The 56,105-nt window shown below is 68.9% G+C and carries 56 protein-coding genes (3 of these 56 running past the window's edge); 19 read left to right on the plus strand and 37 right to left on the minus strand.

Annotation, left to right across the window (positions count from 1 at the left end; all coding sequences use genetic code 11):
* Positions 1-24: the final stretch of a pyrimidine 5'-nucleotidase gene (locus AB0F43_RS27640; RefSeq protein WP_360482849.1), read on the plus strand. The gene continues 654 nt to the left of window position 1, outside the view; 24 of the gene's 678 nt are visible here — the last part of the coding sequence; its start codon lies beyond the left edge, outside the window; it ends in the stop codon at positions 22-24.
* Here AB0F43_RS27640 and AB0F43_RS27645 read toward each other — a convergent pair.
* From AB0F43_RS27645 to AB0F43_RS27655, 3 genes are all read right to left on the minus strand, one after another.
* A protein-coding gene (locus tag AB0F43_RS27645) for a carbohydrate ABC transporter permease (protein ID WP_360482852.1) crosses the window boundary here: on the minus strand, positions 1-818 show its 5' portion. 19 nt of this gene lie to the left of the window's left edge; the window shows 818 of its 837 coding nt (coding positions 1-818); its start codon is at positions 816-818; its stop codon lies off the left edge, out of view. The genes AB0F43_RS27640 and AB0F43_RS27645 overlap by 43 nt on opposite strands.
* Positions 815-1,765, minus strand: coding sequence for a sugar ABC transporter permease (locus AB0F43_RS27650; RefSeq protein WP_360482855.1), 951 nt, complete (start codon positions 1,763-1,765; stop codon positions 815-817). The genes AB0F43_RS27645 and AB0F43_RS27650 overlap by 4 nt, the downstream gene beginning before the upstream one ends.
* Positions 1,766-1,826: 61 nt before the next feature.
* Positions 1,827-3,140: a sugar ABC transporter substrate-binding protein gene (locus tag AB0F43_RS27655; protein WP_360482858.1), complete on the minus strand. Its 1,314-nt coding sequence runs from the start codon at positions 3,138-3,140 to the stop codon at positions 1,827-1,829.
* A gap of 179 nt (positions 3,141-3,319) precedes the next feature.
* Here AB0F43_RS27655 and AB0F43_RS27660 point away from each other — a divergent pair, with 179 nt between their 5' ends.
* Positions 3,320-4,024, plus strand: coding sequence for an FCD domain-containing protein (locus AB0F43_RS27660; protein WP_360482861.1), 705 nt, complete (start codon positions 3,320-3,322; stop codon positions 4,022-4,024).
* A gap of 178 nt (positions 4,025-4,202) precedes the next feature.
* Positions 4,203-5,354 carry a pyridoxal phosphate-dependent aminotransferase gene (locus tag AB0F43_RS27665; protein WP_360482864.1) on the plus strand — a complete coding sequence of 384 codons (1,152 nt, stop codon included), beginning with the start codon at positions 4,203-4,205 and terminating at the stop codon, positions 5,352-5,354.
* A gap of 400 nt (positions 5,355-5,754) precedes the next feature.
* Here the strand turns inward: AB0F43_RS27665 and AB0F43_RS27670 are convergent, their stop codons facing one another.
* The 9 genes from AB0F43_RS27670 to dnaK form a co-directional block, all read right to left on the minus strand.
* A complete protein-coding gene (locus AB0F43_RS27670) occupies positions 5,755-6,108 on the minus strand; it encodes an ArsC/Spx/MgsR family protein (protein WP_360482867.1) in 354 nt (117 codons plus the stop codon).
* Positions 6,109-6,124: 16 nt separating this feature from the next.
* Complete coding sequence (locus tag AB0F43_RS27675) at positions 6,125-6,700, minus strand: hypothetical protein (RefSeq protein ID WP_360482870.1); 576 nt, start codon at positions 6,698-6,700, stop codon at positions 6,125-6,127.
* A gap of 79 nt (positions 6,701-6,779) precedes the next feature.
* Positions 6,780-7,409, minus strand: coding sequence for a hypothetical protein (locus AB0F43_RS27680; protein WP_360482872.1), 630 nt, complete (start codon positions 7,407-7,409; stop codon positions 6,780-6,782).
* A gap of 194 nt (positions 7,410-7,603) precedes the next feature.
* A complete protein-coding gene (gene clpB, locus AB0F43_RS27685) occupies positions 7,604-10,186 on the minus strand; it encodes an ATP-dependent chaperone ClpB (RefSeq protein ID WP_360482875.1) in 2,583 nt (860 codons plus the stop codon).
* A gap of 306 nt (positions 10,187-10,492) precedes the next feature.
* Complete coding sequence (locus AB0F43_RS27690; RefSeq protein ID WP_360482878.1) at positions 10,493-11,032, minus strand: DUF664 domain-containing protein; 540 nt, start codon at positions 11,030-11,032, stop codon at positions 10,493-10,495.
* Positions 11,033-11,316: 284 nt separating this feature from the next.
* On the minus strand, positions 11,317-11,772 hold the full coding sequence (locus AB0F43_RS27695) for a helix-turn-helix transcriptional regulator (RefSeq protein ID WP_360482881.1): 456 nt from the start codon (positions 11,770-11,772) through the stop codon (positions 11,317-11,319).
* Complete coding sequence (gene dnaJ / locus AB0F43_RS27700; protein ID WP_360482883.1) at positions 11,772-12,938, minus strand: molecular chaperone DnaJ; 1,167 nt, start codon at positions 12,936-12,938, stop codon at positions 11,772-11,774. Before dnaJ ends, AB0F43_RS27695 begins: the two co-directional genes overlap by 1 nt.
* A gap of 39 nt (positions 12,939-12,977) precedes the next feature.
* The gene (grpE, locus tag AB0F43_RS27705) at positions 12,978-13,691 is read right to left on the minus strand and encodes a nucleotide exchange factor GrpE (RefSeq protein WP_360482886.1); all 714 of its coding nucleotides are present in this window, start codon (positions 13,689-13,691) and stop codon (positions 12,978-12,980) included.
* Positions 13,688-15,547 carry a molecular chaperone DnaK gene (dnaK, locus tag AB0F43_RS27710; RefSeq protein ID WP_360482889.1) on the minus strand — a complete coding sequence of 620 codons (1,860 nt, stop codon included), beginning with the start codon at positions 15,545-15,547 and terminating at the stop codon, positions 13,688-13,690. The genes grpE and dnaK overlap by 4 nt, the downstream gene beginning before the upstream one ends.
* A 288-nt stretch (positions 15,548-15,835) precedes the next feature.
* Here dnaK and AB0F43_RS27715 point away from each other — a divergent pair, with 288 nt between their 5' ends.
* From AB0F43_RS27715 to AB0F43_RS27725, 3 genes are all read left to right on the plus strand, one after another.
* Complete coding sequence (locus AB0F43_RS27715) at positions 15,836-16,306, plus strand: GNAT family N-acetyltransferase (protein ID WP_360482892.1); 471 nt, start codon at positions 15,836-15,838, stop codon at positions 16,304-16,306.
* Between the two features lie 190 nt (positions 16,307-16,496).
* Positions 16,497-16,889: a phosphoribosyltransferase family protein gene (locus tag AB0F43_RS27720; protein ID WP_360482895.1), complete on the plus strand. Its 393-nt coding sequence runs from the start codon at positions 16,497-16,499 to the stop codon at positions 16,887-16,889.
* Between the two features lie 145 nt (positions 16,890-17,034).
* Positions 17,035-17,949 carry a type IV toxin-antitoxin system AbiEi family antitoxin domain-containing protein gene (locus tag AB0F43_RS27725; protein WP_360482898.1) on the plus strand — a complete coding sequence of 305 codons (915 nt, stop codon included), beginning with the start codon at positions 17,035-17,037 and terminating at the stop codon, positions 17,947-17,949.
* Positions 17,950-17,970: 21 nt separating this feature from the next.
* Here AB0F43_RS27725 and hutI read toward each other — a convergent pair whose 3' ends face one another.
* The 9 genes from hutI to hutH all read right to left on the minus strand — a co-directional run bounded on the left by hutI (position 17,971) and on the right by hutH (position 28,685).
* Positions 17,971-19,134 carry an imidazolonepropionase gene (hutI, locus tag AB0F43_RS27730; protein WP_360482901.1) on the minus strand — a complete coding sequence of 388 codons (1,164 nt, stop codon included), beginning with the start codon at positions 19,132-19,134 and terminating at the stop codon, positions 17,971-17,973.
* Between the two features lie 238 nt (positions 19,135-19,372).
* Positions 19,373-20,683 (minus strand): formimidoylglutamate deiminase, encoded by a 1,311-nt coding sequence (locus AB0F43_RS27735; protein WP_360482904.1) that lies wholly within the window; start codon positions 20,681-20,683, stop codon positions 19,373-19,375.
* Complete coding sequence (locus tag AB0F43_RS27740; protein ID WP_360482907.1) at positions 20,680-21,969, minus strand: allantoate amidohydrolase; 1,290 nt, start codon at positions 21,967-21,969, stop codon at positions 20,680-20,682. The genes AB0F43_RS27735 and AB0F43_RS27740 overlap by 4 nt, the downstream gene beginning before the upstream one ends.
* Positions 21,966-22,895: an ABC transporter substrate-binding protein gene (locus AB0F43_RS27745; RefSeq protein ID WP_360482909.1), complete on the minus strand. Its 930-nt coding sequence runs from the start codon at positions 22,893-22,895 to the stop codon at positions 21,966-21,968. Before AB0F43_RS27745 ends, AB0F43_RS27740 begins: the two co-directional genes overlap by 4 nt.
* 96 nt (positions 22,896-22,991) lie before the next feature.
* Positions 22,992-23,642, minus strand: coding sequence for an ABC transporter permease (locus AB0F43_RS27750; protein WP_360482912.1), 651 nt, complete (start codon positions 23,640-23,642; stop codon positions 22,992-22,994).
* 1 nt (position 23,643) lies between these two features.
* The gene (locus tag AB0F43_RS27755; protein ID WP_360482915.1) at positions 23,644-24,303 is read right to left on the minus strand and encodes an ABC transporter permease; all 660 of its coding nucleotides are present in this window, start codon (positions 24,301-24,303) and stop codon (positions 23,644-23,646) included.
* The gene (locus AB0F43_RS27760) at positions 24,300-25,298 is read right to left on the minus strand and encodes an ABC transporter ATP-binding protein (RefSeq protein WP_360482918.1); all 999 of its coding nucleotides are present in this window, start codon (positions 25,296-25,298) and stop codon (positions 24,300-24,302) included. Before AB0F43_RS27760 ends, AB0F43_RS27755 begins: the two co-directional genes overlap by 4 nt.
* A 137-nt stretch (positions 25,299-25,435) precedes the next feature.
* A complete protein-coding gene (hutU, locus tag AB0F43_RS27765; protein ID WP_360482921.1) occupies positions 25,436-27,121 on the minus strand; it encodes a urocanate hydratase in 1,686 nt (561 codons plus the stop codon).
* A gap of 16 nt (positions 27,122-27,137) precedes the next feature.
* Complete coding sequence (hutH, locus tag AB0F43_RS27770; protein ID WP_360482924.1) at positions 27,138-28,685, minus strand: histidine ammonia-lyase; 1,548 nt, start codon at positions 28,683-28,685, stop codon at positions 27,138-27,140.
* Between the two features lie 105 nt (positions 28,686-28,790).
* Between hutH and AB0F43_RS27775 the strand changes: the two genes are divergently transcribed.
* The 4 genes from AB0F43_RS27775 (at position 28,791) to AB0F43_RS27790 (ending at position 32,253) form a co-directional block, all read left to right on the plus strand.
* On the plus strand, positions 28,791-29,687 hold the full coding sequence (locus tag AB0F43_RS27775) for a GNAT family N-acetyltransferase (RefSeq protein WP_360482927.1): 897 nt from the start codon (positions 28,791-28,793) through the stop codon (positions 29,685-29,687).
* Positions 29,684-29,878 carry a hypothetical protein gene (locus AB0F43_RS27780; RefSeq protein WP_360482930.1) on the plus strand — a complete coding sequence of 65 codons (195 nt, stop codon included), beginning with the start codon at positions 29,684-29,686 and terminating at the stop codon, positions 29,876-29,878. Before AB0F43_RS27775 ends, AB0F43_RS27780 begins: the two co-directional genes overlap by 4 nt.
* Positions 29,879-29,901: 23 nt before the next feature.
* A complete protein-coding gene (locus AB0F43_RS27785) occupies positions 29,902-30,660 on the plus strand; it encodes an IclR family transcriptional regulator (RefSeq protein ID WP_360482933.1) in 759 nt (252 codons plus the stop codon).
* A gap of 150 nt (positions 30,661-30,810) precedes the next feature.
* Positions 30,811-32,253 (plus strand): carboxylesterase family protein, encoded by a 1,443-nt coding sequence (locus AB0F43_RS27790; RefSeq protein ID WP_360482936.1) that lies wholly within the window; start codon positions 30,811-30,813, stop codon positions 32,251-32,253.
* Between the two features lie 331 nt (positions 32,254-32,584).
* Here the strand turns inward: AB0F43_RS27790 and AB0F43_RS27795 are convergent, their stop codons facing one another.
* The 3 genes from AB0F43_RS27795 to AB0F43_RS27805 form a co-directional block, all read right to left on the minus strand.
* Positions 32,585-34,006, minus strand: a complete 1,422-nt coding sequence (locus tag AB0F43_RS27795) for an aromatic amino acid ammonia-lyase (protein WP_360482939.1) — start codon at positions 34,004-34,006, stop codon at positions 32,585-32,587.
* A gap of 136 nt (positions 34,007-34,142) precedes the next feature.
* Positions 34,143-34,388 carry a type B 50S ribosomal protein L31 gene (locus AB0F43_RS27800; RefSeq protein WP_360482942.1) on the minus strand — a complete coding sequence of 82 codons (246 nt, stop codon included), beginning with the start codon at positions 34,386-34,388 and terminating at the stop codon, positions 34,143-34,145.
* Positions 34,385-35,491, minus strand: a complete 1,107-nt coding sequence (locus AB0F43_RS27805; protein ID WP_360482945.1) for a GTP-binding protein — start codon at positions 35,489-35,491, stop codon at positions 34,385-34,387. Before AB0F43_RS27805 ends, AB0F43_RS27800 begins: the two co-directional genes overlap by 4 nt.
* Before the next feature lie 126 nt (positions 35,492-35,617).
* Between AB0F43_RS27805 and rpmG the strand changes: the two genes are divergently transcribed.
* Together rpmG and rpsN are read left to right on the plus strand one after the other, a co-directional pair.
* Positions 35,618-35,785: a 50S ribosomal protein L33 gene (gene rpmG / locus AB0F43_RS27810; protein WP_360482948.1), complete on the plus strand. Its 168-nt coding sequence runs from the start codon at positions 35,618-35,620 to the stop codon at positions 35,783-35,785.
* Between the two features lie 3 nt (positions 35,786-35,788).
* A complete protein-coding gene (gene rpsN / locus AB0F43_RS27815) occupies positions 35,789-36,094 on the plus strand; it encodes a 30S ribosomal protein S14 (protein ID WP_360482951.1) in 306 nt (101 codons plus the stop codon).
* A 90-nt stretch (positions 36,095-36,184) separates the two neighbouring features.
* Here rpsN and AB0F43_RS27820 read toward each other — a convergent pair whose 3' ends face one another.
* A complete protein-coding gene (locus AB0F43_RS27820; protein WP_360482954.1) occupies positions 36,185-37,027 on the minus strand; it encodes a hypothetical protein in 843 nt (280 codons plus the stop codon).
* A gap of 181 nt (positions 37,028-37,208) precedes the next feature.
* On the opposite strand from AB0F43_RS27820, the gene AB0F43_RS27825 reads away from it, so the two are divergent.
* Positions 37,209-37,832, plus strand: a complete 624-nt coding sequence (locus AB0F43_RS27825; protein ID WP_360482957.1) for a hypothetical protein — start codon at positions 37,209-37,211, stop codon at positions 37,830-37,832.
* On the opposite strand, the gene AB0F43_RS27830 is transcribed toward AB0F43_RS27825, so the two are convergent.
* Positions 37,821-38,627, minus strand: a complete 807-nt coding sequence (locus AB0F43_RS27830; protein WP_360482960.1) for a PhzF family phenazine biosynthesis protein — start codon at positions 38,625-38,627, stop codon at positions 37,821-37,823. The two genes, AB0F43_RS27825 and AB0F43_RS27830, sit on opposite strands and share 12 nt — an antisense overlap.
* A 61-nt stretch (positions 38,628-38,688) precedes the next feature.
* Positions 38,689-39,084, minus strand: coding sequence for a RidA family protein (locus AB0F43_RS27835; RefSeq protein ID WP_360482962.1), 396 nt, complete (start codon positions 39,082-39,084; stop codon positions 38,689-38,691).
* Between the two features lie 145 nt (positions 39,085-39,229).
* Here AB0F43_RS27835 and AB0F43_RS27840 point away from each other — a divergent pair, with 145 nt between their 5' ends.
* A complete protein-coding gene (locus AB0F43_RS27840; RefSeq protein ID WP_360482965.1) occupies positions 39,230-40,303 on the plus strand; it encodes a phosphotransferase in 1,074 nt (357 codons plus the stop codon).
* Here AB0F43_RS27840 and AB0F43_RS27845 read toward each other — a convergent pair.
* The 4 genes from AB0F43_RS27845 to AB0F43_RS27860 all read right to left on the minus strand — a co-directional run bounded on the left by AB0F43_RS27845 (position 40,281) and on the right by AB0F43_RS27860 (position 43,426).
* The gene (locus AB0F43_RS27845) at positions 40,281-40,847 is read right to left on the minus strand and encodes a hypothetical protein (protein WP_360482967.1); all 567 of its coding nucleotides are present in this window, start codon (positions 40,845-40,847) and stop codon (positions 40,281-40,283) included. The two genes, AB0F43_RS27840 and AB0F43_RS27845, sit on opposite strands and share 23 nt — an antisense overlap.
* A complete protein-coding gene (locus AB0F43_RS27850; protein WP_360482970.1) occupies positions 40,831-41,643 on the minus strand; it encodes a class I SAM-dependent methyltransferase in 813 nt (270 codons plus the stop codon). The genes AB0F43_RS27845 and AB0F43_RS27850 overlap by 17 nt, the downstream gene beginning before the upstream one ends.
* 317 nt (positions 41,644-41,960) lie before the next feature.
* Complete coding sequence (locus tag AB0F43_RS27855; protein ID WP_360482973.1) at positions 41,961-42,524, minus strand: cysteine dioxygenase family protein; 564 nt, start codon at positions 42,522-42,524, stop codon at positions 41,961-41,963.
* Positions 42,521-43,426 (minus strand): amidohydrolase family protein, encoded by a 906-nt coding sequence (locus AB0F43_RS27860; RefSeq protein WP_360482976.1) that lies wholly within the window; start codon positions 43,424-43,426, stop codon positions 42,521-42,523. Before AB0F43_RS27860 ends, AB0F43_RS27855 begins: the two co-directional genes overlap by 4 nt.
* Before the next feature lie 272 nt (positions 43,427-43,698).
* Here AB0F43_RS27860 and AB0F43_RS27865 point away from each other — a divergent pair, with 272 nt between their 5' ends.
* Positions 43,699-44,706 carry a LacI family DNA-binding transcriptional regulator gene (locus tag AB0F43_RS27865; protein WP_360482979.1) on the plus strand — a complete coding sequence of 336 codons (1,008 nt, stop codon included), beginning with the start codon at positions 43,699-43,701 and terminating at the stop codon, positions 44,704-44,706.
* A gap of 104 nt (positions 44,707-44,810) precedes the next feature.
* On the opposite strand, the gene AB0F43_RS27870 is transcribed toward AB0F43_RS27865, so the two are convergent.
* The gene (locus AB0F43_RS27870) at positions 44,811-45,674 is read right to left on the minus strand and encodes a DUF4097 family beta strand repeat-containing protein (RefSeq protein ID WP_360482982.1); all 864 of its coding nucleotides are present in this window, start codon (positions 45,672-45,674) and stop codon (positions 44,811-44,813) included.
* 284 nt (positions 45,675-45,958) lie between these two features.
* Here AB0F43_RS27870 and AB0F43_RS27875 point away from each other — a divergent pair, with 284 nt between their 5' ends.
* Positions 45,959-46,849 (plus strand): amidohydrolase family protein, encoded by an 891-nt coding sequence (locus AB0F43_RS27875; protein ID WP_360482985.1) that lies wholly within the window; start codon positions 45,959-45,961, stop codon positions 46,847-46,849.
* 89 nt (positions 46,850-46,938) lie between these two features.
* Entirely contained in the window at positions 46,939-47,502 is a 564-nt protein-coding gene (locus AB0F43_RS27880) for a cysteine dioxygenase family protein (RefSeq protein WP_360482988.1), read from the plus strand.
* A gap of 180 nt (positions 47,503-47,682) precedes the next feature.
* Here AB0F43_RS27880 and AB0F43_RS27885 read toward each other — a convergent pair whose 3' ends face one another.
* From AB0F43_RS27885 to AB0F43_RS27895, 3 genes are all read right to left on the minus strand, one after another.
* Entirely contained in the window at positions 47,683-50,577 is a 2,895-nt protein-coding gene (locus tag AB0F43_RS27885) for a M36 family metallopeptidase (RefSeq protein ID WP_360482991.1), read from the minus strand.
* A 102-nt stretch (positions 50,578-50,679) separates the two neighbouring features.
* Positions 50,680-51,669, minus strand: a complete 990-nt coding sequence (locus AB0F43_RS27890) for a hypothetical protein (RefSeq protein WP_360482994.1) — start codon at positions 51,667-51,669, stop codon at positions 50,680-50,682.
* Between the two features lie 148 nt (positions 51,670-51,817).
* The gene (locus tag AB0F43_RS27895) at positions 51,818-53,014 is read right to left on the minus strand and encodes a hypothetical protein (protein WP_360482997.1); all 1,197 of its coding nucleotides are present in this window, start codon (positions 53,012-53,014) and stop codon (positions 51,818-51,820) included.
* Positions 53,015-53,278: 264 nt separating this feature from the next.
* Here AB0F43_RS27895 and AB0F43_RS27900 point away from each other — a divergent pair, with 264 nt between their 5' ends.
* A complete protein-coding gene (locus AB0F43_RS27900) occupies positions 53,279-53,800 on the plus strand; it encodes a hypothetical protein (protein ID WP_360483000.1) in 522 nt (173 codons plus the stop codon).
* A gap of 91 nt (positions 53,801-53,891) precedes the next feature.
* Here the strand turns inward: AB0F43_RS27900 and AB0F43_RS27905 are convergent, their stop codons facing one another.
* Both AB0F43_RS27905 and adh read right to left on the minus strand, forming a co-directional pair.
* Positions 53,892-54,269, minus strand: a complete 378-nt coding sequence (locus tag AB0F43_RS27905) for a DUF779 domain-containing protein (protein ID WP_360483217.1) — start codon at positions 54,267-54,269, stop codon at positions 53,892-53,894.
* Positions 54,270-54,274: 5 nt separating this feature from the next.
* Positions 54,275-55,798 carry an aldehyde dehydrogenase gene (adh, locus tag AB0F43_RS27910; protein WP_360483003.1) on the minus strand — a complete coding sequence of 508 codons (1,524 nt, stop codon included), beginning with the start codon at positions 55,796-55,798 and terminating at the stop codon, positions 54,275-54,277.
* 83 nt (positions 55,799-55,881) lie between these two features.
* On the opposite strand from adh, the gene AB0F43_RS27915 reads away from it, so the two are divergent.
* Positions 55,882-56,105, plus strand: partial view of a GAF domain-containing protein gene (locus AB0F43_RS27915; RefSeq protein WP_360483007.1) — the 5' portion only. 1,228 nt of this gene lie beyond the right edge of the window; the window shows 224 of its 1,452 coding nt (coding positions 1-224); it begins with the start codon at positions 55,882-55,884; its stop codon lies beyond the right edge, outside the window.

Below are 56,105 nucleotides of genomic sequence, written 5' to 3' on the forward strand. Positions count from 1 at the left end.
GCGGTCAACCCCTCCACGATGTAGCGACTGGCGACGGCGAACAGGACCATCGTCGGCACGATGCTGAGTACGGCGGCGGCCGACATCGAGCCCCAGTCGATGTTGTAGCTGCTGATGAAGCCGTTCAGCGCGGCCGGGATCGTCTTGTTGCCGTCGCTGTTCAGCAGCGTCACGGACAGGAACAGCTCGTTCCAGCAGTTGACGAAGTTGAAGATGTACGAGGCCGCGATCCCCGGCGTCATCACCGGCACCAGCACCCGGAACAGCGCGGACAGCCGCGAGCAGCCGTCCACCATCGCCGCCTCCTCCAGCGACGCCGGCACGTTCTCGAAGAATCCGCGCAGCATCACTGTGCACAGCGGGATCGACACCGCGACGTACACCAGCACCAGGCCCCAGCGACTGTCGACCAGGTACATCCGCGTCATCAGGATGTAGAGCGAGCCGAGCGCGATGAACCCGGGGATCATCTGGGTCACCAGGAACGCACCCATCACCGCGCCCTTGGAGACGAACTCGAACCGGGCCAGCACGTACGCCGACAGCAGTGAGACCACCGTGGCCAGCGCGGCCGCGACCGTCGACACGATCAGGCTGTTGGCGACGAAGACACCGAAGTTCGACTGGTCGAACAGGCCGCGGTAGTTCTCCAGCGACCAGGAGCCCGGCCAGTACCTCAACGGGTACGCGAAGATCGTGCCCGGATCCTTGAACGACGTGATCAGGATCCAGTACAGCGGGAACACGGTGAAGATCAGGCAGAGGCCGAGCCCACCGAACTTCACGATCCGGCCGGCCAGGGTTTCGGAGCGGATCATGCGAGTCCCTTCCGTGGCCGGATCGCCATCAGGTAGAAGACCGCGAACAGCATCAGCACGAACACGACCATCACGCCCATCGCCGACGCGCGGCCGTAGTCACCCTCCTGGGTCACCTGGATCATGTACGACGTGACGATGTGCGTCTCGTTCGCCGGACCGCCGCCGGTCATGCCGAAGATCAGTTCGGGCGAGTTGAAGATCCAGATCACCCGCAGCAGCACGGTCAGCGCCAGGGTGGTCCGGATCGACGGGATGGTGATGCTGAACAACGTCCGGACCTTGCCGGCGCCGTCGATCGCGGCCGCCTCGTACAACTCCTCCGGCACCGACTGCAGTGCCGCGAGGATCATGATCGCGAAGAAGGTCACGCCGTACCACACGTTCGCGACGATCACGGCGAACATCGCATAGCGAGCATCGGCCAGCCACGGCACCGGGGTGTCGATCAGGTGCGTCTTCATCAGCAGGTCGTTGACCACGCCGAACTCACCGTTGAACATCCAGCGGAACAGGATGCCGATCAGGAACCCGGACACGGCCCAGGGGAAGAACACCAGCGCCTGGTAGGTGCCGCGGAACCGGAACCTCCGCCGCAGCCACATCGCCATCGTGAACCCGATCAGGAACTGCGGGATCAGCGAACCTGCCACCCACACGATCGAGTTCGTCACCGTCCCGCGGAACATCTCGTCGTTCAGCAGCGTCCGGAAGTTGTCCAGCCCGACCCACGAGGTGTCCGACAGATCGTTCAGGTTGTAGTTCCGGAACGCCATCTGAATCCCGCTCAACAGCGGGTAATACGTGAACACCCCGACGAACGCGATCGCCGGCATCATGAACGCCAGCAACACCAACGCGGTACGACCGGTGAACCGCCTTCGGCTGACCGGCCGCCTCGTCTCGGGTGGCCGCAGAGCCGGCCGGTCAGTTTCAGTCAGAGCCATCTGAAGTCTCGATCCGGGCGTCTTGGCAGCAGCGAGCAGGGCACGACCCACGGATCGAGGCTCAGTTCCCGGCCCACTTCTTGGTCCAGTACTCGTCCCAGCTCTTCAGGATCTCGGCGGGTTGCGCCTTGCCGGTGATCAGCTTCTGTACGTCGGCGTCGGACTTGTTGCCCCACTCGGTCGACCACGGCACGCCCCGCGGCTGGGTCACCACGATGTAGGTGTCCGGCGACTCGTTCATCGCGACGTACGACGCCCACGGGCCGTCCTTGAAGAACGGGTCCTCGGCCGCCGACTTCAGGATCGGCACCAGGCTGTTCTCCTTCGAGAACGTCATCGCCGCGTCGCCCGAGGTCAGGAACTTCACCAGCTTCACGGCCTCCGGCTTGTGCTCACTGCCCTGCGCGACACCCCAGCCCGCGTTCGCCAGCGGTTGCGCCGCCTTCCCGGTCGGCCCGACCGGCAGAGGCGCCGTACCCCACTGGTCTTCCTTGATCGTCTTGGACTGCTTGACCGTCGCGATCACCTCGGGGTCCTGCAGCAGGAAGCCCGTCGTACCGGAGGTGAAGCCCTGCACCATCTCCGGGTAGCCCCAGCTGACCGACGACGGCGGCGAGGCGTTCTTGAACAGGTCGACGTACTGGTTGAGCGCGTCGACCGCCTTCGGCGAGGAGAAGATCGTCTTGCCGTCGGTCAGCTTGAACGCGTTGTCCTTGTTGATCTCGTCGATCACGTACCCGGAGATGATCGCGACCGCGTTGCCGCCGGCGCCGAGGCCGCCGCGGAACGAGTAGCCGTAGACGTTCTTCGACGGGTTGTTGATCTTCTTCGCCTGCTCGACCAGCTCGGCCCAGCTCTTCGGCGGGCCGCTGAACCCGGCCTGCTGGACGAGGTCCTTGCGGTAGAACAGCGACAGGCCGTAGAAGCCGTACGGAACCATGTACGACTTGCCGCCCTGCTGGGCGACCTTGAGCGCGTTCGGAGTGAGCGCCTGCAGACCGTCCCAGTCCTTCAGGTCGGGCGCCATGTCGTAGATCCACTTGTTCGTCGAGAACGGCCCGACCGTGGTGTCGCGCACCTCCAGTACGTCGACGCCCTTGCCGGACTGCAGCATCTGCTGGATCTTCTGGTCCGCCTGGTTGGTCGGTGGCGAGATCAGCTGCACCTTGATCCCGGAGTTCGCCGCCTCGAAGTCGGCGATCAGCTTCTTCAGCAGCGTGGTGCGGGCCGGGTTGGTCAGGCTCTCGACCATCTGCAGCGTGACCTGGCCCTCGGCCTTCTCGGCCGGGCCGGGACCACAGGCGGTGAGTAGCAGTACGGCGGCCGTCGCCGCGGCGGCGAGAGATGCGAACATCGTGCGTGGCCGGTGGAGCATGGCGCGTCTCCTCAGGGGATGTAGGCCAGGGACAGCATCAGACGACTTTGGGCTGACATCTGATGACTTTGGTCGACCGTTCCCCGAACCCTAGCGACCGGCAGGCGGGAACGACAAGGTTTTGCGAGAATGTCACCAGTGAGTGGTCTGAGGACTTAACAAATCGAGGAGGTGGGCTCATGGCAGCCACGGACAAGGCCCTGGCCGGCCTGCGCCAGATGATCGCGTCCGGCGAGCTCGGCCCGGGGGCGAAGTTCCCGCCGGAGCCCGAGCTGTGCGACCACCTCGGCGTGTCCCGGAGCTCCCTGCGGGAGGCGGCCCGGTCACTGGCGGCGCTCGGCGTGATCGAGTCCCGGCACGGCTCCGGCACGTACGTCTCGGCACTGGACCCGGCCGAGATCATCAGCCGGTTCTCGCTCTCGGTCGAGCTGATCCCCCTCGAGGGCGTCCTCGAACTGATGGAAGTACGCCGAGTGCTCGAGGCGCACGCCACCGCGGCGGCCGCGGCCCGGCAGGACCCCGAGCTGCAGAAGCGGCTGAGCGGGATCCTCGACCAACTGGAGGCGACCACGGACGCCACCGAGATCCAGCGGCTGGACGCCGAGTTCCACGGCGCGATCTGTGCGGCCGGCGGGAACCCGACCGTCACCGCGCTCACCGGCGTGATCCGCGGTCGCGGCGGGCACTACCGCATCTTCGAGCCGGGCGCGGACTTCGACGCGATCAAGCAGACCAGCGACCGCGGCCACCGCGCGATCCTCGCCGCCCTCGCCCGCCGCGACCCGGCCGCCGCCGCCACCGCCGCCTCGGCCCACGTAGCCCAAACCGAACTCTGGCTCCGAGCCCTCCGCCCCGAACCCCAGGTAGACCCACCCCCAGGCTGACAGTATTTCCTGGTCGCCGAGCCGATCCGCGAGGGCAGCACGTTGCACGCGGGCGCGCGGTTCAGCTCCACGCCGTTCGAGCGAACGCTGACGTTTGCTCCATGCCTGGAACTCCGAGGAGCTGGTCCAGGCCCGGCATTTCCGGCGGGATCTCGGTGTGCGCGTTAGGGTCAGGAACATGCGCGAACACGCTCAGCGGCTGACCGGGCTCGGGACGACGATCTTCGCGGAGATGTCCGCCCGTGCGGTGGCGACCAACTCGGTGAACCTCGGCCAGGGGTTCCCGGACCGCGACGGGCCCGACTCGCTGCTCGAGGACGCGATCAGCGCGATCCGCGCCGGCGCGAATCAGTACCCACCGGGTCGCGGCGTACCGGCGCTGCGGCAGGCGATCGCCGACCACCAGAAGCGCTTCTACGACCTGTCGTACGACCCCGACACCGAGGTCCTCGTCACCACCGGCGCGACCGAGGCCGTCGCCGCCGCCCTGCTCGCGTACGTCGAGCCCGGCGACGAGGTGATCGCGCTGGAACCGTACTACGACTCGTACGCGGCCGGTATCGCGTTCGCCGGCGGCCGCCGCGTCCCGGTCACCCTGCGCGCCCCGGACTTCCGCCTCGACCTCGACGAACTCCGCGCCGCCGTCACCCCGCGCACCAAGGTCCTGCTGATCAACTCCCCGCACAACCCGACCGGTACCGTCCTCACCGACGACGAGCTCCGCGGCATCAGCGCCGTCGCCGTCGAGCACGACCTGGTCGTCATCACCGACGAGGTCTACGAACACCTCGTGTACGACGGCCTCGAGCACCGGCCGCTGGCGTCGTACGACGGAATGGCCGAACGCACCGTCTCGATCAGCAGCGCGGGCAAGACGTTCGCCGTCACCGGCTGGAAGATCGGCTGGGTCACCGGCACGCCTGAGGTGGTCACCGCGGTCACCACCGCCAAGCAGTTCCTCACCTTCACCTCCGGCGCCCCCTTCCAGCCTGCCGTCGCCGGAGCACTTGCCCTAGGCAACGAGTACTACGACGCCCTGCGCGCCGACCTGCAGTCCCGCCGCGACCTTCTCTGCGACGGCCTGGAGCAACTCGGCTTCGGCGTCCACCGCCCACAGGGCACCTACTTCGTCACCACCGACATCCGCCCCCTCGGTCACACCGACGGCATCGACTTCTGCCGCATGCTCCCCGAACGCACCGGCGTCGTAGCCATCCCCCACCAAGTCTTCTACGACAACACCGAAGCCGGCCGCCCCCTCGTCCGCTGGGCCTTCTGCAAACAACCCGAAGTCCTCAAAGAAGCCCTCACCCGCCTCGAAGAACTCTGACGCCTGGGCGTGTGGATGTCGGACGACAGCGCCCGGTTGTTTGTGGCATACTTCAGGTAGCTCGCCACGCGCTGCTTGGTGAGAAGTGAAGCTGGGATTCCCACCGGATGATGGGGCCCAGCTTTCGCGCTTCTAGCGCACTGTGACCTGATGCACGACGGCCATCTCGGACAACGCCAGTAACCACCTCGGCTCCCCGAGGTTCGCCGCAGTCACCGCCCCCGCCACCGCATCCGGCAACCAGAGCATCGGTTCCTGCAGCGGCCGCGCGAACTCGATCGACGTCCGGTACGACAACAACCCCTTGCGGATTCTGCAGGAATTGGCAATCCCATGCGCGGCGCCATCCACAGGTTCGGCGGGCAACCTGGGGCAGCGCGGGGCAGATTGTCGCTAGGGGTTAGTTCGGGAGGAAGCGGGCGAGGGTTTCTGGGTCGCGGGCTACTGCGGTGGTGTTGTCGTCGGCGGTGAGGATGGGGCGTTGGATGAGGATGGGGGACTCGGTCATGGCCTGGATCCAGGCGGCGCGGTGTTCTTCGTCTCGGGGGAGGGTGCGGAGGGGTTTGGCGGCTGGTTCGTTGTGGCGCACCAGGTCCCAGGGTTCCAGGTTGAGGCGCTGCAGTACGGCGGTGAGTTCTTCCGGCGTAGGTGGGTCGTCCAGGTAGCGGCGGACCGTGTAGGCGATGCCGGCCTCGTCCAGGGCCTTGGTGGCGGTGCGGCATTTGGAGCAGGCGGGGTTGATCCAGATCTCCACGGGTGCGGTCCTTCGGTCAGCGGTGGTGGAACCAGAGTTTGGTCGGCTGCTGGAGCATCAGGAACAGCAGGGTGCCGTGGATGGCGAGGCCGAGGATGCCGTTGGGCAGCTGCATCAGGCCGCCGACGATGCCGAGCGCGGCGATCGCGATCAGCGTGTAGCGGGACCAGGCGTGACGTTTGCGAAGGTAGACGGCCGGGATGATGTACGCGGCGGCGCAGCCGAGGATGACGGCGACGACCAGGCCTTGGGCGTCCTTGGAGCCGGTGACGATCTCGGCGATCCGCTCGCCCGCGGAGGTGAAAGCCATGCCGGCGAGCAGGAGACACAAGGCTCCGAGGCCGAGCGAGATCGCCGAGGCGATGGTGACCTGTTTCGGTGGGCGCGCGTACTGAGGCGGAGTCGTGCCGAACGCACCGCCGTACGCTCCCGGAAAGTCGCCGTACGAACTCCGTGGATCACCGTACGGCGGCGAGCCGGGCGGCTGTGAACCTGGCGATCCTGGTGATGGTGAGGCGCCGGCCGAGCCGAAGACGCCCTGGTACGGCCCGGGGCGGTCCTCACCGGAGTTGTTGCCCTGCTGCTCGGTCATGCCCTGAAGAGTTCCTTCCACCAGCCCCCTGCCCCGATCCTCCCAGACGAGCCAAACCGTGCTGTCGCCGCGCGCTGGCTCAGGGTGCGGCGACGGTGATGTCGAGGTGCGGGAACGTCAGGTCGAGGTCCGTAGGCGTGAGGCCGGGGTGGAGGAAGTACGCCAGGTTGGGGTGGAAGTGGACCGTTGTTCCGGTGGCCGGGGTGTTGTCGATCGAGTCCAGGTCGGTGACCGGGATGCCGTGTTCGTAGCGTTGGGTCCAGGAGCCGTTGAGGCGGCGGTTGGTGTGGACGAGCCAGTCGCTGAGCGCTGCGACGACGGACATGCCGCGGCGGGGGTGGCCGTCAGGGAGGAGTGGGCTGGCTGGGTTCGCGAAGAAGCGGAGGTCCTGGGTGGCCATGATCGGCTTCTTGATCAGCTGGCCGTGCTCGTCGACGCGGGTGTCGGTACCGCGGCCGTTGTCCTCGATCGCGATGGAACTGTCGGTGTGCAGGGTGACGGTGCAGGTGCCGCGCCGACCGGCTGACTCTGCTTCGTCGTTGGCGTAGGCGAGGACTTCCAGGAGCAGATGGATCAGGCCGCTGGGGGCGTACTCGGCGGGCTGGGAGCGGATGTGTTCCAGGTGGTCCTGGTCGATCGTGCCGGACCAGTCGTGTGTGGTGTTCACCCAGGTGGCGCGCGGATTCGTCACCTCCGCATTCTCCTTCATCGCTTGCTGCCGCGAGCGTTGTGCGTGGGTGCGGGTAGCTCGCAGGCGGTGCTTTGCAGGTCGGCGGTCGGCTGACCGTCGGGGGCCGAGCAAAGCACCACCTGCGAGCGGTTGGAAGCTGAGCGCCCGGTCCGGGTGTCGGGGCTGGCGCTGGGGTTGGAGCTGCCGGGCCCGCGGGGCGGGCCCGGCTTGGGTCAGGCCGGGGTTACCTCGAGGGCGTCCTTGGCCTCGTTGAGGGTGACCTTGACGGTGTCGCCGTCTCGGACGTTGCCGGCCAGCAGAGCGCGGGCGAGTTCGTCGCCGATGGCGGACTGGACCAGGCGGCGCAGGGGGCGGGCACCGTAGACCGGGTCGTAGCCGGTCATCGCGAGCCACTCCAGAGCGTCGTCGCCGACGTCCAGGGTGATCCGGCGGTCGGTCAGGCGGCGCTGCAGGGCGGTGATCTGCAGGGCGGTGATCTGGGTCAGTTCCTCGCTGCCCAGGGCGTCGAACAGCACGATCTCGTCCAGCCGGTTGATGAACTCCGGCTTGAACGACTGCCGCACCACCGCCATCACCTGATCACGCTTGACCTGGTCGTCCAGCGTGACGTCGGCCAGGTACGCCGAGCCGAGGTTGCTGGTCAGGATCAGGATGACGTTGCGGAAGTCGACCGTACGACCCTGGCCGTCGGTGAGCCGGCCGTCGTCCAGCACCTGCAGCAGGATGTCGAAGACCTCGGGGTGAGCCTTCTCCACCTCGTCGAGCAGGATCACCGAGTACGGGCGCCGGCGCACCGCCTCGGTGAGCTGGCCGCCTTCCTCGTACCCGACGTAGCCGGGCGGGGCGCCGACCAGCCGCGAGACGCTGTGTTTCTCGCCGTACTCCGACATGTCGATCCGGACCATGGCGCGCTCGTCGTCGAACAGGAAGTCCGCGAGCGCCTTGGCCAGCTCGGTCTTGCCGACGCCGGTCGGGCCGAGGAACAGGAAGCTTCCGGTCGGACGGTCCGGGTCGGAGATACCGGCCCGGGCGCGACGGACGGCGTCGCTGACGGCCGTGACCGCCTCGCGCTGGCCGATCAGCCGACGACCCAGCTCGTCCTCCATCCGGAGCAGCTTGCCGGTCTCGCCCTCCAGTAGCCGGCCGGTCGGGATGCCGGTCCACATCGCGATCACCTCGGCGATCTCGGTCGGGCCGACCTCCTCGTTGACCATCGCCTCCGGGCCGTCGGTGACCTCGGGCTCGGCGTCGGCGGCCTCCAGCTCCTTCGTGAGCTCGGGGATCTCGCCGTACAGGATCCGGGCAGCGGTCTCCAGGTCGCCGTCGCGCTGGGCCCGCTCGGCCTGCCCGCGCAGCTCGTCGATCCGCTCCTTGATCTCACCGACCCGGTTCAGGCCGGACTTCTCCCGCTCCCAGCGGGCCTCGAGGGCACGCAGCTCCTCCTCGCGGTCGGCCAGGTCGGCGCGCAGCCGCTCGAGCCGCTCCTGGCTGGACGGGTCCTCCTCGCGGGACAGCGCGAGCTCCTCCATCTTCAGCCGGTCGACGGTACGGCGGAGCGAGTCGATCTCGACCGGGGACGAGTCGATCTCCATCCGCAGCCGGGACGCTGCCTCGTCGACCAGGTCGATGGCCTTGTCCGGCAGCTGGCGGCCGCTGATGTAGCGGTGGGACAGCGTCGCGGCGGCGACCAGCGCGCTGTCGGAAATGGCCACCTTGTGGTGCGCCTCGTAGCGCTCCTTCAGGCCGCGCAGGATCGCGATCGTGTCCTCGGCACTCGGCTCACCGACGAACACCTGCTGGAAGCGGCGCTCCAGCGCCGGGTCCTTCTCGATCCGGGTCCGGTACTCGTCGAGGGTCGTGGCGCCGATCATCCGCAGCTCGCCGCGGGCCAGCATCGGCTTCAGCATGTTCCCGGCGTCCATCGCGCCTTCGCCGGTCGCACCGGCGCCGACGACGGTGTGCAGCTCGTCGATGAAGGTGATGATCTGGCCGTCGGACTCCTTGATCTCGGTCAGCACCGCCTTGAGCCGCTCCTCGAACTCACCGCGGTACTTCGCGCCGGCGACCATCGCTCCGAGGTCGAGGCTGATCAAGCGCCGGCCGCGCAGCGACTCGGGCACGTCACCGGCCACGATCCGCTGGGCCAGTCCTTCGACGACGGCGGTCTTGCCGACGCCGGGCTCACCGATCAGGACGGGGTTGTTCTTGGTACGGCGGGACAGCACCTGGACCACTCGTCGGATCTCGGAGTCACGCCCGATCACCGGGTCGAGCTTCCCGTCCTTGGCCCGCTCGGTCAGGTCGAGCCCGTACTTCTCCAGCGTCTTGGTGGTGCCCTCCGCCTCCGGTGAGGTGATCCGGCGGTTGCCGCGCGCCTTGTCGAACGCCTGCAGCAGCGCGTCCGCGGTCACGCCGAGCGCGGTCTTCGCATTGCCCTCGACGGTCGCGAGCGAGATCAGCAGATGCTCGGTGGAGACGTACTCGTCGCCGAGCCCGAGAGCGCGCTGCTCCGCCTGGTTCAGCACGTCAGTGGTCTTCGGCGACAGGCTCGGCGCCTGCACGCTGCCGCCGCTCGCCTTCGGCAGCCGGCTCAGAAACTCCGCGGTCCGGCGGCGCACGGCGTCGATGTCGGCGCCGGCGCCCTCGAGGAGCCCGGCGGTGGTCCCCTCGGGCTGCGTCAGCAGCGCGGACAGCAGGTGAATGGGTTCCACGGTCGGGTTGCCCGCCGCGGAGGTCTGACGGATCGCGACCGACAGGGTTTCCCGGGCCAGCGTCGTCAACCGCTGAACGTCCATCTGTTCCAGCCTTTCAAGCTCAACCAACAGCAGTCACTGGATACAACCTATCCAAACTTGAGTCCATTCCACTCAACTCTGAGAAAATCTGGGGACAAGTCAGGGTTTCCCTGGGCGGGAGATGGTCTCGTTACAAGTTGTATCCGTTTGGTGGCCGCTGGTTGAGCATGAGTTGACCGGCTGTGGACAAACCGGCTGAACCGGCTGGGGCTGCGCACGCGCCACCTCCGGCACGCTCGGGAGATGCCTTCAGCCGCATCCGGGCTTGCTGCGGACAGTCGGCCGCCGGGTCTTCGGCCTGTCCTGTCACTCCCCGATGAGGCCGTCCACCGACTCCCGGATGAGGTCGGCGTGCCCGTTGTGCCGGGCGTACTCTTCGATCATGTGAACCACGATCCACCGCGCGCTGGGCATGCGACCGTCCGGCAAGCTGCGCCGTGCCAGCTGGTCCAGGCCGCCGTCGGCCAGGGTCTCGGAGAGCAGATCGCGGGAGCGGGACACCGCGTCCTGCCAGAGGGCGTGCAGATCCTCGGGGGAGTCCTCGGCGGCCGAGTTCCACTCCCAGTCGGGGTCGGAGTCCCAGTCGTCGTCGTTCCACATCGCGTGGCGCTTGTTCCCCCGCATGCGGTAGGAGAACCAGTGGTCCTCGTAGTAGGCCAGGTGCTTGAGCATCCCGCCCAGCGTCATCGTCGAGGCGCCCACGGTCGCCGTCAGACCGGCCACGTCCAAGCCGGAGCACTTCCAGGCGAACGTCGCGCGCTGGTATTCCAGAAAGCCCACGAGGGTCTCGGTCTCGTCGGAGGCCAGAGGAGGCTCCGGGCGGCCCTGGTCGTCCAGGAGGGTCATGGGCAGGAGTTTATGGCCGCCGCCTCAGGTCGACCGTCTTGAGCAGTTGCTCAAGACATCGCCGGGGGTCCACGATCTGCGCAGTGGTGCTGATACGAACCGCAGGGCGGTCCTGGAATCGGACCACCCTGCGGGGGCCGAAGGGCGCCTGGGGGTGAGGCGCACCTTCAGCGGTGGAGACATCTGGGGGACGACGTCTCCACTGGCCGGAGGCTCCGAGGGGGGATCGGACGCCTCTGGGTCGGTGGGCTCAGCACGGCCGGCCTGAGCCCGGGCTCGTTCTGTCAGCGCGGACCCAGCTCCAACGGCTGGGTCCGGATCCAGCGGGTCGTGGTCTGCTGTCGGCCCATCGCGATCACGTCGCCGGCCGGGCCCGCCGAGAAGACCCGGCTGCCGGTGGTCTGCCGGGACGCACCGACACCGCGCTGGACTTCTGCCAGGAGCTGGTTGACTCGCCTGCGCAGGTCCTCCACTTCGGATTGCAGCGCGAGGATGTGCCGGATTCCCGCCAGGTTGATGCCTTCCTCCTGGGACAGGTGCTGCACGTACCTCAGCTTCGCCACGTCGTACGCCGAGTACCGCCGGCCGCGACCGGACGCCCGGCTCGGGGTGACCAACCCGAGCCGGTCGTACTGGCGCAGTGTCTGCGGATGCATGCCGGCCAGCTGGGCCGCCACCGAGATCACGTAGATCGGCGTGCGGTCGTCCCAGGTCGGCACCTGGCTGAACGGGATGCCCATCACGAACTCCCGAACAACCCGGCCCGCAGGTCAGGCTGGTCCGAAGCCGAGCTGAACTCCTGCAGCTTGGCCCGCTGCTCCTCGCTCAGCTCGTGCGGAACCTGCACCTCGATGGTGAGCAGCAGATCGCCCCTGGTGCCGTCCCGGCGGGCCGATCCCTTGCCACGGACGCGCAGCTTGCTCCCGTTCGCCGTACCGGCCGGGATCCGGACCGTGACGGGCAGGCCGTCCAGGGTCGGCACCTTGATCTCGGCGCCCAGCGCGGCCTCGGTGAAGCTCACCGGAACGTTGAGCGTCAGGTGCTCGCCCTGGCGGCCGAAGATCCGGTGCGGCTTGACGTGCACGGTGACGTAGAGGTCGCCCGCGGGGCCACCCCGTTCGCCGGCCGCGCCCTTGCCCTTCAGCCGGATCCGCTGACCGTCCTGCACGCCCGCCGGGATGCGGACCTGCATGGTCTTGCTCGACTGGCCACGGCCGGAGCCGTGACAGGTCTCGCACGGCTGGTCGACGACCAGGCCGCGTCCCCTGCACTCGGTGCACGGCTCGGTCATGGCGAACACGCCGCCCTGGACCGAGGTCTGCATCCCCGTGCCCTCGCACTTCAGGCAGACCTTGGGCACCGTCCCGTACTTCGCGCCGGTGCCACGGCAGGTCCGGCACGGCTCGTCGCTGGTCATCCGCAGCGCCACGGTGACACCGTTCACGGCCTCGGCGAACTCGATCGTCGCCTCGGTCTCGATGTCGGCACCGCGCCGCGGCCGGGCCGTCGACGTGGTGGTCGTGGTCCGGCCGCCACCGCCGAACATGCCGCCCAGGATGTCGCCGAGGCCGCCACCGCCGCCGGCCCCACCCCGGTTGAACAGGTCGCCGACGTCGAAGTTGAAGCCGCCCTGTCCGGTGCTACCGCCCGGCATCCGGAAGCCGCCGCTGCCGAACAGCCGGCGTGCCTCGTCGTACTCCTTGCGCTTCTTCGGGTCGCCGACCACGTCGTACGCCTCGGAGACCTCCTTGAACCTGGCCTCCGCGGTGGCGTCCCCGGAGTTGGAGTCCGGGTGGTACTTGCGCGCCAGCTTGCGGTAGGCCTTCTTGATCTCGTCGGCCTCGGCGGTCTTGGAGACGCCGAGAACCTTGTAGAAGTCCTTCTCGAGCCAGTCCTTCGTACTCATCTGACGCCTCCCCTCCCGCCGAGTGGGGCACGGCCCCCGTTACTCCGCAGGCTTGTCCGCGGCCTGGTCTTCATCTGTACTCTCCACCGGTACGTCGGCCTCCACGGCCTCGGCCGGCAGTTGCTCGGTCGGCTCCGAGACGGCCACCCGGGCCGGCCGCAGGACCCGCTCGCCGAGGCGGTACCCCGGCTGCATGACCATCGTCGCGGTCGGGCCGTCCACCTCGTCGGAGTAGTTGTGCAGCAGGGCCTCGTGGATGCGCGGGTCGAAGGGATCACCCTGTTCGCCGTACTTCACCAGGCCGAGCTTCTCGGTGACCCGCTCGAGCGACTCGGCGACCGCCTTGAAGGCGCCCTCGAGCTCACCCGCCTCGCGGGCCCGGCCGATGTCGTCCAGGATCCCGAGCAGCTCGGTCAGCACCGAGCCGATCACGAGCTCCCGGGAGGACTCCCGATCCCGGTCCACGCGCCGCTTGTAGTTGACGTACTCGGCCTGCAGTCGCTGCAGGTCCGCCGTACGTTCGGCGAGCGCCTCGGTCAACAGAGCCTCCTGGGCGGACGGGCCGATCAGGTCCGACGGGTCCTTCGGCGGCTGTGCGCCCGGGGTGCCCGGCATGCCCGGAGCGGCGCCGGCCGCGGGAGCCTCCGACATCGGGGGCTCCCGCAGCTCGCCGGTGTCCGGGTCGATCCGGCGCTTGTCCCGGACGACGGGGTCACCGTCGCCGAACTCGCTGCCAGTCGGTCGATCCGTCACTTGTCCTCCGTCTTGTCCTGCGGCCGGTCCTCGTCGACGATCTCGGCGTCGACCACGTCGTCGTCGGTGCTGCTCGAGCTGCTGTCGGTGGACGCGCCCTCCTCGGACCCGCCGGCGGCCTGGGCGTTCGCGTACATCGCGGCACCCATCTTCTGGCTGGACTGGGCGAGCTTCTCCGACGCGGCCTTGATCGCGTCGGCGTCGTCACCCTCGAGCGCCTTCTTCAGCTCGGCGACGCCGTCCTTGACCTCGGTCTTGACGTCGTCCGGGACCTTGTCCTCGTTCTCGGACAGGAACTTCTCGGTCTGGTACACGAGGCTCTCGGCCTGGTTGCGGTTCTCCACCGCCTCCCGGCGCTTGCGGTCCTCCTCGGCGTACTGCTCGGCGTCGCGGACCATCTTGTCGATGTCGTCCTTCGGCAGCGCGGAGCCACCGGTGACGGTCATCCGCTGCTCCTTGCCGGTGGCCAGGTCCTTGGCGTTGACGTGCACGATGCCGTTCGCGTCGATGTCGAAGGTGACCTCGATCTGCGGCACGTTCCGCGGCGCCGGCGGCAGGCCGGTCAGCTCGAAGTTGCCGAGCGACTTGTTGTCGCGCGCCATCTCCCGCTCGCCCTGGTAGACCTGGATCATCACCGACGGCTGGTTGTCCTCGGCCGTGGTGAAGATCTCCGAGCCCTTGGTCGGGATCGTGGTGTTGCGCTCGATGATCTTGGTGAACACGCCACCCTTGGTCTCGATGCCAAGGCTCAGCGGGGTCACGTCGAGCAGCAGGACGTCCTTGACCTCACCCTTCAGCACACCGGCCTGCAGGGAGGCGCCGACCGCGACGACCTCGTCCGGGTTCACGCCCTTGTTCGGCTCCTTGCCGCCGGTGAGCTCCTTGACCAGCTCGGCCACCGCGGGCATCCGGGTCGAACCGCCGACCAGGATCACGTGGTCGATCTTCGACACGTCGATACCCGCGTCCTTGATGACCGCCTTGAACGGGGCGCGGGCGCGCTCCAGCAGGTCGTTGGTCATCTTCTGGAACTCGGCCCGGGAGAGCTTCTCCTCCAGGTGCAGCGGGCCGGACTCGGTCAGGCTCAGGTACGGCAGGTGGATGGTGGTCTCGGCCGCGGCGGACAGCTCGATCTTGGCCTTCTCGGCGGCTTCCTGCAGCCGCTGCATGGCCATCTTGTCGCCGGACAGGTCGGTGCCGTTCTTGTTCTTGAACTGGGTCACCAGCCAGTTGACGATCCGCTGGTCCCAGTCGTCACCACCGAGGTGGTTGTCACCGCTGGTCGCCTTCACCTCGAAGACACCGTCGCCGATCTCCAGCAGGGACACGTCGAACGTGCCACCACCGAGGTCGAAGACCAGGATGGTCTGCTCGGTGCCCTTGTCCAGGCCGTACGCGAGCGCGGCCGCGGTCGGCTCGTTGACGATCCGGTGCACCTTCAGGCCGGCGATCTCACCGGCCTCCTTGGTCGCCTGGCGCTGCGCGTCGGAGAAGTAGGCCGGCACGGTGATGACCGCGTCGGTGACCTGCTCCCCGAGGTACGCCTCGGCGTCCCGCTTCAGCTTCTGCAGCACGAACGCGCTGATCTGCTGCGGGGTGAACTTCTTGCCATCGATCGTCGTGCTCCAGTCCTCGCCCATGTGGCGCTTGATGGACCGGATCGTGCGGTCGACGTTCGTGGTGGCCTGGCGCTTCGCCACCTCGCCGACCAGGACCTCGCCGTTCTTGGCGAAGGCCACCACCGAGGGCGTCGTACGCGCTCCCTCGGCGTTGGGGATGACGGTGGGCTCGCCACCTTCCAGTACGGCGATGACGGAGTTCGTCGTACCGAGATCGATACCGACCGCGCGGGCCATGTGCTTACCTCCACGAAGTTGAGTGATGCAGACTCAATGTTGCCGCTCCAAGGCCCGGGTTTCAAATCCGGGACTGAACAGACTTGAGTACACCTGACTCAACATGGCACACCGCTGGGTCATTCCCAACCCTGCCCCCGGATTCCCAGGGATCAGCCAGGGACCTCCCGCGCCTCGACCCCGGCGCCGGTCCCCCAGATTCCGGGACGCCGGCCCGCGATCCGGACGCTCGCCCCCTGCCGCGGCAAAGGCTTTCCGTGGGATGGTGTCACGGTGAAGCTCCGCCCAATGACTTCTGCCGACGACGCCGCGGTGCTTGCCCTGAACGCCGCCGCGGAAGGCTTGGTCGAGCCACTCGGACCGGACCGGCTGGACTGGCTCCGGCTGATCGCCGCGCACGCCGCCGTGGTCGAGCTCGACGACGAGGTGGCTGCCTTCGTCCTCACCTTCGCGCCCGGTTCGGCGCACGACAACCTCGACTTCCAGTGGTTCACCGAGACGTACGCCGACCGCTTCCTCCACCTGGACCGGATCGTGGTCGCCGAGCAACACCGGCGCAAGGGCCTCGCGACCGCGGTCTACCGCGCGGTCGAGCGGTCCGCCAAACCCTTCGACCGCCTGGTCTGCGGAATCCGTTCCGATCCGCCCGACATCGCCGGCCTGGCCTTCCACGCCCGCCGCGGCTTCGTCGAGGTCGGCAAGCTCGGCCGCCCCGACGGCACCACCACCGCGCTGTGCTCCAAGGAGCTGTCCGACTAAATCGGGTGCGGAGGCGCCGACGACCGGCCACGCTTGAGCCATGTCCAGACAGATGCAGGAGCGGCTGCGCGACGCCTTCACCTGGCGAACGGATCGCGGCGCCTGAAGCAGCTACGCCGACGTCACCGGGTGGTGGCGCGACGCCGAGTTACTGCGTGACCTAGGCCCCGCGCTGGGTCGCCTGTACGACGTGACGCCGACGGTTGTGGTCGGTCCGGTGTCTCGTGGATCAATGCTGGGCGCGTTGACAGCGGCGGCGCTGGGCGTCGGGTTCGTCGAGATCCGGAAGAGCGACGGTCAGGCGACGGACAGCGATCGCTGGGTACGCTGTACGACCGGCCCGGACTACCGGGATCGGCACGTCGTCTTCGGCTTCCGCCGCGACCTGGTGAAGTCCGGCGATCGAGTACTCATGGTCGACGACTGGGCGGACACCGGCGCAACCGCACTGGCCGCCCGCGCCCTGGTCCACGACTGCGACGCCCATTGGATCGGCGCCGCCTGCATCGTCGACGCCCTCACCAACGCCCACCTCCGCCACGACCTCCCCCTCCGCACCCTGATCGACGTACGACGGCTGTGATGGCGGTCCCCCAGACCATCACAATTGCCCCTCGCTCCCAGCTCACCACGGGAGCTGCATGCCGGACGACGAATTGTGATGGGCTGGCGGTTCGCCTGTGGACAACTCGATCCGGCCGCGCCGCCGGTGAGCCACCATCTATGGGGTGTCCGAGGTCATCGAGGTCGTCCGGCGGCGTGGAGGAACGGCGACGTTCGCGGAGCTGCGGGCGTTCGTCTCCGGCCGCGCCATTCGCCGGGCGCTGGCAGACGGGACGATCCGCCGGATCGCCAAGGGTGTCTACGCGACGCCTCCGGCGGCCGATCCACTCGCCGCGGCCAGAGCACAGGCAGGGATCGTCTCGCACCTGAGCGCCGCTGTCTTGCACGGGTTCTCGGTGCTCGACCTACCGACCAAGCCGCAGATAACGGTCCCGCATGGGCAGCACCGCCGGTTGAGTCCGGTGGACTGCGAGTTGCACTGGGCTGACGACGTTCCCTCGGAGGGGCGCGTGACCGGCAAGCTCCGGACTGTGCTGGACTGCGCCCGGACCTTGCCCTTCGCCGCAGGCCTCGCCGTCGCCGACTCGGCGCTCCAGCTCCGCGCGGTCGATCGCTCGCAGCTGATGGTCGGGGCCGCCGAACTCAGCGGTCCCGGGTGCCGTCGAGCGCGGCGGGTCGCCGCGGCCGCGGACGGGCGGGCGGAGTCACCGCTGGAGTCCGTCCTTCGTGCTCTCTTGATCCAAGCGGGTATCAAAGGCTTCGAACCGCAAGTCGTGGTTCGGGATGACGGCTTTTCCGCCCGGATCGATCTGGGTCACCCAGAGCTGCTGATCGCGTTGGAGGCCGACAGTTTCGCCCACCACGGCACGCGGCGCGCGCTGACGCGCGACTGCCGCCGGCACGTCAGTCTCACCATCCGCGGCTGGCGACTGCTCCGTTTCTCCTGGGAGGACGTGATGTTCGACCCGGACTGGGTGGTGGACGCGATCCGGCAGGTGATGGCCGGATCTCCAGGCCATCACAATTCACCCGATACCGTCGGCGCACGCGGGGACCAGCAGGTGATGCGGCGATTGTGATGGCCTGGGAGTCCGCTTCTCCTAGACAGGTCGGCCGGCGATGAAGGTTTGGGTGGTGAGGGGGACGCCGGGGCGGTAGGCGAGGTGGAGGTAGGACGGGGCGTCCAAGACGGCCAGGTCGGCCCGGGCGCCGGGGGTCAGGTGGCCGATGTCGGTGCGGCGGAGGGAGGCGGCGCCGCCCGCGGTTGCGGACCAGAGCGCCTCGGCTGGGGTCATGTGCATCTCGCGGACGGCCAGGGCGATGCAGAGCGGCATGGAGGAGGAGTAGCCGGAGCCCGGGTTGCAGTCGGTGGCCAGGGCTACGGTCACTCCCGCGTCGATGAGCCGCCGGGCATCCGGGTACGGCGACCGCGTGGAGAACTCGACAGCGGGCAGCAACCCCGCGACGACCCCGGTCGAGGCGAGGGCATCGACATCGGCGTCGGTGAGGTAGGTGCAGTGATCGGCCGCGGCCGCGCCAACCTCGCAGGCCAGCTGGACACCAGGGCCCTCGCCGAGCTGGTTGGCATGGACCCTGGCCTGCAAGCCTTTCGCTTGACCGGCGGTCAGGATCGCCCGGGCCTGATCCTCGTCGAAGGCGCCGCGCTCGACGAAGACATCGACCCACTTGGCGTACTGCGCGGATACCTCGAGCATCGGACCGGTCACCAGTGACACGTAGCCGGCCGGATCCTCGGCGTACTCCGCCGGTACGACGTGGGCCCCGAGGTACGTCGTCTCGTCGGTGAACTGGCCCGCGATCTGCAGTGCACGCGCCTCGTCCGCGATCGTCAGCCCGTAGCCGGACTTGATCTCGACAGTGGTGGTCCCCTGCCGGCGCATCTCGGTCACCAGGCGGGACACGTTCGCGGTCAGCACCTCGTCCGTGGCCTGCCGGGTCGCGGCCACCGTCGTCCGGATCCCGCCCGCGGAGTACGGCGTACCGGTCATCCGGGCGGCGAACTCCTCGGCCCGGTCGCCGGCGAAGACTAGATGCGCATGCGAGTCGACGAACCCCGGGATCACCGCCCGCCCGCCGACGTCCAGCGAAGAGTCGGCCGCCGGGGCATCGCGCCGGGCGCCCACCCAGGCGACCTTGCTGCCCTCGATCACCAGCGCCGCGTCCCGCACCTCGCCGACCAGGCCGCCCCGCGCCGGGTCGTTGGTCACCAGCGAACCGATGCCGGTCAGCAGCACCGAGGTCATGGGGCCTCCCGGCCTGGACTGAGGAGCGGAGGGAGCGAAGCGACGGTCGTGGGGCCCTCCCGCCCTGGACTGAGGAGCGGAGGGAGCGAAGCGACCGGAGTGACGAGGGAAGGGCGGGAGCCAAGGGCCCCATGACCCGCCGGCGCCGAAGGCCCGGCCAAAGGCACAGTGACGAGGGAAGGGCGGGAGTCAAAGCCCCATGACCACGCTGGCGCCGGAGGCCCGGTCAAAAGCGCAGTCATGCGGTCACCGCCACGATCGCAGCGGACAATTCACTGGCCACGTCCAGCTTCACGTGCTTGCCCTCAGCAACCATCTGCCGGCCGCCGACGACCACGTCGGTGACATCGGCGGCCGAGGCGGCGAAAACGGCTGTTTCCACAGTCCATCCGGTCCCCGCCGTACGTACGCTGTCTAACCGTACGGCGACGAGGTCCGCGCGCGCACCCGCCTCGATCACCCCCGCTTCGTCGAACCCGAGCGACCGATGCCCGTCGGCCGTCGCGGCCCTGAGCAACTCCGGCGCGGACCAGTGGCCGCGCTCCTGGGAGGCGAGCCGTTCGTCCAGTTCCACCGCGCGCATCTCCTCGAACAGATCGATCACCGCGTGACTGTCCGACCCGAGCGTCAACGGTGATCCGGCGTCGCGCAGCGCCACGGACGGGCCGATGCCGTCGGCCAGGTCCCGCTCGGTCGTCGGGCAGAAGCAGGAGTACGTCGCCGAGCTGCCGAGCAAACCCACGTCGACGTCGGTGAGATGGGTCGCGTGGACGGCGCTCGTCCGGCCGCTGAGGAAGCCGGTCTCGTCCAGGACCTGGGCCGGCGTACGGCCGTAGGCGTCCAGGCAGGCGGCGTTCTCGCCGACCTGCTCGGACAGATGGATGTGCAGGGGTGCGTCGGGCAGCGCCGACGCGACCACGCCGAGTTGCTCTTGCGGGACACCTCTGATCGAGTGCGCCGCCGTACCGATCACGACGTCGTCGGCGCCGTCGAGCAACGAGACCCGGGAGGCCCAGGCCGCGGCGTCGCCGTCGCTGAACCGTTGCTGCACCGAGTTCAGCGGCTGGTCGATGCCGCCGGCGACGTAACACGTGTCCAGCAAGGCGATGCGGATCCCGGCGTCCCGCGCGGCCGCGATCAGCGCCGTACCCATCGCGTTCGGATCGTCGTACCGTCGCCCGCCCGGGGCGTGATGCAGGTAGTGGAACTCGCCGACGGCGGTGATCCCGGCCAGCACCATCTCGCCGTACACGGCCCGGGCGAGTTGGTAGTACGACTCCGGGGTCAGCATCGACGCGACGGCGTACATCTGCTCGCGCCAGGTCCAGAACGTGCCGCGCTCGGCCTGCGTCCGGCCGCGCAGGGCCCGGTGGAAGGCGTGGCTGTGGCAGTTCGCCAGGCCGGGCAGCACCAGGCCGTCCAGCCGGATCGCGTCACCCGGGTCCGCGTCGGTCTCGACCGTGGCGAACCGTCCGTCCGCGACCGTCACCAGCACCCGCTCGGCGACCCCGGTGGGTAGCAGGGCGCGCGAGCACCAGTACGACGTCACTTCGCGAGATCCTTCAGTACGTCGGCCAACGCGTCCACGCCGGCCAGGCAGTCGTCCATCTCCGCGTGCTCGGCCGGGGAGTGCGAGACACCGGTCGGGTTCCGCACGAAGAGCATCGCGGTCGGGATCCCGGCGGCCGAGAACACCCCGGCGTCGTGCCCGGCCCCGGTCGGCAGCACCGGCGCACCATTCAGTACGTCGACCAACCGGTCGCGCAACCCGGCCGGGAAGTCGACCACCGGCGACACCGACTCGGGTACGACGTCGAGCGTCGTACCGTCACGTTCGGCCCGTTCGGTGGCCTGCTTGGTGATTGCCGCGAGCAACGATTCGAGAGTGGTCTGGTCCGCGGCCCGCGCGTCCAGCCAGGCGATCACCTGCGACGGTACGGCGTTCGTGCCGTTCGGCTCGACGGACAGTCGCCCGAACGTGGCGCGGGCGCCGGTCAGGCGGGCCTGTTTGTTCGCGGCCAGCGCGGTCATCGCGTAGGTGAGCATCGGGTCGTGCCGGTCCTCCATCAGCGTCGTCCCGGCGTGGTTGGCCTCACCGCCGAACGTGAACCGGTACCGCCCGTGCGGCCAGATCGAGCTCGCCACCCCGACCGGCGCGGTCAGCCCGCGGCCCTGCTCGACGTGCAACTCGACGAACGTTCCCATCCGCTGCAGCAACGGCGACGGCCCGACGCCTGCCGGGTCGATCCCCGCCGCCTCCAACGCCACGGCCAGCGAGACGCCCGCGCGATCCGTCAACCCCAGCGCCTTCTCCGCCGGCAACACTCCAGCCGCCACCCGGGACCCCAGACAAGGCATCCCGAACCGCGACCCCTCCTCCTCCACAAACACCCCGACCCCGATCGGCACCGAAGGCGTGAACCCCTCCGCCCTCAACCGATCAACAGCCGCCAGGGCCGAAACCACCCCCAGCGGCCCGTCAAACGCTCCCCCGTCAATCACCGAATCCAGGTGGCTGCCGGTGACGATGCCCGGGCGGTACGCCGGCCCACCGGCCGGCTCCCCGTTCGCGGTTGCAGACGAACCGGCGACGTCCGGGGGTACGAGCCCCGCGCGGGGAGTCGGCCGGGGAGCCGGCTCACCGTGCGGGTACCACCAGGCGATGAGGTTGCCGATGCCGTCGGATTCGAGGGTCAGGCCGCGGGTGGTGCACTGGTCGGTGAACCAGTCGGTGGCGGCGCGTTCGCTGGGGGTCCAGCCGCCGCGGCGGTAGGCCCCGGTGTCGGGGTCCCGGCCGACGGCGGCCAGCGCCGCCCACATCTCTTCGAAGCTCAAGACAGCGGGTTCTTCGACAGCCAGTCCTTGGCGACCGCGTTCGGCGACTCCTTGCCGACGTCGATCCGCTTGACCATGTCGGTCAGCGCGTCCGTGGTCAGCTTGGCCGAGACCGCGTTCAGCGTGGTCACGACGTCGTCCGACTTGTGGTCGGTCCGGATCAGCGGAACGATGTTGTTCGGCGGCAGGATGTTCTCCGGGTCCTCCAGCATGACCAGGTTGTTGTCCTTGATCAGCGACTGGGTGGTGAAGAAGTTCGACACCTGGATCTGGTTGTCCAGCAGCGCCTTCAGGCTCAGCGGGCCGCCGGCGTCCAGCGTCTTGTACTCCTTGAACTCGACGTCGTACTTCTCCTTCAGGCCCTTCAGGCCGGCGTCACGCACCTTGAACTCGGAGCTGCCGCCCGCGACCATGTCCTTCGCCACCGGCTTCAGGTCGGCCAGCGACTTCAGGCCGTACTTGTCCGCGGTCGCCTTGGTCACCACGATGGTGTCCTCGTCGGCGGCCGGCGACTTGTCCAGCACCTCGAGTCCGGACGGCAGCGACGACTTCAGCGCGTCGTACGTCGCCTGGTCCTCGGTCTCGGTGGCGTCCTTCTTGAAGTAGTGCAGCGCGGCGCCGGTGTACTCCGGGAGCAGGTCGACCGAGCCGTCCTTGATCGCGGCCATGTAGGTCTCACGGTTGCCGATGTTCGGCTTCTGCTTGACCTCGATCCCCTTCGCCGCCAGCGCCTGGCCGTAGATCTCGGCCAGCAGTTGGCTCTCGGAGAAGTCGGCGGAACCGACGGTGAGGCTGGTGACCTTGTCCGGTGCGGGCGACGAACCCGCGTCGCTGTCGCCCAGCTGATCGCCGCCACCCCCACAGCCGGCCAGGCCGAGCACCGCCACCCCGGTGATCGCAGTACGGATGAGCGTGGATCTCAACACGAGAGCCTCCAGTGTCTGGTCAGCCACCGGCCGTTGCCGATGGGTCTTTCGGTGGGGCGGTTCATCGGTTCAAGTTCATCAGGTACGTCGGACAGTTCAGTCGGTCTTGAGTCCGTCGGACACGGCGACCCGGCCGAGCAGCGCGAACAGCACGTCGAGCAGGATCGCCAGCAGCGCCACCAGCAGCGCGCCGGTGAACATCTGCGGGAAGTCGCGGAGCTTCAGCCCGTCGACCACGTAGCGGCCGAGACCGCCGAGCGACACCAGGGCGGCGATCGTCGCGGTCGAGACGATCTGCAGGGTCGCGCCGCGCAGACCGGAGATGATCAGCGGCATCGCGATCGGGATCTCCACCTTGGTCAGGATCTCGCGTCCGGTCATCCCCATCCCGCGGGCGGCGTCGATCGTGGCCGGATCGACACCCGACAGACCGGCGTACGTCGAGGCCAGGATCGGCGGAATACCGAGCGCGACCAGGGCGATCAGCACCGGCAGGAAGCCGATCTGGTCGGTCAGCAGCACGGCCAGCATCAGCAGCCCGAGGCTCGGCAGCGCACGGGCCGCGTTGCCGAGGTTGATCGCCAGGAACGCGCCGCGCCGGGTGTGGCCGATCCGCAGTCCGACCGGAAGTGCGATCAGCGTGGAGAGGCCGAGGGCGGCGAACGTGTACCAGATGTGCTCGAGGATCCTGGACCAGATCCCTTCCGGGCCGGACCAGTTGTAGGAGTCGGTCAGGTATTCCCACATGTCACGCCACCTCCACCGGCGGAGTGGCGAGCACGCGGGCCCACGGAGTGAGCAGCCGCTGCAAGCCGACCAGGATCAGGTCCGCGAGCAGTGCCAGCAGCAGTGAGAGCACCACACCCACCACCACCGGGGTGAGGAAGTCCTTCTGGAAGCCCTGGGTGAACAGCTCCCCCAGTCCGCCGATCCCGATGACCGCGCCGACGCTCACCATCGAGATGTTCGCGACGGTGACGACACGCAGCCCGGCGAAGATCACCGGTACGGCGATCGGCAGGTCGATCGCGATCAGCCGGTGCAAGGAGCCGTACCCGACCGCGACCGCGGACTGCCGGACATCCGGCGGCACGGACCGCAACCCGTCGATCACGTTCCGGATCAGCAGCGAGACCGTGTAGATGGTGAGGGCCACGATGATGTTGACCGTGGACAGCACCTTGGTGCCGAGGATCGCGGGCAGCACGATGAACAGCGCGATCGACGGCAGTGAGTACAGCACCCCGCCGAAGGCGATCAGCGGGTTCGCCAGCCAGGAGAACCGGGTCGCCACGTAGCCGAGCGGCACCGAGATCAGCAGCCCGAGGATGACGGGCAGGATCGCCAGGTAGAGGTGCTCCCGCAACTGCTCCCAGATCAACCCGAGGTTGTCGCCGATCCAGCTCATGACCGCAGTGCCTCGGCGACGATCACCTGGTCTACGACCCCCACTGCCTTGCCGTCGGAGCCAACGCAGACGCCCCAGCCGGTCGGAGAGGTGAGTACGGCGTCCAGCGCGGCGCGGAGCGAGTCACCCTGCTGGAACACAGCGCCGATCGGCAGCATCTCGTGGTCGGTGCGCCAGCCGACCGGCACGCCGGCGTCGTCCAGCACGAGCTCGGGCGGCAGCGGCTTGACCGGCAGCTCGTCGGGGTGCACGAAGGTGAGGGCGCGGTAGCCGCGGTCCTGCCCGACGAAACCGCGGACGAAGTCGTCGACCGGGTTCGCCAGCAGCTCGGCCGGTGGCGCGAACTGGGCCAGCTTGCCGCCGACCCGCAGTACCGCCACGTTGTCGCCGAGCTTGATCGCCTCGTCGATGTCGTGGGTGACGAACACGATCGTCTTGCCGATATCGCGTTGCAGGCGGAGCAGCTCCTCCTGCAACTGGTGCCGGACGATCGGGTCGACCGCGCTGAACGGCTCGTCCATCAGCATGATCGCGGGGTCGGCCGCGAGCGCCCGGGCGACGCCGACTCGTTGCTGCTGGCCACCGGACAGCTGGGCCGGGTACCGCTCGGCCAGCTTGACGTCCAGGCCGACCCGCTCGAGCAGCTCCATCGCGGTGTCGCGGGTCTTGCGCTTGTCCCAGCCGAGCAGCTTGGGCACGGTGGCGATGTTGTCCACCACCGTCTTGTGCGGGAACAGCCCGGCGTGCTGGATCACGTACCCGATCCCGCGCCGAAGGGTCACCGGGTCCTTGCCGGTGATGTCCTCGCCGTCGATCGAGATCGTGCCGGCGGTCCGCTCGATGGTGCGGTTGATCATCCGCAACGACGTGGTCTTGCCGCAGCCCGACGGCCCGACGAACACGGTGATCTGACCACTCGGGATCCGCAGGGACAGGGTGTCAACGGCGACGGTGCCGTCCGGATACCGCTTGGTGACGTCCTCGAACTCGATCATGGCGCCCCTTCGCGCTCGTCGTCGGTCGCCCGATCGACCCTAGCGGAACGAGCGACCGAAGCCACGTGATCGCTCGATATCTCGGTCCGCGGAAAGTGCACCATAGCGGTAGAGAATGCCATGGTCGCACTCGGTGGTCAGGATTCCTGCATCGGAACCCGGACACCTCGTTCGGCGGCAACCTCTGCTGCCTTGTCGTAGCCGGCGTCGACGTGCCGGATGACACCCGTCGCCGGGTCGTTGCTGAGTACCCGCTCCAGCTTCCGCCGGGCCAACTCGGTGCCGTCGGCAACCGAAACCTGGCCGGCGTGGATGGACCGGCCGATCCCGACCCCGCCGCCGTGGTGGATCGACACCCACGACGCGCCACTGGCCACGTTCACCATCGCGTTCAGCAACGGCCAGTCCGCGATCGCGTCCGAGCCGTCCAGCATTCCTTCGGTCTCCCGGTACGGCGACGCGACGCTACCGGTGTCCAAGTGGTCCCGGCCGATCACGATCGGCGCCTCGAGCTCACCGGAGGCGACCATCTCGTTGAACCGGACACCGGCCTTGTCCCGCTCACCCTGACCCAGCCAGCAGATCCGGGCCGGCAAGCCCTGGTAGGCGACTCGTTCGCCGGCCAGCTTGATCCACCGGGTCAGGTGCTCGTTGTCGGGGAACAGGTCCAGAATGGCCTGGTCGGTCTTGGCGATGTCGGCCGGGTTGCCGGACAGCGCAGCCCACCGGAACGGGCCCTTTCCCTCGCAGAACAAGGGCCGGATGTACGCCGGCACGAACCCGGGGAACTCGAACGCCCGGGCATACCCGGCCTTGCGCGCCTCGTCGCGGATCGAGTTGCCGTAGTCGAACACCTCGGCACCCGCGTCCTGGAAGCCGACCATCGCCTCGACGTGCTTGGCCATCGACTCCTGGGCCCGGTGGGTGAACCCGGCCGGGTCCTTCTCCCGCGCCGTCGTCCAGTCCTCGAACTCGACGCCGATCGGCAGGTACATCAACGGGTCGTGCGCCGACGTCTGGTCGGTCACCACATCGATCGGCGCACCACGGCGGAGCAGGTCCGGCACGATCGTGGCCGCGTTGCCCAGGACACCGATCGACAGCGGCTTGCGCGCCGCCTTGGCCTCCTCGGCCAGTCGCAGCGCTTCGTCGACGGACGACGCGCGCACATCGAGGTACCGGTGCTCGATGCGGCGCTGGATCCGCGACTCGTCCACGTCGACGCAGATCACCACGCCGTCGTTCATCGTCACCGCCAGCGGCTGCGCACCACCCATGCCGCCGAGCCCGGCGGTCAGCGTGATCGTGCCGGCCAGCGAGCCGCCCCCGCGGGCGCCAGCCCGCTCGAACTTGGCAGAGTTCTTCTCGGCCACCGCGCTGAACGTCTCGTACGTGCCCTGCAGGATGCCCTGGGTGCCGATGTAGATCCACGAGCCGGCCGTCATCTGGCCGTACATCGTCAGCCCCATCGCCTCCAGCTTGCGGAACTCCTCCCAGGTGGCCCAGTCGCCGACCAGGTTCGAGTTCGCGATCAGCACCCGTGGCGCCCACTCGTGCGTCTGCATCACCCCGACCGGGCGGCCGGACTGCACCAGCATGGTCTCGTCGTCCTTCAGCGTGGTCAGCGTGCGCACCATCGCGTCGAACGAGTTCCAGTCCCGGGCCGCCTTCCCGGAGCCGCCGTACACGACCAGTTCGTCCGGATGCTCGGCGACCTCGGGATCGAGGTTGTTCTGCAGCATCCGCAGTGCGGCCTCCTGCTGCCAGCCACGGGCGGTCAGGGTGGTACCGCGGGGCGCGCGGACGGGACGGGGTCCGGACATGGGTGATCCAGCCTTTCTAGGACAGTGGGCCGGTGACGGCCTCGGCAGCGAACAGATAGGTGCCGTCGGCAACTAGCCGGACGGAGTGCTCGATCTCGGGGGCGAGGTGCCGGTCGGTCCCCGGCCCGTCGACGTACTCCCGCAGGGCGTCCCGGACGGCGGCGGTGGCCGGCGCCGGAGTGAGGGGTGCGCGCAGGTCGAGCGCCCGCGCGGCAGTCAGGATCTCGATGGCCAGGACGCGTTGCAGCCCGTCGATCGCCCGGCGCAGTTTGCGTGCGGCTGACCAGCCCATCGAGACGTGGTCCTCCTGCATCGCGCTGCTCGGGATGGAGTCCACACTGGCCGGTACGGCGAGACGCTTGAGCTCGGACACGATCGCGGCCTGCGTGTACTGCGCGATCATGTGCCCGCTGTCCACACCGGGATCGTCGGCCAGGAACGCGTTCAGCCCGTGGTTGCGGGCGACGTCGAGGAAGCGGTCGGTACGACGCTCGCTGATGCCGGCCAGGTCCGCCACGGCGATCGCGAGGAAGTCCAGCACGTAACCGACCGGCGCACCGTGGAAGTTGCCGTTCGACTCGACCCGGCCGTCCGGGAGCACGACGGGGTTGTCGATCGCGGCGGCGAGCTCGCGATCGGCGACCGTGGCCGCGTGCGCCGCGGTGTCCCGCGCGGCACCGTGCACCTGCGGCGAGCAGCGCAGCGAATAAGCGTCCTGGACCCGGTTGCACTCGGGACCGCGGTGGCTGGCCACGATCGCGCTGCCGGCGAGGATCGCGCGCAGGTTGGCGGCTGCGGATCGCTGACCGGGATGCGGCCGGAGAGCCTGCAGATCGTCGGCGAACACGCGGTCGGTGCCGAGCTGGGCCTCGACGCTCATCGCGGCGGCGAGGTCAGCGGTCTTGGCCAGCCGGTCGAGGTCGGCGAGGGCGAGCACCAGCATGCCGAGCATGCCGTCGGTGCCGTTGATCAGCGCGAGACCTTCTTTCTCCGCCAGCACGACCGGCGTCAGGCCGTGCCTGCGCAGTGCGTCGCCCGCATCGAGAAGGTTGCCTTCGGCATCTCTCACGAAGCCTTCGCCCATCACCGCGAGCGCGACGTGGGCCAGCGGCGCGAGATCACCGGAGCAGCCGAGGCTGCCGTACTCGTGCACCACCGGAGTCAGCTTGGCGTTGAGCAGACCGGCGTACGCCTGGGCCGTCTCGACCTTGACGCCGGTGCGGCCGGTCGCGAGGGTGGACAGCCGGAGCAGGGCGAGGGCGCGGACGACCTCGGTCTCCACCTCGGGGCCGGAACCGGCGGCATGCGACCGGACCAGGCTGCGCTGCAACTGCGCGCGCAACTCCGGCGCGATGTGCCGGGTGGCCAAGGCGCCGAAACCGGTCGAGACGCCATAGTGCGGGGTGTCCGCGTGGGCGAGCGCCTCGATCGCGGCCCGCGACTTCGCGATCTCTTCGAGCGCCTGGTCGTCGATCCGTACCCGGACTCCGTGCCGCGCCACCGCCACGACATCGGCGGGCCGCAACGGGCCGACGCCGACGATCACCTCGTTCTGCTCTTCCACTCGTTCATTCCACCGCGTGGCACGGACAACCGACAGCAGCGCCAAGCACTTTCTGTCTCGCATCTGAGACATAGCGGTGGACCGCCGGCCACATAGGGTGAGGGAATGGTGTTCGAGATCCGGACGGCGGGGCCGGAGGATGCGGTGGGAATCGCCCGGGTCTGGGCCGCCGCGATGCCGCAGCTGGTGAAGACGGCACGCGGTATCGAGGCCGAACTACGTAACAGCAGGCAGCGGGTCGTGCTGCTCGCGGTCGAGGGCTCCGAGGTGGTCGGCCTCGGCAACGTGTTCCTGCCGGCGCCGGACGAGCAGGCGCCCCGGCTGCGGATCGCCGTCCAGGTGCCACCGGCGTCTCGTCGACGTGGCATCGGCGGTGCGCTGGCCGACCGGATCTCGGCACAGGCCGCGGAGGCGGGTGCGGCAAAACTGCTCGTCGTGGTCGGTGACGACGACGAGTCGAAGGGGTTCGCGATCCGGCGCGGCTTCACCATCGGCCGCCGGATGAGCCACTCCCGCGCCGTCCTGAGCGCCGTACCGGCACCTGCTCCCCCGCCGGACGGGTTGCGCGTGACCGACCTCGAGCAGGTGGATCCGGAGCAGTTGTGGCGTGCGGTCGCGGCTGTCGCCGAGGGTGATCCGAGTGGCCTGTCGTTCGCACCGCCGTACGACGAATGGCTGGCGACCGACTGGAGTCACCCGGACCTGCGGCGCGACCTCAGTGCCGCGGTGCTCGACGGTGACACCGTGCTCTCCTTCGTGATCACGACCGCCGACCAGCAGCGGCGGGTGATCTGGTCGAACCTCACCGGGACAATCCCGGAGGCTCGCGGCCGTGGACTGGCGAAGGTGGTGAAGTCGCTGGCGCTGGCGCGGGCACGGGATGCCGGCTTCGCCCAGGCGTACACCGGGAACGACGCGGCGAACGTCCCGATGCTGGCAGTGAACGCGTGGCTCGGCTACACGGAGTCGTCGGCCGCCTGGACCGCGGAGAAGGCCCTGTGAACCGTCTCGTTGTCTCGCTCACGATCTTCGGAATTCTCTCCGTCGCGGTCGGCATGCTGACCTCCGGCGACGACCAGGACGTCGACTGGGCGATCGCCGGTGGACTGTTCGCGGTCGCGCTGGCCGGTGAGGGATTCCGGCTCTGGCTGCGCCGTAGCCGCGCCAAGTCCCGCGAATCGTCCGGAATCTGAGATTTCGCGGTTACGCTGCCGTTGTGAGCGGCAACGTTCCCGCCTCGACCCGCACGTTGCGGGTACTGACGTTCCTGGCCACCCAGCCCGGACCGGTGCCGATGGAGCGCATCGCCTCCGCGGTCGGCCTGCCGCGCTCGTCGACGTACCACTTGCTGCGGGCAATGATCGACGAGGGCTTCGTGGTGCACCTGCCGGAGGAGAAACGGTACGGGCTCGGGGTGGCCGCGTTCGAGATCGGCTCGGCGTACCTGCGCCACGATCCGCTCGAACGACTGGCCCGCCCGCTGCTCGTCCAGTTGGTCGCGGAGGTCGGCCAGACCGCCCACCTCGGCGTACTGCACGGTCGTGAGCTCGTCTATCTGCTGAAGGAGCAGCCGCCTCGCCCGGTCACGCTGGTCACGGATGTCGGCGTACGCCTGCCCGCCACCCTGACCGCCTCCGGCCGGGCCCTGCTCGCCGAACTCCCGCCGGCCCAGGTCCGCGCCCTCTTCCCGAGTCCGGACAGTTTCGTACGGCGAACCGACCACGGACCGCAGACACTCACCCAACTCCGCCGCCTGCTCGCCGACGAGAAGCGCCAGGGCTACGCGGTCGAGGATTCCTTCATCAGTCCCGGCGTCTCGTCGGTGGCCAGCGCGGCCGTCGATCACGCCGGCCACCCGGTCGCCGCGATCAGCGTCACTTTCCGCACCGACGCTGTACCTCCTGCCGACCGTCGCGCCCTGGCCCACCGCATCCGCCAGGCCGCCACCGCCCTGACCCGCCGCCTGCACGGCTGAGTGGTCCTAGCACCACCATGAATGGGGACGTGGACTGACTGTGTAGACCGCGCACGAACGCGAGGGTTGAGGCTCGGTCGTTCGATCTGGTGGAGGAGCATCGTGTTTCGCGGTCTGGCTGCTGTTGTTGGAGCTGTCGCACTCGGCGCCGTGGGAGTGGTTCCCGCGGCCGCCGATGACGAGGTCGTCAGGACGGAGGGCGGCTTACTGCGCGGGATCGCCCAGGACGACGTCCGGACCTTCCGCGGGATCCCGTACGCCGCTCCACCCGAGCGCTGGCGATCACCGCGCCCCGCGCCGCCTTGGTCAGGTGTGCGGGACGCGAGCCAGTTCGCCGACAGTTGTGCGCAGGGCGAGCATCCGGTGGGCGTACCGAGCACCAGCGAGGACTGCCTCTATCTGGACGTGACAACGCCGGCGCGGACCGGGAAGAACCGGCCGGTCGTGGTCTGGATCCATGGCGGCAGCTTCAAGCACGGCGCGACGAGCTTGTACGGACCGAATCGGTTCGCGGCGCAGGGTGACGTGGTCGTGGTCCAGGTGCAGTACCGGCTCGGGGCGTTCGGCTTCCTCGCCAGCCCGTTGCTCGGCAGCGGCTCGGGCAACTACGGTCTCGAGGACCAGCAGGCCGCACTGCGTTGGGTACGGCGGAATGCGGCGGCCTTCGGCGGTGACCCGCGGAACGTGACGCTCATGGGTGAGTCTGCCGGTGCATACAGCGTGTGCGACCACCTGGCATCACCGACCGCGGCCGGGCTGTTCGATCGCGCCATCATCCAGAGCGGTCCGTGCGCGCAGGAGTACTCCGCGATGAACTACGCGGCGCCGAGGCCGCGGGCAGTCGCCTTCGACTACGGCCGTCAGCTCGCGGCCGATCTCGAGTGCGCGACGGCCGCCTGCCTACGGGCGGTCCCGGCCAACAGGTTGCTGGCAGCGACCGAACCCGATGAGTTCGGCCCGGCGCTCGGCGGGCCGGTGCTCCCCCGCCATCCGGCCGAGGCCTTGCGGCTCGGCAAGGTCAACCCGGTCCCGGTCCTGCACGGCATCAACCACGACGAGGAGTCCGGCCGCTACGGCGCCCAGGAGGTCTTCGGCGCCCCGATCACTCAGGCGGCGTACGAGGCAGCGATCCGCGACACCTTCGGGTCCGACGCCGACCGGATCCTGACCGAGTACGCCGACGTCCAGCCGGCCGGTCGTGCTCTCGCCACCGTGATGACCGACTCGCAGTGGTCCACTCCGGCCGCGAGGACCAACCGCCTGTTGTCCTCGCGGATGCCGACGTACGCCGTCGAATTCGCCGGCGACGCACCTTGGTACGCCGGAGCACCGAAGCCGGACTGGCCGGTGGGCTCGCACCATCTCAGCGACGTCGCCTACTTCTTCGACCTGAAGGTCTTCGACCCGCCGCAGCAGCGGTACGCCGACGAACTCATCAGGCACTGGGCCACCTTCGCCCGCACCGGCACCACCCCGTGGCCGCGGACCACACCCCGCGACCAAACGGTCCAGTCACTCACCCCGACCGGCACCGCCCGGACCAACTTCACCGAAGACCACCGCATCCCCTTCTGGCAGTCGCTCGAACGGTAGGACGGCCGCCCAGCGCACTGGATCGACCGCTGCCGATCACTGGTTGCTAGGTTCCGGCGACTGAGGGTGAGATCGAGGTGAACACCGCGGGAGGATGACCTCGCCGGTACTCCGACAGTCCAGCTGGCCAAGCTGGCCCCGGTCCTGTTCGGCGGCAAGTCATCAGTCACGATCCCGGTCGGTGCCGAGTGGGTGTCCGATCCGGTGCGCGTCGCCGTACCGGACGACACCGACCTGGTGATCAGCACCTACTTCCCTGGCCCAACCGGTCCGCTGACTCAGCACCCGGCCGGGTACGCGACCGGCTTCCTCGCCACCGGCGATCTAGGGTCTAACCCGATTCGGCGGGATGCTCGACCTGGCGGTCGCCCCACTGTGTGAGCAGGCCACGGGCGATCTCCAGGTCCTCCCGCAGTGACCGGTCGGCAAGGTCACCCGGCAACGCGGCCAGAGCGTCGGCCAGCCACGGTCCTACCGCTGCCGGCGCCAGATCGTCAGGAGTCAACCCTGCAAGGCGAATCGCCCGCACTGCCGTGACCAGCTCACTGGCCAGCACCTCTCGCAGTGCGTCGAGAAGCTGAGCCGTCAGTACGGCGGCCTGTGGCGCGAAGCTGGCGTGGTGCTCGGCTCCACGGGACAGCGTCGCCGTCCCGAGGGTCGCGGGCTGCGCCGACGAACGGACCGCGGCCAGCGCGTCGTGAGCGACGTACTCGATCATCATCACGCCCGAGCTCGCCTCCGCACCGCTGGCGAGGAAGCGGCTCAACCCCGTGAACTCGGGATCGACCAGGTTCGCGACGCGCGACGTCGACAGGGTCGCGACACTGTGCAGACTCAGCCGAAGCGAGTCGAGGGCCAGCGCGATCGGCATCGCGTGCCAGTTGCCGTTGTGCAGCACGGTGTCATCGGCAACCAGCGGGTTCTCCGCGGAGGCGTTGATATCGATCCGCAGACTGTTGCCCAGAGCATCCATATGGTCGACGGCAGGGCCGAGCACCTGCGCGAAGGCCCTGAGTCCGAAGGGATCCTGGACCCGTGCGGGCGGAATCGGCAGGCCGTCGAGCAGGCCGCGCATCCGGCGCGCCACCCGGACCTGACCCGGTTGCGGCCGGGCTTCGTGCACGCGAACGTCGTACACCTCGGCGTTCCCACGCTGGGCGACATGCGACAGTGCGCCGACCAGCGGTACCACGTTGATCAGCGTGGCGGCCTCGACGTACGCGAGACAGCACTCGGCCAGGGTGAGCGCGTTGCTGGAGAGCAGCGGCAACGCGCTGGTCCCGTCGATGACGTCGCCGAGCGCGAGCCCGAGCTCGGCCAGCGGCCCGAGATCGCCGGTCCCGATCGCACCGCCGCGATGGAGATCCGGCAGTTCGTCATCGTTGAGCAGCGCAACGATCGCGTCGGCGACCTCGGGTTCCAGTCCGGACCCGCCGGACGCGAGCTGATTGACCCGGATCAGCAGCCCCAGCCGGACCACGTCCTTCGGGTACGACGTCGTACCGGTGGTCGAATGCGATCCGAGCAAGCGGGCGCCATGCTCCGGGTCGGAGGTGAGTACGTCGCGGTTCGCGCCGACCCCGGTGGTCCGTCCATACACGGGCCGGTGCCGAGCCACCTCGGCCACCGCGAGGGCCGACTCGTGCATCCGCTTCCGGGCGTCGTCACTCAACCGCACCGCGGTCCGCCGCTGCCCCAACGCGACAGCCTCCAACGGCGTCAGCCCGACACCCGAGATCTCCACCGGCTCCATGCGCACAGTGTGATCCCCGGCACCTCCCCCGCGACAGCAGCTCACCAATCCAGGCGTCTGAAATCCGAGACAAGTGACCAGGTTGGCGAACGAAACAGCCCGCCACCATCAGGCGACGGGCTGTGGAGGCCGGAGCTTACGACTGGCCGTAGCGCTTCTTGAACTTCTCGACCCGGCCCTGGGTGTCCATCACGCGCTGCTGGCCCGTGTAGAACGGGTGGGTGGCGGACGAGATCTCGACGTCGACGACCGGGTAGGTATTCCCGTCGTGCCACACGATGGTCTCGTTGCTCTCGCGTGTCGAACCGGTGAGGAAGCTGAAGTCGCCGGACTTGTCCCGGAAGACGACCCGGCGGTAGTCGGGGTGAATGTCCTTCTTCATGCAGCGGTACTTCCTTCCAGATAAGGGGCGAACGGGTCGGTCAGGGGGTGGACCGCTTCGTCCGCACGCAGTAGACAACCATCGAGCCGCTCGCGTAATTCCCGGACATCCAGGCCGACCCCGGTGATGGACAGGTACGACGCGCGATCGCCGTGCACGGGGTGCCACTCGAGGGCCGAGCGGGCCTGGTGCTGCTGCCCCACTCCGGACCACCGGTCGGCCGGCAGGTCCGCCAGCCATGGCCCGAGCACCCCGATCGAGATGTTGGTACCGAAGCTGTCCCAGCTGAGCCGGTTGCGGTGCTGAGTCGCGAGCCACACCGTTCCTCGGCCTCGCGCCGTACCGGCCACCAGATCCTCCAGCGCGTCGTACAGCCGCTCCGGGTGGAATGGCCGGTCCGACTGCCACACCAGGGTCCGCACCGGACCGCCCTCCGTCGGCGCGCTGATCGAACCAGGCTCCGTCCACGTCTCGGCCGCGTCCGGATCATGCAGTCGTACGCCGAGCAGCCCAGCCGGCGTGGCCCGGACGAGCAACTGTGCGTTGATCGCCTGCACCAGCGCCCGGACCGTCTCATCGTCGCTGCTCAGCACTGCCGCGTTCGCGTACTCGAGCTGGCGGGCGACCACCTCGGAGATCGCGCGGCCGTCCTCGGCGGCGGTCGGGATGCCGCGGTCCTGGATGAGCTGGTCGCCGGTGAGGTCGTCGATCACGCTGCCGGTGTCGACCGTCGTCACGACCGCGTCCACCCGCAGCTCGTCGGCGGCGTCGCGGGCTATCTCCTCGGCAAGGACCTGGGTGTCTCCGGCGCCGGGCACCGACACGATGGCGGCGTCGTACCGCTCGACCGCCGCGATGCTGACCAGCAGCGCGACCAGTGAGCCGCGCATCGCGCAGGAGACGCACGGGTGTCCCATCCGGATCACCTCACGGTCGATCACGCCGCCCGCGGTCCGGGCGATCCGTACGACGGACCCGCCGGCCAGACCGCTGACGTCGTACTCGACCAGGACGCCGGCCGGCCCGGCGGCGGCGAGCAGGTTCCCCGCGACGGCGGCGCGGAACGGCTCGTCGACACCCGTCAGCAAGGTCACCGGTAGCATCAGCACTCCCGCCTTATTGAAAACGATAACCAGTACAACGTACACTCTGGATCGGAATAGCGGCTACCCGGCCGGTGTTCTGCCGAAGCAGAGGGTCACCCGCCAGGTGATCCAGGAAAGGACAGTATGGCCAAGCGCAACGACCTCCGCCCGATCGTCAAGCTGCGCAGTACAGCGGGGACCGGGTTCACCTACGTGACCCGGAAGAACCGGCGGAACAACCCCGACCGGCTGGTGATGCGCAAGTACGACCCGACGATCCGGCAGCACGTCGACTTCCGCGAAGAGCGGTAAGAGGTGGCGAAGACCAGCAAGATCGCCAAGAACGAGCAGCGCAAGCGGATCGTCGCGCGCTACGCCGAGCGCCGGGCCGAGCTGAAGCGGATCGTCGCCGATCCGCGGTCGACCTTCGAGGAGCGTGGCGCCGCACAGCTCGAGCTGCAGAAGCTGCCGCGGGACGCGAGCCCGATCCGGGTCCGCAACCGCGACGTCGCCGACGGCCGGCCGCGCGGTTACCTGCGCAAGGCCGGCATCTCGCGCGTCCGCTTCCGCACCATGGCCCACCGCGGCGAACTCCCCGGGATCACCAAGTCTTCCTGGTAGTGCCCGAGCCGCGACGTGGATGCCGCGGCCCCGGGCAGCACGACGGCCCTCCCCGAAGTCAGGTGGCTTCGCGGAGGGCCGTCGTCCGTCTCAGAGACGGTTGTAGGCCTTGAGCGTCCGGAGGGCGGCGACGGTGACGAGGCCGCGGTACTCGAGGGTGGCGGCCTGGCTGGGCGGCTCCCAGGTGAGGGCCCACCCGCCGTCGGGTTGCTGGTCGGCGATCAGGCGATCGAGGTGCGCCTCGAGCTGAGCGTCGTCGAAGAGCGGGCGCCAGAAGCTGTCCGGCGTCGGTACGAGGTGTAGCGGCGTCACGCCGTACGACGAATCCTTGGCGTCGGCGCGATACCACTTGAGCTTGGGTAACCAGTCGCGGACCTTGTCGAGGTCGGCGTCGTCGGTGTGCTCCAAAAACTCCATCGAGACGTGCATCGCGTGGGCGTCGTCGGGGAAACCCTTGGCCAGTTCGGCAGCACACCAAGCGGCAGCCTGGTCACGCCACGGGTGTTCGAACCCGAACTGGAAGAGCTGACCGACCAGACCGGCCGTCGGGTTGAGACTGGGCTCGTAGGTCCACTCGCTGATGTGCTCGGCCCGCGGATAGCCCTCGACGGCCGGGCCGCAGAGCGGGATGGCACCATCGGGCGTCGCGACCGACTGCAGCCAGTCGACGGCGCGGCGGATCAGCTCCTCGTCACGCGCCCCGGCAGTCAGCAGAGTCTCGAAGGCGACCTGCACGTCGAGCGGGAGGCTCTCCGGGCAGCGCTTGTCCGGCTCCAGTCCGTGCCCGAAGCCGCCATCCGCGTTCTGGTAACCACGCAAGGCATCCACGACCCCGTCCGTATCGGCCCCCTCGAAGAGAGTCGCGAACACCCGCCGCTCGACCAGCCGCGCCTCCCGGCGTACGAAATCCCGACCTGCGCTGAAGATGTCCATACCCTCACCCTGACGCAGACCGCCGACAATGTCTTGAACGAAACAGACACGTCACGGTTCGAAGCGGCGGCCCATTCCGACGGCGATCTTCGGGTGGGAGTTCGCGCCGGCGGCCGCAGTCCGCATACTTACGCCTGGCAATCACAGCCCACAGACAAGGGAAGAACACCTAGTGACCGAAATGGACATCGCTGCCCCCACCGAGCAGTTCTTCTCCGCGGAGACCCGGGAGGCGCTCGCCGAGGCGAGCCGCCGGCTGGCGGAACGTCTCCAGGCCCACACCGAGGCCCTGCTGGCGATGACCGGCGACGAGGAGCACACCGCGCTCTACGACCAGAACGCGGCACTCGAGGAACTCGTCGAGAGCTGGAACGACGCCGTCTTCGAGCACACCGGTACGGCGCCGCTGCTGCTGGAGGACAGCACCGACGACGAGGACGACGAAGAGGTCGAGCAGGACCACGTGATCAGCGTGGTGTCCCGGTTCGACCTGCGGGTGGTCGACCTGGACGCGCTGCTCGAGGCCGGCCGGGCCGCCCAGGAACGGCACCCGGCCGAGCTCGAGGAGGGCGAGAAGGAGCCGGTGGGCTCGGCCGAGCAGGCGATCTACGAGATCAGCCGTGAGGTTGGGGAGGCGTGGTTCGAGCTCCCCGGTATCGAGATGGTGGCCGGCGCCCGGGCGTACGTCGTACCGGAGTACCCGTTCGAGCCGCTCGACGCGGACGCCGAGGACGTCGTCACCGAGCTCATCGCCCCGAACGGCGTCGCGACACACGCCGAGACTTGGGCCAGCCTATACGAGTAGTTCACCATCCAGCACGGTGACCGCCTGGCCTTTGAGGTAGACGCGGTCGCCGGCTGAGGTGACGCGGACGACGCCGCCTCGGGCGGACGCCTGGTACCCGACCAGTTCGTCCCGCCCGAGGCGCTCGGTCCAGTACGGCGCCAGCCCGGTGTGCGCGCTGCCGGTCACTGGATCCTCGGGGATGCCGCTGGCAGGCGCGAAGAACCTCGAGATGAAGTCGTGCTCAGCGCTCGGCGCCGTCACGGTCAGGCCGCGGATGCCCTCCCGCCTGGTGATCAACGCGACGGCCGCGAGGTCCGGAGCGAGATCGCGGACAGCCTGCTCCCCGGGCAGCACGGCCAGCAGATCGCGCAGCTCGCCGGTGAGGTAGACAGCCTCCGGCTCGGTCCCGAGAGCGTCGGCGAGACCGGCCGGGACCGCGGTCGCGATCGGCCGGTTCACCGGGAAGTCGAGCGTGATCCAGCCGTCCTCCACCTTCGCGAGCAGCACTCCGCTGAGGGTCGCGAAACTCACCTTCCCGGCCACCAGCCCGTCCGAAGCCATCGCGTGCACGGTCGCGAGAGTCGCGTGCCCGCAGAGGACAGCCTCCTTCACCGGCGTGAACCAACGCAGGTCCCAGTCCGCCTCGCCGTCCGGCGCCGGCTTCGCGAAGGCGGTCTCGGCGTGCTTCATCTCAGCCGCGACCGCCTGCAGCCAAGCGTCGTCCGGCCAGTTCCCCGCCTCGAGCAAGCACACCCCGGCCGGGTTACCCCCGAACGGACGATCGGCAAACGCGTCGACAACCCGGATTCTCATGCGCCCGACGCTAGAGCCGCCGTACGACCGAATCCAGAGCCACTCCGCAACCAAGTGGCCCTCAAGCCATCGCTACGGCGTCGATCTCCAGCAGCCAGTTCTCGGCATAGATGTCGCAGATGATGACGGTGAGAGCCGGGGCGTGACGACCGAGGACCTCCTCGCGGATCTTCGAGTTGATCGCGCGGTACTGGCGGTCCGACAGGTAGGTCGTCACCTTGACCAGGTTCCGCACGCCCATTCCCGCTTCGGCCAGGACCGCGAGCACGTTCCGCCAGACCATCCGGCACTGCGCCTCGAAGCTCTCCGGCACCCGCCCGTGCTCGTTGCCCCACGGCACCTGACCGCTGACGAACACCATCCGCCGGGCACCGTCCACCTGCACCCCGTGCGTGTAGTTCCCCTCGGCCGCCGGCAGGATCGCCGGGTTCAACGCCTCGATCGCAAGCTGCACCATGCGTGTTCCCCCTCCACTAATTCCCGCCCCCCGGGTGTCCGTACTCCACCATGTCTACCCTGCCCACCCTCGCCCACACACTCACCGACCCCCGATCGATGGCGAACCGACAAACAAGTGACATGCCGGCCGGTAGGGTCGCCGGGTGGAACGAACGGTCGAACGGTTGCTGGGCGGCGTTCGCGTCGTGGAGCGGATGGACCTCGGCAGCAGCGACCTTGCGCCGGTCGCGCGGCTTTTCCTCGATCGGTCGTACGACGGGATCGGGCGAACCGTGATCGCGAAGGGCCGGCGGCTGACGGATGTCGGCTGGGGTCGCGGCAGCGAGTTCCTGCGCAACGAGCGGCTGGCGCTCGATCACCTGCGAGGAACGGGACTCGCGCCGGTCTTCCTCGCGAGCAGCGTGGACGAGCCTGCTCCCCACCACGAGCAGGTGGTGGTGCTGACCGATCTCGGACCCGGTCCAACCGTGCAGGAGTTGTTGTTCGGGGACGATCCGATGGCGGCGACCGAAGGCCTGCTGGCGATGGCGCGGCTGGCCGGGGCTTTGCACGGAACAGTGGATCCGGAGTTCGCGGCCGCTCACGAGGTGCAGTTCCTCGATCATCCACTGGACCTGTGGCGACCGTTGACTGAAGCGGCGGCGGAGCTCGGCTTCCCACCACCCGGTGACGTCGAGCTCGCCGACCTCGCCGGCGAGCTTCGGCGCCATACCACGTTCACCCATGGCGATTTCACCCCGAACAACGTCGTACTGGTCGACGGCGAAGCCCGCCTGGTCGACTTGGAGGGGGCCGGGCGGCGGCATCCGGGGATGGATGCGGCCTGTCTGCGGCTTCCGTTCCCGCAGTACGGCCACTGGGCGGTGCTGCCGGATCACGTGCTGGCTCGAATGGATCGTGCGTACCGGGCCGCGCTCGCTCCGATGGAGGACTCGGCGTACGAGCGAATGATGGCCACGGGGTGCGCCGCCTGGGCGATCGTGCGTGCCTCGCGGCTGCGCCTGATCGCGTCAACAGACCAGGACTCGGTCGAGGCGGTCAGGCGCCGTACCCAGATCGTGCAGACCCTCACCTCGGCGGCCGTGTCCGCGATGGCTGTCTATCCCCGACTTTGCACCTGGTTCGAGGAACTGGCCGGGGCTATGCAACTGCGCTGGGAAGAGACACGCCAACCACCCCGCGGGTTTCAGGCCTTCAAGGACTTCCCGAACCAGTGATGGCGGTCCTCTGACACCAGTCAGAGAAAGAGCCCAGGACAGTGTCGATCGGATCCTGCCGGCGGAGCGGCTGCCAGCGCGTCTGATACGGCTGCACCAGCCACCGAATCCGCCCGGTCGACTCCAACCGCGTCCCCGGCGCCGGCACCCAGTCCCGATGCAGTACGCCACCCACCATGGCGATCCGCTCCGCGGCGACCGACCCAGCCTCGAGAAAGAACAACCAATGCCGCCGCGCCGGCGCCATTGCCGTCGGGCACGACTGCTTCAGCTGGTGGTTGAGCAGCGCACCGAATTCGGGCGGAAGCTCCATGACTTCGAAGTGCTGGGCGATGAGCGCGATGTCCCACCCGTTCTCACCCCAGACCACCTGAGCCTCCGCCCCGGTCCGCACCACCTCGCCGACCAATTCCGGGGCGGATCCAGCCTCCTGCGGTACGGCGAGCGGAGCCACCGGCCAGCTGTTCTCGGTGTACCTGACCGCCCGCTCCCGCAGCCGTCTCGCCCGCGCCCGGCGAGTCCACTCCTCAATCAACTTGCCCAACCGCAAGTAGCAGCGAACTCGCCTGCACCAGCTCCGGATAGCTGTCCGCGAGCCGCGAGCACTCCAGGGCGGTCCGTAGCGGGTCCGGCTCCTGCAGGCTGTCCGGCAACGGCAGACCGCGGTAGTGCGCATCGATCATTACGGTCAGCCAGCCACCCGGACCAGTCAGGCCGTGGATGGTGACAGCACGCAGCCCGGCACCGGTCAGCTCGGACCTCAATTGCGCCACGGTGTGATACGTCGTGTGCGCCATCCGGTCGTTTCGCGGACTGAAACCATCGCGGAGAATCTCCGTCACGACCCCTTGCCGCTCGAGCAAGGTATTGGCCAGCGTCGAACCGATCAGGTTGGCCGATCGGTTGATGGCGACCACTGCGACGAATCCGCCGAGCTTCGTCACCCGGATCGCCTCGCGCAGCGCGAGCCGCCGTTCGGCGGCATCCGGCAGGTGGTACATAGGCCCTGCCAGGAAGGCAGCGTCGAACTCCCCGTTGTCCCATGGCAGCCGCCGTGCATCTCCTTGTACGGCGCTGATCCCGGCCGCGACCGCCTGGTCGACGTGTCGCTCGACCGGGTCGATCAGCTCGACTCCGTACCCGCGGCCCTTCAGCCAGCTCGCGTGGGTGCCAGGACCGCCGCCGATGTCCGCGACTGTCGCCGGTGGTGGCGGCAGGTAGCGGGAGAGCAGGTCCTGGACCCGCGCGAGCTCCAGCCGTCCCTTGATGGTCGAGCCCAGCCGGGTCGCTTCGTCATGTCGCTCGGTGTAGTGCTTCTCGAGCTCCGCACGCATCGTCATGGCAAGCGAGTCTGGACACGACTCGGGCTGCGGAGGAGGGCAGATCGTGGGGCAACCCGGGGCAGATCAAAGGCCCGGCGGCGGAAATGTTTGTTCCGGCGCCGGGCTGTTGGGCAGGTCTGCCTGGTGGTCGGGCCTGCCCGGTTTGGGGTTAGGCGGTGTCTGACGGTTCAGCGCCGTAGCGAGCAGGTGCTCGGTGCGGTAGCTCGGCGTGCTGGAGCGAAGGTCTCGATGTGGTTCCATCGTGACCTTTGCTCCAGTGCGGCGAGATGCCGTGCCGAGTGCCGCGCAGTAGGCGGGGAACCGTCAGACACCGCCTAGTCGAGGGGGCGGAGCTCGTCGGCGTACGAGACGGAGACTCGGCGGAGTACGCCGTCTTTGACGGAGTACTGGCCCATGCGCCACAGGGGTGGGCTGTAGGCGTGGACGGTGACGCTGCCCTTGTCCAGGCCGGTCAGGCGGTGGATGTGGTCCGGGCCGAAGCCGTACACGTCGCCGGCTGCCACCTCGGTCTCGATCGACTCGGTGCCGATGGCGAGGTTGTGTTCGACCAGCTTGCCGCGGGCAACGGCTACCGCGCCGGAGGAGACGTCGTGGTCGTGCCAGCCGGTGTCGTTGACCGGTGTCCAGCAGATCAGCCAGACGTCGACGTGGGCGTCGCGGTGCAGTGAGGCGAAGACGCGTTCCTCGTCGTTGTAGGCGACCTTGTCCTCCCACAGGTGTGGCTGCGCGGCGATCGACGCGGCCAGTTCGGACAACTCGGTGGGATCCAGGTCCCGGCCCGGGAGGTTGTCCAGCGACAGACAGTTGTTGAGCTCCACGAGCCGGCTGGCCTGGCGCGCTGGTACGACTGGGATGTCGTTGACGGGCTGAGCAGTCACTGCACTCCCCTCTCAGGAGATGGTTTGCCGACGCCGAAGAGCAGCCGGTGTGGATTGTCGTGGCGGACCACCGCTGTCGCGGCGGCGCCTTGGCGGTGGTCGGTGATCTCGGCGTACGGCCGGTCGGTGCCGTGCACGACCTGGTCGATGCCGAGGACTCGGGCGACCGCGTCGATTCCTTGCGGGCCGTAGCTCGAGGTGTCGACGTACAGGTTGGGGTCGATGGTGCCGAGCCGCCCGCCGCGGGCAGCCAGCCGTTCGTGGTGGACCGGTGCGAGGCCGGCCGCGGCGACGAAGCACAGCCGCAACCGCGGGAAGTCGCGGCGGCCGCCGTACGCATGCCAGGCCCACCACGCGGCCTGCAACTGGTTGGCGTAGTCGACGACCGGCGCCCACCAGCCGGGCGTGTCCGCCGCGGGCTGGGCGGTGCCGGGGTGGACGAGGATCGGCTTGTTCAACCGCTCGGCCATCGCGAGGAGTTCACCCTGCGCGGCCCAGCCGGCCGGCGTACCGAGCACGTGGGCGGGCAGCTGCAGACCGAGAAAGCCGTTGTTCAGCAGGGATTCAAGGCCTTCGACGTCAGGCTCGGACAGATCGAGCGCCGCCCAGGCTTTGAAGGGTTCCGGCAGCGCGGCGGCGCCGGTGTGCCAGGCGTCGAGAAGATCGCGATCTCCGAGCTGCTCGACACCGAGCGGGCTCGACACCGACACGACGGCGAGCGCCGTACCGAGGTCCTGCTCCAGCGCCACCCTCTTGTCGATCGCGTGCGCCGCCGGATCCACGTCGTACGGCGCCTCGGTCGCGGTGTGCAGCGTCCAGCCGTCGAGGTACGGCGCGGTGTCGCGAGCCCGGAGCCGGTCGACGAACTCCGCTGGCCACAAGTGCTGGTGGACGTCGATCACAACTCCTCCTCCCGATCAGATTGAAGCGCTTCAGGATGTCTAGAGTGAAGCGCTTCAAAGGACCGGTTGTCAAGTTTCTGTCCGAGCAATGGCCTAGGGCATGGAGTCTGATCCCGCGCCGTCGCGAGCAGGTGCTCGGGGGTGTAGCTCGGTGTGCTGGGGCGGAGGTCTCGATGCGGAGCATCGTGGCCTTCGCACCAGTGCAGCGAGATGCGCCGCCGAGTGCCGCGCAGTAGGCGCGGGATCAGACTCCATGCCCTAGGGTTCAACTCATGTCCGGAAACGCCCGGAGGCCAACCCTCAAGGACATCGCCGCGGAGACCGGTCTGTCGATGGCGGCCGTGTCCTACGCGCTGCGCGGCCTGCACGGGACGCCGGAGACCAGGCAGCGGGTCCAGGACGCCGCCGAGCGGCTCGGCTACCAGGCCGACCCGGTGGCCCGCGCGCTCGCCTCCGGCCGCAGCGGATCGATCGGCGTACTCTGCGCCTCCCTGGAGGACCTGTGGCAGCAGCGCCTCGCCGCCGCGCTCGGCCGGGAGCTGCTGGCACCGGATCGGAACGCCTGGATCATCGACTCGGCCGGCGATGGCGACCGCCAGCTCGAGCTCGCCCAGCACCTGGTCGACCACCGCGCCGACGCGATCGTGGTGATTCCGGTCAACCCGGCCGCGAAGGGCTGGGCCAAGATCGCCCAGCAGGCGCCGGTGATCGCGATCGGCGACGCACTGCCGGGCGCGAAGGCGAAGTCCGAGGTCGTCTTCGACAACGAGACCGGCGTCAGTACGGCGCTGCGCCGGCTGGCCGACGCGGGCCACCGGACGGTGGCGGTGCTCAGCCCGTCGCACCGGATCGAGGCCCAGCGGCCGGCCGAGGAGATCGCGCAGCGAGTGGCGGCCGGGCTCGGGCTGGAGGTCCGCATCATCCCCTGCCCGCACGACCTGCCCGGCGCCACCGAGGTCGCCCGCGACCTGCTCAGCGGCGCTGCGCGACCGACCGGCATCCTGGCCCTCGCCGACTCGATGGCCTTCGGGGTGTACGCCGCCAGTCGCGAGCTCGGCCTCCGCGTCCCGGAGGACCTCTCCCTGCTCGGGTACGACGACCAGCCGATGTCCCAGCTGCTCACACCGCCGCTGTCCACCTTCCACTGGCCACTCGACGAGCTGGTCGCCGACGTCGTTGCGCGGGTCACCTCCGCCGTCGACACCAACCGCCGCGTCCGCCGCACCACCGTCGCCCCGACCCTGATCGAACGCGGCTCGGTCGCCGCCCCGCCCACCTGAGCGCGACGACGACCACTGAGCCCCAGCATCCACACCCGCGAAACTAGACTAATTCGGTGGACTTACTTCCCACTGTCCACCATGCGGCCAGTCTCCCCGGAAAGTCACCGCTGGAGCCCGCGGTCGGCGTTTCGGCCGTCGAAGGAGCGGGTTGGAATACCCGGCGTCGCCACGGCTTGGCTCGCGGTGCCTTCACTTTCCTTCGGGATGGTGACCGGGCCCCTGCTGTCTGCCCTGACCCTGAGGAGGGCAGCCGTCTCGGGGCTGTCTGCCGTGACGGTCAGCGAGCCGGTCTCCGAGACGACATCGACCGTGCCCGGCCCGGTGGCGTTGACCCTGACGCCGCCACGGGTGGTGCCGGCCCGGACCGAGCCGGTCTCGAAGTTCTCGACGGTGATGTCGCCGTCCTGACTGTGCAACTGGGCCTCGCCGTCGTGGCGCTTGACGGTGATGTCGCCGTACGTCGTCCGCGCGTCGAGGCGGCGGGCGTGGTCGACCCGGATGCCACCACGGCCCTTGACCCGGGCGTCGACTTCGAACGCGTCCCCGACCTGGACGTCGCTGTCCACGACCCTGGCCCGCAAGAGGTCGGCCTTGTCCACGACGACCGGGCCGGACTGCGATCTGGCGTCCACCTCGGCCACGCCATCCGTACTGATGGCCGCGCTGGTGGTCTCGACCTCGAGAGTGCAGCCTGGTGGAACCATGCCGGTGATCGTCACCGGAACGCCGGCTTCGTTGCCCGGTTCACCCACGACACTGACCGACAGGCGCCCGTCGCGCCACTGCACGGCGGCGCCGGCGACAGCCGCCGCGGCCGGGCCGTACTCGTCATCGGTCGAGATCTCCAGCCGGGCCCGCTCGCAGTCCGCCTCGACCCTGACCTCGACCGCACCCGGCAGATGCAGCAGGCCGGCCTCGATGATGACCCGCCCCGGGGCTTCTGCGGTCACTTCGCGTGGTTCCAACGTCTCCTCCTTGATCGTTTTACCGGCCGGCTCCGATGCGACGTCATCGAGGAGAACGCCGGGTAACCGGGCGGAGAACGCCGGAAGGCCGGCCGAGCGGATGACGCTCGGCCGGCCTTCGCGACGTGACGCGGGGGTGCGTGAACCGTTGCCTTGGACATTCCCTGGTCAGCCACCTGACAGCGCGCGGAAAGCGGCCGGAAAGCGCCGGTTGACAGGCTGATCACCGGTTCGACGGCCCGCTACACCATCCGGGGGAGAGAACCGGCGAAGGAGGCCAGCGCGTGATCGACGTCCACCAGCACCTGTGGCCGGCCGACTTCGTCGACCGGCTCCGTGCCCGCACCGAGCCGCCATATCTGGACGGCTGGACGCTTCACACAACCGGCGAAGCGCCGTACGAGGTCGACCCTGCGGCCCATGAGGTCAGCAAGCGGGTCGCGTTGGAGCAGGACGCCGGCACGACGCTCGCCGTCGTGTCACTCTCGAGTCCGCTCGGTGTCGAGCACCTGGGTGATCTCGGGCTCCTCGACGCGTGGCACACCGGCGCCGCCGCCCTTCCCGAGCCCTTCCGCGCCTGGGCGTCGGTCAACCTGCTCGACCCCGACGTCGAAGGCTTGGCAGCCTTGTTTTCCAAGGGATTCCTAGGCCTCCAGCTACCGGCCCACATCCTCGGCACTCCGGCCGGCTGGGCTCAGGTCGGCATCCTGCTGGCCGCCGCCGAGCGGGCCGGCAAGCCGATCGTCGTTCACCCTGGTCCGGTCGTCACGCCGGCGGCGGATGTCCCGGGCTGGTGGGCGCCGGTCGTCGACTACGCCAACCAGTTGCAGGCCGCGTGGTGGGCCTGGCATGCGTACGGCGGCCGCCGCGACTTCCCGCGGTTGCGGCTGTGCTTCGTCGCCGCGGCCGGTCTCGCGCCCGTCCACCACGAACGGCTGGCTGCCCGCGGCGGGCGGCTCGGCACCATCGACCCCAACCTGTACATCGACACCTCGAGCTACGGCCCGCAAGGAATCGACGCGGTCGCCCGAGTCCTCGGCATCGACCAGGTCGTGCACGGCACCGACCGGCCGTACGCCGAGATCACCGACCACCGCCAAGGCGCCGCCGCGACAGCGGTGGTCCGCCACGACAACCCACACCGGCTCCTTTTCGGCGGCCCGCCACCCGCCTGAAAACCGGGAGTGCCGCTCCGCCACAAGCCCGTGACGGGGTCACCAACCAGCGACCCGGCTCGATGAGCCGGCGCCTCGAAAGGAGTGCAGTGACCGTTCAGCCCGTTCATGACGCACCCGCCATACCCGCGCGCCACGCCAGCCGGCTCGTGGAACTCAACAACTGTCTGTCGCTGGACAACCTCCCGGGCCGGGACCTGGATCCCACCGAGTTGTCCGAACTGGCCGCGTCGATCGCCGCGCAGCCACACCTGTGGGAGGACAAGGTCGCCTACAACGACGAGGAACGCGTCTTCGCCTCACTGCACCGCGACGCCCACGTCGACGTCTGGCTGATCTGCTGGACACCGGTCAACGACACCGGCTGGCACGACCACGACGTCTCCTCCGGCGCCATGGCCGTTGCCCGCGGCAAGCTGGTCGAACACAACCTCGCCATCGGCACCGACTCGATCGAGACCGAGGTGGCAGCCGGCGACGTGTACGGCTTCGGCCCAGAGCACATCCACCGCGTCACCGGCCTGGACAAAGGCAGCGTTTCGATCCATGCATACAGCCCACCCCTGTGGCGCATGGGCCAGTACTACGTCAAAGACGGCGTACTCCGCCGAGTCTCCGTCTCCTACGCCGACGAACTCCGCCCCCTCGACTGATGATGGAGTGCTGTCCTGTCAATGCATGAGCTGTCGGCGGTCGCTGTGATCGCGCCAGTCATCGTGCCGGCCCGGATGGCGCTGGGGCCGGTGGCGTGACGGCCTTGAGAGTGCTGCCTGGACGCGGAAGACGAACCTGACGGAAGGGCCGGTCGAGTGGACCGGCCCTTCCGGGTGGCCCTACTTCGTGCCGAAGACCTGGATCTCGGTCAGGTCGGTGAACTGACACCCGGCGAACCCGCCCGAGGGACAGTTCGTGGCGAAGTCCGGGACCTGCGGGCTGAGCATCCAGAACCGCACGTACTGGACATCGGTCGCGTTGCCGGTCGGGGTGACCAGGTTGTACTTGCCGACGTTGGCAGCGGTGAAGGTGCCCTCCAGAGCGGTCGACCAGGTGGTGCCGTCGGCCGACGTCTCGATCCGGTACTGGCCGGTGGAGGCGTCCTCCGGGTCACCACAGGTGTTCGACGGGTCGACGTTGAACGCGCTGATGTCGACCTTCTCCGGCAGCTTGATGTCGATGTGCTTCGGGACCATCACGCCGGTCGGCGTACCGTTGTCGTCGCCGGTCGTGCTGCCCCAGCCGGTGCCCTGGGCGTTGTCGATCGCACCGCCCGGCCCACAGCCGTAGTCGCTGTAGTCCGGACCGTTGAAGTCCACCACCGAACCGCCGCCGGACGCCGAGGCCCAGTTCCGGCGCGGCGCGAAGTCGGCCTTCGCGCCGGCTTTCACGGTCACCTGCTGGACCAGCAGCTCGTAGCCCGGCCCGGAGACGACCACCTTCGGGTAGGTGCCCGGGGCAACGTTGGTGATGGTGTACTTGCCGGTGGCATCGGTGACGCCGGCGTAGTCACCCGCGTAGCCGGAGGCGTGACCGCCGATGTAGACCAGCGCACCGGTCACCGGAGCACCGGTGTCCTTGTCCGTCACGGTCCCGGTCAGGGTCGTCGTCGCACCTGTCGGCGGCTTGTGGAAGTCCTCCGCCGGGAACGCGTCACCGCCGTCGACGGCACCGGCGTACCAGCCCATGCCGCGGTTGGCGAAGACGGTCCAGATGATGCCGGCGTTCTTGCCGCCGCTGGCGACCAGGTCGGCCTGGACGATCGCGTTGCGCATGTCGAGCATGGTCGGGTCGGCCGGCGACAGCTCCATCGCCCGGGTGATCAGGCTGACCGCGTAGCCGCGGCCGAACCGCTCCCGCAGGTCCCACAGAGTCTGCGCCCAGACCTCACCGGAGGAGTGCACCTCGGGCTCACCACCGATGGTCGGGAAGTCGCCGTAGGTGTAACCACCCTTCGAACCGTCCTCGCCGACGCAGTTCGGGCTGATCGCCTTGACCCGGCAGTCGTTCGCCTGGGTCCGGATCGACCCGCCGTGGGTGACGTACTTGCCTTCCAGCACCTCGCCGGGGGCCGTGGTGTCCTTCTCCAGGCCGTGCGAGACCAGGTAGTCGAGCGCGTAGAAGTCGCTCCACGCCTCGCCCATCGAACCGGCCTGGATGCTGTTCAGCGTCGAGTTGCCGGTGGCGTCGACGACCAGGCGGTTGGACAGGCCGTGACCGTACTCGTGGTACAGGATGTCGGCCGAGTTGGACGAGCTGGTCGGCACGAACGGGTTGCCGAACAGGTACATCTGCATGGTCGGCGGCGTGCCGTCGGGCGGGGTGGACATGTTCGCGTTGTTGATGTGGTTGCCGTCGGGACCGCCGTTGTCACCGGTGGCCGCGCCGTCCAACGCGTTCAGCAGCACCGGGTCGCCGCCCGCCGCGTCGAACGAACCGGCCGCCGGGGTGAAGCTGATCGGTGGCTTGGCCAGCCAGTCGTGGAAGTTGCTGGCCAGGTAGAAGCCGTTGGTGACGTCCTGGTTCAGGTTCGTCTTCCAGGAGTCCGGCTTGGCCGGGTCCCAGGTGCAGATGTACGACGTCGAGCACGACGACGCGGCGTTCGGGAACGAGACCAGCTTGTACTCGGCGGTCGTCCTGGTGCCCGGAACCTTGACCGTCTCACCGGCGTTCGGCTGGTTGTCGTCGTTGACGTCCGCCCAGGCGGCGACCGACGTACCCTCGAGCAGGGTCTTGGCGTTCTTCGGCAGCCACTTGTTGTAGATCAGGTTCTCGACCCGCTGCGTGCCACCCTTGGCGGCACCCGGGTAGTTGTCCACCACGAGCGCGTCGCCCAGGCCGTCACTGGACAGGTGCCGACGGTACAGCAGGCCGCCGGTCTGCGCGTCGATCACGTGCGAGTAGATCTTGGTGCCGCCGGCGTTGACGTACGTCATCCAGCCCTTGCGCAGCCCGTCGGCGGTGTGGAACCAGACCTGCTTGGCGGTGTCGCCGTTGTTCCACTTGGTGTTCACGCCGGTGGTCTTCGCGGTCGCGGACTTCGCCGTACCGCCGACATCCTCGGCCGCGGCGGTGCGAGCCTCCGCCGCGGTCAGCTTCGGCGCGGCCGCGGCGGACCGGGACTGTGCCTGCGAGCTGAGCCCGGCCACCGGTGCGCCCATGATCGAGATCAGCTGGCCGTTCTTGGTGACGTTGGCCTTCAGGCCGTTGCCGAACACCTCGACGCCGTCGACCACCTGGGACCAGAAGATGTGGTGGGTGCCGAGGTCGTCGACGTAGTCCTTGCGCAGCCTCAGCGTGGCCAGGTCGCCGGCCGAGAGCTTGAAGATCTCGGGGTGCGCCTTCACGTAGTTCAGCGCGATGTCCTGGGCCTTCTTGGCGCTCCGGCCGGTCAGGAAGCCGTTCAGCTTGGTCACCTGGGCCGGGGTGCCGGTGTTCGGGTCCACCTCGACGACGCCCTGCGAGCCGAGCGAGTTGCGGAACTTCTCCGACGCGGCGGTCTCCTTGCCGGCCACCTTGGCGGCACGGGCATGGGTCGTCTTCGCACTCGGCGTGCGGGCGTCGTAGTACCCCTTCTCTTTGCCGACGGCCTTTCCGGCCGGGGCTGCCTTGCCCTGATCGGGGCCGGCGGTCTGCGCGGCCGTGGCGCCACCGGCGGCGGTCACGACCAGCACAGTCGCTGCGGAGACGGCGGTGGCTGCCAGGAGCCCCCGCCCTCTGCGTGATGTGGTCACAGACAACGCTCCATGGAGTTGTGTGCGCGGATCGCCCTCCACGATCCGTCCGGGGGCGACCTTAAGCCGAGCAAGGGTGCCGGGGAAGCGAAATCACCGGAATCACGCGGAGACGAGGGATGTCCTTCGTGTACGGAAGAGTACTAGGAGTGACAGGAGAATGGTTGCACCCAGCCACGCAGCGGCCACCAGGAGTGTCGGAGCGCTCGGATGGACGATCGATTCCCCCCGCTGCGCCTGCCAGGTGACCAGCCACATCAGCCCTGCGTACGACGCCGTGCCGACGAGGACCAGCGCGGTCCGTGGGCCCTCGGGACGCAGCGCCGGCACACGGCGAGCGAGCAGAACGAGGCCGAGGGCAACCAACGGGATCGCCTGCAGTGCGTGGACGCCGAGGAAGTGGCCGATCCGCAGGTCACCACCCTCGGTGCTCCAGCCGGTCAGTGGCAGCCCGGCGCCGCCGTCCTCGACGCCCACGGAGTGCGACCCGAAGTGCAATTGCTCACCGGCCTCGGCGGCCTCCCGCTCCTGAGCCGGGGTGGCCCGGAACATCAGGTTGGCCAGCATCATGCCGACGAGCGTCGTACCGAGAGCAAGCCGGATGCTCCAGCGCAGCGCCCGGTCACCGGGCTGATCGAACAGCAACTGGATCGCGACCACCAGCATCGCGGCCCAGACGAGGTAGATCGCGGTCGGCATCAGGTTGTGGATCAGCGCATCCGTCGGGGTCGACATGTTGAAGTGCAACTGCCGGCCGCGGAACACCACCTGGATCATCACCAGCGCCATCTCGACCGCGATTCCGGCCGCGATGACCGTGCCCATCCACCAGCCGAGCCGCCGGGCCTTCCGCTGCAGCGACAACATCCAGGCCAGGGTGGCGCAGTACACCGCCAGGCTGATGGCGAACTTCAGCGGCTTCATCCAGATCGGGTGACCGAGCAGGATCCGGTCGTCGAACAGGGCGCCGATGATTGCCACCGGCACCAGTGCGGCCAGAGCGATCGAGACCCACAGCAGCGGCCGGTGCAAGCCTCTCAGCTGGTCGGGAAGACGGGGTACGGCGTCCGGCCGCGCGGTCATCGTGGTCATGCATCGATCCTCGGCACTGCCCTGCCGAGGATCAGGAGCGCCAGCCCCACCGGCGAGGTGGAGCTGGGCCTACCCCTCACAGAACGGGCGGACCCCAATCGCGGCGGGGTCCGCCCGTTCGCTCAGTGCCGCGCCGTACCGCGGCTGATCAGAAGGCCCCGGCGCCGTTCGGCGTACCGAGGCCGGTCGGGCCGTCCCAGCCGGTGCGGGCGTTGCACCACTGGGTCGTCGGGCAGGTCCCGTTGCTGCCGCTCGTCACGTCGAACAGCGAGCCCGGGTTCGCGTACGGCAGCGCGTTCGCGTAGCCGCTGGTGTTGCCGGACAGCGCATAGACCGCAGCGATGATCGGGGCAGCCTCACTGGTGCCACCGAACTGCGCCCAGGTGGATGCCGTCTTGGTGGTCGGGTAGTAGATCGCCATCCCGCCCTTGGCCGGGTCGGCGGCCGCGGACACGTCGGCCATCGCCCGCTTCGAGCAGCCGGTGCCGAAACTCGCGGCCGCACTCAACGCGGTGTTGTACGTCGAGCAGCCGGAACCGGCACCGTCCCACACCGTCTCACTCCACCCACGACTGTTGCTGGCTGCAACAAGCGACGTACCCCCGACGGCTGTCGTGTACGACGACGAGGCCGGGTAGCTACCGCCCTGGTAGCCGTCGTCACCGGTCGACGCGGTGACCGCGATCCCCGGGTGGTTGTAGTAGCTGCCGTACGTCGCGTCGGAGGCGTCGCCACCGCCATAGCTGTTCGAGATCGCCACCACGCCGGGCTGTTTGGACGCCGTGACGACCGCGGTACCGAGGTCGGCGAAGCTGGCGGAGTTGGCCTGGACGACCACGATCTTCGCGTCGGGCGCGGCGGCCGAGACCGCGTCGACGTCGAGGGCCTGCTCACCGGCCCAGCCGGCGTTGAACCGCGGCAGCGTGGTACCGCCGTTCTGGTTGATGATTCGCAGGCAGCCGTTGGCCGTCGTACACGCGGACAGGCCGAACTGGGACCGGTAGACGCCGAGGTCGCGTTCCAGGTTCGGGTAGCCGTAGGCGTCGACAATGGCGACCGTGCGACCGGCGGCGCTCAGGCCGTTGAGCTTGTAGGCGTCCCGCAGACCGGCCGGGGTGAGACCGGTCGACGGCGGTGTGGTCGAGGCCGGCGTGACACCTTTGTCGTTCACCAGCTTCTCCGCGGTGCAGGTCGCGGTGTGCGCGGCCCTGGTGGCCGAGCAGACCTTGGACGCATGCTTCCCGGCGGTGTACGGCGTGGGGGCCGCGACGGCTCCCTGTGCGGTCAGTCCCGCGACGGCTAGTGCGCCGACGCCCAGGGCGGACACGAGAATCCGTTGCCTCAACAGAACTCCTCGAGCTGGGCAGGTCTCCGCCCACCGACCTCATCAGGCCGGGGGCGGAGACCGGCATGGGTGGGGTGCTCGCTATCGTCCGCCCGCCGCGGCACCGGAATCCAGCGATCGGATCCACGACAAATGTCATGGGTTTGAACCGTCCGGTGCCCCGTTTTTCCCGTCCTGACAAGGATTCCGGGCCCTCGCGACCAGTGAAGGATTTCCCCCGGAATTCGGTGGTCCTGAAGACCTGCCCCGGTTACCGTCGACTGCATGTCCTTGCTTCAACGTGCGCAGGCGCTGCAGGACGAGGCCTGGGAGCTGGCCGACCGGCTCCGGCTGGAGACCGCCTTTCCGTGGCGGCCGCAGCTGATCGGCAGCGCGTTGTCGGGCCTGATGGTGGTTCGCGACCTCGATGTCATGTTCGACGCACCCGACGCCACCGCGGCCGAGGTCCTCGCGGGTCTGGCCGAGGTCGCCCGCCGCGTCGACACCCTCGATGTCGACTTCCGGGACGAGCGCGGCGATCGGCGGCCGACACCGGCGATCACCGACGAACGCTTCTACGCCGTACTGAAGGTCGACGGCCGCTGGAAGGTGGACCTCACCTTCTGGCTGCATGTCGTCGAGCGGCCGCACGTCGGTGCGGCGCTACGGCTGCGGGACGCGCCGGAGATCCAGCGGCTGACGATCCTGCAGCTGAAGGACCAATGTCCTCAGATCAGCAGTACCGACATCTACGCCGCCGTTCTCGACCGCGGCGTACGCACGGTCGAGGAGCTGCTGGCGAACTGAAGAGTGCCGGCCGTCCGGCAACGCCACCGGACGGTCGGCACTCGCTGGTACACGCGGACGCATGGTGGTCTGGGGGCGCCCGCGTGAGTCTTCAGCTGAGTCCGAGTTGGGCGGACTCCTCGTCGGTGAACAGGCGGGAGCGGATCAGGAAGCGGACGCCTTCGGGCGCCTCCACCGAGAAGCCGCTGCCACGGCCCTTCACCACGTCGACGGTGAGCTGGGTGTGCTTCCAGTACTCGTACTGGTTCGCGGCCATCCAGAACGCGATCGGCCGGTCCAGGCCGGCCACGACCAGATCGCCGAGCCGCACGTCCGCCGACCCCGTGCGAAATTCCCCGTCCGGATAGCACATCGGCGAGCTGCCGTCGCAGCAGCCACCGGACTGGTGGAACATCAGCGGACCGTGCAGCTCGGTGAGGCGGCGGAGCAACTCCGCCGCTGCGTCCGTGAGCAACACTCGCTCGACCACCATGGTCAGAAGAACCCCAGCTTGTTGGGGCTGTAGCTGACCAGCAGGTTCTTGGTCTGCTGGTAGTGGTCGAGCATCATCTTGTGGTTCTCCCGGCCGATGCCGGAGCTCTTGTACCCGCCGAACGCCGCGTGCGCCGGGTAGGCGTGGTAGCAGTTCGTCCAGACCCGGCCGGCCTGGATCTCACGGCCGGCCCGGTATGCCGTGTTGATGTCCCGCGACCAGACCCCGGCACCGAGGCCGTACAGGGTGTCGTTGGCGATCTTCATCGCGTCGGCGTAGTCGTCGAACTTCGTCACTGCGACGACCGGGCCGAAGATCTCCTCCTGGAAGATCCGCATCTTGTTGTCGCCCTCGAAGATGGTCGGCTGGATGTAGTACCCGCCGGCCAGGTCTCCGTCCAGCTCCGCCCGGGCGCCGCCGGTCAGCACGCGAGCGCCTTCCTCCGTGCCGATCTCGATGTAGGCGAGGATCTTCTCGTACTGGTCGTTACTCGCCTGCGCACCCATCATCGTGTCGGTGTCGAGCGGGTTGCCCTGCTTGATCGCCCGCGTCCGGTCGATCGCGTCGGCCAGGAAGTCGTCGTAGATCGACGACTGGATCAGCGCCCGGGACGGGCAGGTGCAGACCTCGCCCTGGTTCAGCGCGAACAGCGTGAACCCTTCCAGCGCCTTGTCGTAGAACTCGTCCCGGGACGCCGCGACGTCGGCGAAGAAGATATTCGGGCTCTTGCCGCCGAGCTCGAGCGTGACCGGGATGATGTGCTCCGACGCGTACTGCATGATCAACCGGCCGGTCGTGGTCTCACCAGTGAACGCGACCTTGGCGACTCTGTTGCTGGAGGCAAGCGGTTTGCCGGCCTCGACGCCGAACCCGTTGACCACGTTCAGCACGCCGGGCGGCAGCAGGTCGTGGATCAGCTCGAGCAGCACGTGGATCGACGCCGGCGTCTGCTCGGCCGGCTTCAGTACGACGGCGTTGCCCGCGGCCAGCGCGGGAGCCAGCTTCCAGGTCGCCATCAGGATCGGGAAGTTCCACGGGATGATCTGCCCGACCACGCCGAGCGGCTCGTGGAAGTGGTACGCGATGGTGTCGTCGTCGATGACCGAGACCGACCCCTCCTGGGCCCGCAGCGCTCCGGCGAAGTAGCGGAAGTGGTCGATCGCCAGCGGCAGGTCGGCAGCCAGCGTCTCCCGGACGGCCTTGCCGTTGTCCCAGGTCTCGGCGACGGCGAGCGCCTCGAGGTTGGCCTCGATCCGGTCCGCGATCTTGTTCAGGATGGTGGCGCGTTCGGCGGGCGAGGTGCGTCCCCAGCCCGGCGCGGCACCGTGGGCGGCGTCGAGGGCCAGCTCGACGTCGTCCGCCGTACCGCGGGCGATCTCGGTGAAGACCTCACCGGTGACCGGGGTCGGATTCTCGAAGTATCCGCCCCTGACCGGCGGCACCCATTCGCCTCCGATGTAGTGCTCGTAGCGCGCCTTGTACGCGACCGGGCTGCCATCGCTCCCGGGAACTGCGAAGATCGTCATAGGTCCTCCTACGGAACTCGACGGTGGACCGAACCTAGGTGCCATGACGTTGCACGGACGTTGCATCGCGGAGTGAGGCTGGGATGGACACACCGGAGCAGGCACGCCGGTTGAGCGAGCTGTACGACGAGGTGCTCGGCGGCGGCCGGGCACCCTCCGCACCGCGCCCGCTGGTCGCCGCATCGTGGGAGCGGTCTCTGGCCGCCGCGGTCGATCCCGAACTGGACGCGCCGCCGATGGTCGTCGACGCGGACGTCGTCGAGGGCATCCGCGAGAACCATCCGCTCCGCGCCGTACTGCCGGTCCT

It is taken from the genome of Kribbella sp. NPDC023972 (assembly GCF_040639075.1).
GTDB lineage: Bacteria > Actinomycetota > Actinomycetes > Propionibacteriales > Kribbellaceae > Kribbella.

Bases quoted from the DNA above. Each gene is read 5' to 3' on its own strand.
- hutI (WP_360482901.1), bottom strand. From the start codon at position 19,134: ATGACCTCGGTGCTGCTGACCGGCATCGGTTCGCTGGTGACCAACGAC.
- AB0F43_RS27800 (WP_360482942.1), bottom strand. From the start codon at position 34,388: ATGAAGAAGGACATTCACCCCGACTACCGCCGGGTCGTCTTCCGGGAC.
- AB0F43_RS27680 (WP_360482872.1), bottom strand. From the start codon at position 7,409: ATGAAGGAGAATGCGGAGGTGACGAATCCGCGCGCCACCTGGGTGAAC.
- clpB (WP_360482875.1), bottom strand. From the start codon at position 10,186: ATGGACGTTCAGCGGTTGACGACGCTGGCCCGGGAAACCCTGTCGGTC.
- AB0F43_RS27655 (WP_360482858.1), bottom strand. From the start codon at position 3,140: ATGCTCCACCGGCCACGCACGATGTTCGCATCTCTCGCCGCCGCGGCG.
- AB0F43_RS27660 (WP_360482861.1), top strand. From the start codon at position 3,320: ATGGCAGCCACGGACAAGGCCCTGGCCGGCCTGCGCCAGATGATCGCG.
- AB0F43_RS27830 (WP_360482960.1), bottom strand. From the start codon at position 38,627: ATGAGAATCCGGGTTGTCGACGCGTTTGCCGATCGTCCGTTCGGGGGT.
- AB0F43_RS27695 (WP_360482881.1), bottom strand. From the start codon at position 11,772: ATGGGCATCCCGTTCAGCCAGGTGCCGACCTGGGACGACCGCACGCCG.
- AB0F43_RS27715 (WP_360482892.1), top strand. From the start codon at position 15,836: ATGACTTCTGCCGACGACGCCGCGGTGCTTGCCCTGAACGCCGCCGCG.
- AB0F43_RS27760 (WP_360482918.1), bottom strand. From the start codon at position 25,298: ATGATCGAGTTCGAGGACGTCACCAAGCGGTATCCGGACGGCACCGTC.
- adh (WP_360483003.1), bottom strand. From the start codon at position 55,798: ATGACGATCTTCGCAGTTCCCGGGAGCGATGGCAGCCCGGTCGCGTAC.
- rpmG (WP_360482948.1), top strand. From the start codon at position 35,618: ATGGCCAAGCGCAACGACCTCCGCCCGATCGTCAAGCTGCGCAGTACA.
- AB0F43_RS27850 (WP_360482970.1), bottom strand. From the start codon at position 41,643: ATGACGATGCGTGCGGAGCTCGAGAAGCACTACACCGAGCGACATGAC.
- AB0F43_RS27690 (WP_360482878.1), bottom strand. From the start codon at position 11,032: ATGACCCTCCTGGACGACCAGGGCCGCCCGGAGCCTCCTCTGGCCTCC.
- AB0F43_RS27805 (WP_360482945.1), bottom strand. From the start codon at position 35,491: ATGCTACCGGTGACCTTGCTGACGGGTGTCGACGAGCCGTTCCGCGCC.
- dnaK (WP_360482889.1), bottom strand. From the start codon at position 15,547: ATGGCCCGCGCGGTCGGTATCGATCTCGGTACGACGAACTCCGTCATC.
- AB0F43_RS27820 (WP_360482954.1), bottom strand. From the start codon at position 37,027: ATGGACATCTTCAGCGCAGGTCGGGATTTCGTACGCCGGGAGGCGCGG.
- AB0F43_RS27900 (WP_360483000.1), top strand. From the start codon at position 53,279: ATGTCCTTGCTTCAACGTGCGCAGGCGCTGCAGGACGAGGCCTGGGAG.
- AB0F43_RS27825 (WP_360482957.1), top strand. From the start codon at position 37,209: ATGGACATCGCTGCCCCCACCGAGCAGTTCTTCTCCGCGGAGACCCGG.
- AB0F43_RS27675 (WP_360482870.1), bottom strand. From the start codon at position 6,700: ATGACCGAGCAGCAGGGCAACAACTCCGGTGAGGACCGCCCCGGGCCG.
- AB0F43_RS27795 (WP_360482939.1), bottom strand. From the start codon at position 34,006: ATGGAGCCGGTGGAGATCTCGGGTGTCGGGCTGACGCCGTTGGAGGCT.
- AB0F43_RS27665 (WP_360482864.1), top strand. From the start codon at position 4,203: ATGCGCGAACACGCTCAGCGGCTGACCGGGCTCGGGACGACGATCTTC.
- AB0F43_RS27650 (WP_360482855.1), bottom strand. From the start codon at position 1,765: ATGGCTCTGACTGAAACTGACCGGCCGGCTCTGCGGCCACCCGAGACG.
- AB0F43_RS27890 (WP_360482994.1), bottom strand. From the start codon at position 51,669: ATGACCACGATGACCGCGCGGCCGGACGCCGTACCCCGTCTTCCCGAC.
- AB0F43_RS27865 (WP_360482979.1), top strand. From the start codon at position 43,699: ATGTCCGGAAACGCCCGGAGGCCAACCCTCAAGGACATCGCCGCGGAG.
- hutU (WP_360482921.1), bottom strand. From the start codon at position 27,121: ATGTCCGGACCCCGTCCCGTCCGCGCGCCCCGCGGTACCACCCTGACC.
- AB0F43_RS27750 (WP_360482912.1), bottom strand. From the start codon at position 23,642: ATGTGGGAATACCTGACCGACTCCTACAACTGGTCCGGCCCGGAAGGG.
- AB0F43_RS27835 (WP_360482962.1), bottom strand. From the start codon at position 39,084: ATGGTGCAGCTTGCGATCGAGGCGTTGAACCCGGCGATCCTGCCGGCG.
- AB0F43_RS27775 (WP_360482927.1), top strand. From the start codon at position 28,791: ATGGTGTTCGAGATCCGGACGGCGGGGCCGGAGGATGCGGTGGGAATC.
- AB0F43_RS27755 (WP_360482915.1), bottom strand. From the start codon at position 24,303: ATGAGCTGGATCGGCGACAACCTCGGGTTGATCTGGGAGCAGTTGCGG.
- dnaJ (WP_360482883.1), bottom strand. From the start codon at position 12,938: ATGAGTACGAAGGACTGGCTCGAGAAGGACTTCTACAAGGTTCTCGGC.